Here is a 57,671-nt window from a genome sequence, read left to right as displayed (position 1 = left end):
TGGTCGGACCTGTCGAGATTTATCCGTCATGGCCCGGCGTGTCCGGGCCATCCGCGCTTCGTCCGCCGGCGCGAAGATGGCCGGGACACACCCGGCCATGACGGTGAGAGTGTGCCGGCCAGCCAAATCTTGCTTCCCCCGCCACTCTTTTCGCCAGCGAGCGTCCCCATTTCAGCGCGGGTGTTTCCCAATACGTGTGCAGGCCGGCGGCAGCGAGGATCGGCAGGCCGGTCGCCAGGGGAATCCATAGCAGCGTGAACAGCGTCCCGTTGCCGCCGGCCACACGGCTCAGCACCACGCCGGTCAGTTTGTGGATTGGCTCGTTGACCAGATACAGGCAGTACGAAATCGCTCCGAGGTACTGCGTGACCGCATGCCGCAGCCCACGGGCGACTATGGATGAGCCGGCCCGTCCGGGTGCCAACTGCACGCCCAGGCAGGCGGTCCAGACCAGCGGTGGCAGCATCTTGCCGATCGCCTGCTGGGTTGCGCAGATCATCAGGGTTGCGGCCAGGACCAGCCCGTAGCGCACCAGGGCGCCGCTCTCCTGGCGTACGACGGGTACGCTCGCGACGCCCAGCGCGAAGAACTGGGCCTTGTTCGGCAGGAAGGCGCGGCTGAACTGCCATGTTCCCGGCACGGACAGGCGCCACGCGACTCCGGCCACCGCCAGGGTCAGCAGCAGCCAGCACAGGTGGCGGTTTCCGCTGAAGGCCAGCAGCGCCAGGACGTAGAATTGCCATTCGGTGGACAGGCTCCAGGCGGAGCCCAGGTAGCTGACCCAGACGTCCTTCAGGATGCCGTTGGGAAACAGCCCATGGGTCATCGTCAGGTGCGCGACGATCTCGGCCACCCGTCCATGCGGGTCGGCCATCACGCAGATCGTCCGGGCGGCGTTGTCGGGACCGATCCAGGGCATGTCTTCGAAGCCGCAGGACCAGGGATGCACCACTGCGGCAAGGGCGAACACCAGCAGGAACACCGGGTAGATCCGGGCGATGCGATTGATCAGGAACGGCGCCGCCTGGCCGTTGGCGTGCAGCAGCGACTGGGTGATCACCAGCCCGCTGAGGATGAAAAACACGTCCACCGCCGCGCCGCCATGCGACAGGGCGGATTGCAGCCGGTTCGGCAGTACCGCGAAGGGCGCCATGTGGCCCAGCAGCACGTAGACCGCCAGAAGGCCGCGCAAGCCGTCCAGGCATTCCAGCCGGTGCATGCTCAACTGCTTCATGCGGGACAGGATGCGGGAAATAGGTTAACAAAGTACGAACCCTTGCAATCCCGCGGGTTGCGCGCTATTTCACCGTGAAATCATTCTCCGCTGTTACGGGGGGTGGCCTTCGCGGGCCGCCTCTTTTTGTTTTGGGGCCACTCGGTTTGGACGGAAACGAACCAACATCCGCGACTTCGGCCGACGCCGGTGGCGCGGCCACCAGCCTGGAAGCCAAGCTGGCCGCGATCATCGCGCCGCGGCTGGAACTGATGGGATTCGAGCTGGTGCGTGTCACCGTGCTGGGGCGTGAGCGACCGACGGTGCAGATCATGGCCGACCGGGCCGACGGCTCACAGATTTCGATCGAGGATTGTACGCAGATCAGCCACGACGTCAGCGCCGCCATCGACGTGGACGATCCGATTCCCGGTGCCTGGACGCTGGAGGTCAGTTCCGCCGGGATCGATCGCCCGTTGACCCGGGTGAAGGACTGGAACCGATTCGTCGGCCATCTCGCGCGGGTTGAAACCTTCTTTCCGCAGAACGGCCGCAAGCGCTTCGCCGGTGTCGTTCTGGGGGCCGACGAAACCGTTGCCCGCATCCGCCTGGACGGCGGTCTGGAAGTCGAGATCCGCCACCCCGACATTCGCCGAGCGAAACTTGTCTTGACTGATGCCTTGATCGAAGCCACGGCTTCACCGCCGCTCGCACACTAACGCACTCGTATAACCCGGACCCACTGACAGAGGTCGCCATGGACACCGCTATCGCCCGCCCCGAACTGCTGCTGGTCGCCGATGCCGTCGCGCGCGAAAAAAACATCGATCGCGAGGAAGTGCTGGAGGCGATGGAACAGGCCATCCAGAAGGCCGGCCGAGCCAAGTACGGGCATGAAAAGGACATTCGCGCCACGATCGATCGCAAAAGCGGCGATGTCCGGCTGTCGCGCTGGACCGAAATCGTGGAGACGGTGGAGAACGAGGAAACCCAGATGGGGAAGGCCGACGCGGCCAAGATCTTCCCTGACAAATCGGTGGGTGAATTCGTCGTCGATCCGCTGCCGCCGATCGATTTCGGCCGCATCGCCGCGCAGACCGCCAAGCAGGTGATCGTGCAGCGGGTGCGGGAATACGAACGCAAGAAGCAATACGACGAATTCAAGGACCGCGTCGGCGAGATCATCAACGGCGTGGTGAAGCGCACCGAGTACGGCAACCTGATGGTCGAACTCGGCCGGGCGGAGGCATTGCTGCGCCGCGACGAACTGATCGCCCGCGAATCCTTCCGCAACGGCGACCGCGTCCGCGCCTACATTTATGATGTGCGGGAGGAGCCGCGTGGGCCGCAGATCTTCCTGTCGCGCACCCATCCTGGCTTTCTGGCGAAGCTGTTCGCCCAGGAAGTGCCGGAAATCTATGACGGCATCATCGAGATCAAGGCGGTGTCGCGCGATCCGGGCAGCCGCGCGAAGATGGCGGTGATCAGCCGCGACTCCTCGATCGACCCGGTCGGCGCCTGCGTCGGTATGCGCGGCTCGCGCGTGCAGGCGGTGGTGCAGGAACTGCAGGGCGAGAAGATCGACATCATTCCGTGGAGCAGCCAGGCCGCGACCTTCGTGGTGAACGCGCTGGCACCGGCCGAGGTCACCAAGGTGGTGCTGGATGAGGACGCCGGCCGCGTGGAGGTCGTGGTGCCCGACGAACAGCTCAGCCTGGCCATCGGCCGCCGCGGGCAGAATGTGCGGCTGGCGTCGCAGCTCACGCGTTGGGACATCGACATCCTGACGGAAGCGGAAGAGTCAGAACGCCGCCAGGAAGAGTTCCGCCGTCGCTCCGGCTTGTTCGTCGAGGCGCTGGACGTTGATGACATGATCGCCGGATTGCTGGTCACCGAAGGCTTCACCACGGTCGAGGAACTGGCGTTCACCCCGATCGAGGAAGTCGCCGCCATCGAAGGCTTCGACGAAAGCGTCGCCGAGGAACTGGTGCGCCGCGCCGAAGGCTTCCTGACGCAGCGCGACAACGAACTGAACGACAAGCGCGTCGAACTGGGCGTTTCCGACGACATCGCCGCGCTGGAGATCCTGACCCCGCCGATGCTGGTGGCGCTGGGCGAGAAGGGCGTAAAGACGCTGGACGACCTGGGCGATCTTGCCTCCGACGAACTGATCGAGATCATCGGCGCGGACAAGATGGACGAGGCGACCGCCAATGAGGTGATCATGGCGGCTCGGGCGCACTGGTTCGATGACGAAGACCAGGGCGGGGACCAGCCGGAAGCGGTCGAGGAGGCTGGTCACGACTGAAACCGACCCGGCTGTTGGCGCGGAGACGGACGATGACGACGCAGCGGAACCGGAAACCGGGCCGCTGCGGCGTTGCATCATCACACGCGAAAGGTTGCCGAAGGAGCGGATGATCCGTTTCGTCGTGGGGCCGGATCGGCAAATCGTCCCCGACCTGGCCGCAAGGCTGCCCGGACGGGGAATATGGTTGAGCGCGTCCTTGGATGTGTTAGAGTCGTCCGACGCCCAAGGTGACGGGCGGCAAAAAGAAAAACCGGGCGACGGACGGTATCGTCACCTCGTTCGGGCATTTGCCAGGGCCGCGCGCGGCCCCGTATCGGTGCCATCTGATCTTTCTGTCCTGCTTCAGACGGCGTTGGTCCGGCGGATCGGTGATTGTCTCGGCCTTGCCCGACGCGCCGGGCAAGCGGTGGCGGGTTACGAAAAGGCGCGGGAGGCGCTAAGGACTGGCCGTTACCGGCTGGTCCTGCAGGCGTCGGACGGCAGTGAGGCGGAACGTTCGCGCTTCCTGTCCGGTTTCGGGCCGGACCTGACAATAATCGACCCGCTTCCGGGGGAGACCCTGGGACGCGTGTTCGGTCGGGACTATGTAGTGCACGTCGCGGTTGCGCCGGGCAAATTGGCGGAGTCGCTCGTCGTGGAGGCGGGCAGGCTGGCCGGATTGAAGAACGGGTCCGCAAGGGCCTTGGGGTCCGCAAGGGCCACGGGGCGGGAAACCGCCTCGGTGAACGATGGAACGGGTGCCAACGGATAAACATGAGCGAAAGCAACGATCAGGACGGCGGCAAGGGTCGGCTCTCTCTGCGTCCGGCAGGGCGTTTGGAACTAGGGCGGACTGAAGCCGCGGGCTCCGTCCGCCAGAGCTTCAGCCACGGCCGGTCAAAAGTCGTGCAGGTGGAAGTGCGCAAGACGCGTGCGCCCGTCGCACGCAATCCATCGGCTGCCGCGGGGGCACCGCCGCCGACGCCAGCCGGCATGGCGCCGCCGCCGCGCGCGCCAGCCCAGCCCGGCCGTCCGCCGGCCGGTGCTGGACGGGCACTGACCGCGACCGAACTGGCCGCCCGCCAGCGCGCGCTGGACGAGCAGAAGCGCGATTCCGCTCGGCGCGAAGCCGAACGGCGGGAGCAGGAGACGATTTCCATCCTCTCCGCCGCCGAGGAAGCGCGCCGGCGTGAGGCCGAGGCCAAGAAAGCGGCCGAAGAAGAGGCCCGCCGAGCCGAGGAACAGGCGGTCCGCGACAAGATCGAGGCCGAGGCCAAGCGCGCCGCCGAGGCAGCCGCCGCCGCGGCCGCTGCCGCGCGCGGACCCGACCACGAGGACGACACGGTCGAGGAAGCTGCGGCCCGGGCGGCAGCGCCACCGCCGCCCCCAACTCCGCCGCAACCCGCACAGCCGGTTGTTGCCAAGGCCCCTCCGGGCCGGCCGCAGCCAGCACAGCAGCCGACACCCTCCGCCACCGAGACCCTGCGGTTGCGCGCCGCTCGGCCGGAGGACGAAGACGACGGACGCCCGATTCGACGCACCGGTGCCGGGGGCGTTCCGGCCCGCAAGCCGCCGGTCGTGGCGCCCAATCGCGGCACCAACGACCGCCGCCGAGCCGGCCGCATCGACGTTCAGGCGGCGATCGAGGGCGAGGACGAAAAAGTCCGGTCGCTGGCCTCGGTTCGCCGTCAGCGCGAACGCGACCGCCGCCAGCAGGAACTGGACCGGCTGCGTTCCGACCAGGTGAAGGTCGTGCGCGACGTCATCCTGCCGGAAACCATCACCGTGCAGGAACTGGCCAACCGCATGGCCGCTCGCACCCAGGACGTCATCAAGTCACTGATGAAGATGGGCGTGATGGCGACACTGACGCAAAGCCTGGATGCCGATACCGCCGAACTGGTGGTGCAGGAATTCGGTCACCGGACGCGGCGGGTCTCTGAATCCGACGTGGAAATCGGCCTGGAAGGCATTGCCGACGACGACACCGACCTGTTCGCTCGTCCGCCGGTCGTGACAATCATGGGCCATGTCGATCACGGCAAGACGTCGCTGCTGGATGCCCTGCGCGCCACCGACGTGGTGTCGGGGGAAGCCGGCGGCATCACCCAGCATATCGGCGCCTATCAGGTGACGATGCATGGCGGCGAGAAGATCACCTTCATCGACACGCCGGGCCATGAAGCGTTCACCGCGATGCGGGCACGCGGCACCTCGGTCACCGATATCGTGATCCTGGTGGTGGCGGCCGATGACGGTGTCATGCCGCAGACCATCGAGGCGATCCGCCATGCCAAGGCGGCGAACGTGCCGATCATCGTCGCCATCAACAAGATGGACAAACCCGATTCCGATCCGAACCGGGTGCGCCAGGAACTGCTCAGCTACGAGATCGTGGTCGAGGAACTGGGCGGCGAAACCCAGGACGTCCCGGTTTCGGCGCTGAAGAAGACCGGCCTGGACAAGCTGGAGGAAGCGATCTTGCTGCAGGCCGAAATCCTCGACCTGAAGGCCAATCCGCATCGTTCGGCCGAGGGCACGGTCATCGAAAGCCGGCTCGATCGCGGTCGCGGCCCGGTCGGCACCGTGCTGGTGCAGCGCGGCCGGCTGGAACAGGGCGATATCGTCGTCGCCGGGTCCGAATGGGGCCGGGTGCGGGCGATGCTGGACGACAAGGGCAAGCCGATGGCGATCGCCGAACCGTCCACGCCGGTGGAGATCCTCGGCCTGAGCGGCGCGCCGGCAGCCGGCGAGCCGTTCGTGGTGGTCGAGAACGAAAGCCGAGCCAGGGAAATCACCGAGTTCCGCCAGCGCCGGATCCGCGATCAGGCGGCGGGTGCGCTCGTGGGTGCGCGTGGCACGCTGGACCAGATGTTGGCCCGTATCCAGGCTGGTGAGCAGAAGGAAGTGGCTCTTCTGGTCAAGGCCGATGTGCAGGGTAGCGCCGAAGCCATCCAGGTGGTGGTGACCAAGCTGGCGCATGAGGAAGTGAAGGTCCGCGTGCTGCTGTCCGGCGTGGGGCAGATCACCGAAAGCGACATCCAGCTTGCCAAGGCGTCCAACGCCGTGGTCATCGCGTTCAACGTGCGCGCGACGTCCCAGGCGCGGGAACTGGCACAGCGCGAAGGCGTCGATATCCGCTACTTCTCGATCATCTACGAAGTGGCCGACGACGTCGAAAAGCTGGTCAAGGGTAAGGTCGCGCCGAAGGCTCGCGAGAAGTTCCTGGGCTATGCCGAGGTCCGCAAGGTGTTCAACATCACCAAAACCGGCAAGGTCGCGGGTTGCATGATCACCGAGGGCCTGGTGAAGCGCGGGTCCGGCGTGCGGGTGCTGCGCGACGGCGTGGTGATCCACTCAGGCGAGCTGTCGCAGTTGAAGCGGTTCAAGGACGATGTGCGCGAAGTGGCGCGTGGCTACGAATGCGGCCTGTCGTTCGCCCACTTCGAGAACCTGCAAGAGGGCGACATCATCGAGTGCTTTGAAGTGGAGATGGTTCCGGGTTGAAGAAGCCCCCGAACGCTGGTCCATCCCAGCGGCAGTTGCGCGTGGCGGAGGAAATCCGCCACGTGCTGTCCGGGATTTTCGCCCGCGGTGAGTTCCGTGATCCCGATCTGGCGAGTGCCCAGATCACCGTCACTGAGGTGCGGATCGGCCCCGATCTGAAGCGGGCAACCGCGTTCTTTTCCCGGCTGGGGCGCTCCGACGCCGATGCGCTGGTGCCGGCGCTGGTGCGGGCGACGCCGTATCTGCGCGGCCAGGTGGCCAAGGCGGTCAAACTGCGGATCGCCCCGGACCTGACGTTCACGCCCGACCTGGCGCTGGATTACGCGATGAAGATCGACACGCTGATGCACCGGCCGGAAATCGCCCGCGACCTGCACAAGAACGAAAAAGATTGACGCAGTAGAACAGACAACCTAAATCTAGCCTGTCTGGCTAGATTAGGAGGCCGCCGTGCAGGATTGGCAGTTGCAGGATGCAAAGAACCGCTTCAGCGAAGTGGTGAAGCGTGCGCGTGATGAAGGCCCTCAGACCGTGACCGTGCATGGCCAACGTGCGGCGGTGGTGGTGTCCGCGCTGGAGTTCGATGCGTTGGTCAAGCCGCGGATGTCCTTCGTGGATTTCCTGCTGACCGAAACGCCTGGTCAGGACCCGTGGTCCGACGACGTGGTCGATGCGATCAACGATCGCAGCCCCGATACCGGCCGCGACATCGCGTTCTGATGTATCTGATCGACACCTGCGTGGTGTCCGAGGCTCGGCGGCGCACCCCCCAGGCGGTCGCCTGGTTGCGCGCCGCCCAGCCGGAAACACTGTTCCTGAGCGCTCTTACCATCGGCGAGATCGCCAAGGGCGTGATGATGAAGATGCGTACCGACCCCCCGGTGGCGGCGGGTCTGCTGCGTTGGCTGGACGAACTGCGCTTCGTCTATGCCGCCCGCATCCTGCCGATCGATGACGCCGTGGCGACCCGTTGGGGGCATTTGATGGCGCAGCGCAGCCGTCCGGTCGCGGATGCGCTGATCGCGGCGACGGCGCATGTAAACAACAAGATCATCGTGACCCGAAATGTCGCCGATTTCGACGATGTGGGCGTGCCGGTGATCGATCCGTGGGCGGTCATGCGTTGAATCAGGCGGCGATCCGGTTCCGTTGCATCCGTTCATGCCGAGCGAGGTTGAGAGCGTCACGTCGAGCCCAGAGAGACCGGTACCAGGCGATTCGAGGTGCGACCTGATAGGCCAGCATCCGATTGTCGATGACGTAGCGCCGGGCCGTGTCGGCCATTTCACGGGCCATTTCCGGCATCGCCAGAAGGCGCAGCAGCCCGGCCTGGAATTGCACCGGATCGCGGAACAACAGGCCGTTTCGGCCGTCCTCGACGGTGTTCGAATAGACGACGGTGCTCGCCAGCGTCGCTACGCGGCATGAGGCGGCCTCGATGAATTTGAGGTCGGATTTGGCTCGGTTGAACGGGGTGTCGGACAGCGGCATGAATGATATTTCCGATCTGCCGAGAATATCCAGATAGGTTTCGTAATCGCAGGTGGGCGTGAACGTCTTGTGTGGCGATTCCAGCGCATCGAAGAACGACTGGTCATGCACGACCTGAAACTTCAGGCGGTCCCCCGCCATTTGGGCGACAGCGTTGATCGCCGGCATGAAGGGCAGCCAATCATGCTCGCGGTTCAGTGCGCCGAAAAACAGTGTGATGGAACGCGGGTCGGCGAAGTTCCGGACCGCCGGCAGCGCTCCGACGGCGTTCGGGAACACGGCGATCTCGGGGTTGTACCTGCGTAGCGCCTCGGCCATCGCCAGCGTGCTCGTCTGGACCGCATGCACGCCGTAAAAGCCCAGGTCGCCGCCCATCCGCATCATCGCGAAACGCTCGGGAAGGTCGTCGAATTCGGTGACGACCAGGAATCCGGCCTGGGCCAGGCCTTGCAACAGCGTGTGGCCCTGCTCTCCGATCAAGCTCGGGCGATGCAGCACGAAAATGCGGGCGTTGCCGTCCCCTCCCTGACCGAATTCCACCCGCTCCACGACGCCGGCGGTCACCATCGGATCGGTTCCGATCGCCTCCATCGGGTAGACCACGCGCACATCGGAAACACCGCCAACGGGCGCCAGCATCGTCCCCGCCAGGATCATCCGCTGCCGCGGCTCCTTCCGGACGCGCCAGATCAGGTGGCTGGGCGCGGCGCGCCTGGCGTACTCCTGGGGATCGATGTCCATGGCTTCCAGCCCCGGGGCGAGCGACGCGGCGAACTGTGCCGCCTGATCGCCGTCAGGTTCCCGCGTGGTGACGTCGCAGAGCGTGAGGCCGGCGTGGATGAGGTTTTCCCGCATGGAATCGAGGTTGAACCAGCGGAGCTGCCGGTGGTGCGGATCCTGATCCTGACTGTCATGCCAGGTGCCGCGCAGCAGCCGTTCGGCGAGGCGCCAGTAATCGATATTGGGCACACAGATCAGCATGACGCCATCCGAACTGAGGGCCTCGGCGTGGCGATGGAGCATGGCCCAGGGATCGCGCAGATGCTCCAGGATGTCGTCGTAGATGATGCAGTCGATGCCGTCAGGCACGTCGAACGGCAGCGGATCGGTTTCCACGTCCATCGTGGCGACCTGGTGCAGATGCGGTGTCGCCAGGGCGGTCTGGACCGGATCGATATCGATGCCCAGCAGCCGGGCTCTCGGGTTCAGCGGCCGGTAGGCGGCGACAAGCGCCCCGCTGCCACAGCCTACGTCCAGGATGGTGCGTGCCGACAGGGGAATACGCGACAGCAGGTCGGAAGCATCGGAAGGAAACAGCATCGGCGGATCTGGAATCCCGCGTGGGAAAGTGGCGCAGCCCGATCACGCTCAGACGATCGGCGTAAGCTGGTAGGCGGAATCACCGTCCGCTTGCAAGTGTGATCGCGTCTGCGAAATGGGTGCGGCACCGGACGCTCCGCGCATTGGGTGCAGGCGCAATGCGTGAACCGCGTCCAGCATGCGGGACTGGCATCGATCCAGGGTGGCATCGGCCGATTGCTGCGGCGCGGCGTTCACGGCCCGCCGCAACGCCTGGCCCGCCCGGACGACGAGCCGTTCCGGTGTCGCTTTTGCCAGCAGTAGTTCCCGCCGGCTCAGCCAGGTCCGTGTCGGGTGGAAGGTCCCAAGCGCGCTTGCGCCGGCCCATTCGGACAGGGTCGAGGCCGGCAGACGGCCGAATCGCGGGCGCAGGTCCATGGTGTCCGCCCAGTCCAGCCATTTCGCCCGGTGAACGCGGGCCAGCGGCCGTATGGCGATCCACGGCACGCGCAGGGCATCGGCCACGATCACGCCGTGCAGCGCCTCGCTCAGCAGCAGCTTGCAGCGGCCGATCGCCCTCAGGATCGTCAGCGGCGGGTCGCGGGGATCGATCAGCCGCACCCCGGCCTGCTCTGCCGCCTGTCGCCAGGCGCCGCGGGCAGCGCTCTCGAAATGCGGCATGAATCCGATGTCGGGGCCGCCCGCCGGAGGAAGCCCAAGCGCCTTGGGTACCAGGACGGCGGGATCGCCCAGGGCCAGGGCTTGTGGAAGATCCAGCATGGCGGCGGTCCGGGGACCCCGGATCCAGTGGATGATCCAGTTTTCGTCGAGGGTGGGTTTGCCCTCATAGCCGCCGTAGCCGGACCCGGCGACGAGCTTGACCGCCTGTGAGGAATGCCGCTGGTCCAGTACCGATCCGATACCCAGGAACCGGAAAGCGGGATTGTCGTCGAAAAAGCCGGGCAGCAGACGCGGCCAGAGGACTGTGTTCAGCTCATCACCGAAGTTGGTGGATACGCCCCGCCATCGATACAGGATCACGCCACCACCGCCACCGAGGCCTGCTGGATCGCGGCCCCGGTGGCGTGCCAGCCCAGTGCGGCCCGGATGAAGCCGGTGGCATAGGCGACCCGCCAGCGGGCGGAGAGCAGGGCGGTGGAATGACGGGGGACCAGCCAGGCCGGACCCAGCAGGCAGGCGACCAGCAGCCGGCGCGGCAGTTCGCGCCACACACGCTGCGGCTGGTGCAGCAGGCGGCGGGTCAGGACGGTGGAGGCGCCCTGCCAGTACAGGCGGGACAGCAGCCATTCAGGTTCCAGCCGCCGGGACTGGATCTGATGGAAGACCGTGATACGTGAATCGTATCGCACCGAGTGGCCGGCATCCTGCAGCATCCAGGCAAGTTGGACTTCCTCATCCGACAGCAACGACTGGCCATAGCGGCCAATGGCGCCCCCGAAGCCGCCGGCGGCAATCAGCGACAGCACGTGAACCACGATGTTGGCAGCGTAGGGTTCCAGGTCCTTGGGGACCGCGTCGGTGCGGTATTCGCCGCTGCCTTCATGCTCGATGATCGACAGCACGCCGCGCAGGGAACCGGGCCACCAGGCGGGCAGGGGGGTTTCCCATTTCGGCAGGATGCGGCCGCCGATCAGGGCGGGCGGGCGTCCGGGCCGGGTGATGGCGGCCAGGATGGCCTCAACCCAGTCGTTGGCGGGGATGGCGTCGTCGTCGACGTAGGCGATGAATGGCGAGCGGGCGGCCCAGGCGCCGGCGTTGCGCGCCAGGCTGACGCCCGGGTGGTCGAGCCGGATCAGCCTGGCGTCGTGGGCGGCCGCGAGGCTGTCCAGCTCCACGGCGGCGGCGTGGGAGGAGGCGCTGTCCACCAACAGGATGCCGAAACGATCGCGTGGGGCGGTCTGGCGGCGGAGACCGGCCAGACAGTCCCGGACGTAGCGCGGACGGTCATGGGTGCAGATGCAGACTGTGAGGTCCATGCCGGGGACGCTAGGGGGGAAACGTTGACGAATCGTTAACGAGGGATGGGAATCGAAGGTCCCCTGCGGCCCGCCTGCCTGATTTCCCGCCGGCGTGAACTGCTTTAACCTCTGCCTGAACCAGCGGAGGCACCCCATGAAAGTCGGCCTGTTCGTCAACACCCAGTTCCCCCAGGGCAACACCGTCACCGAACGCATCCCCGAAATCGTCGAGCAGGTCCGCGCCGCTCGCGATGCGGGTTTCAGTTCGCTGTGGCTGCCGCATCACTGGCTGACCCATCCGATGCAGATGCTGCAGATCACGCCGGTCATGGGCTACCTCGCGGCCCACGCCCAAGGCATGACCATCGGTCCCAACATCCTGATACTGCCGCCGCAGAATCCCATGCACGTCGCCGAGGAATCCGCCACATTGGATATCCTGACGGGCGGCAACTACATCCTTGGCATCGGCCAGGGCTACCGCCAGCCGGAATTCGACGCCTTCGGCATCCCGCTTTCCGAACGCATGCCGCGCTTCAACGAAAGCATCGGCCTGATCAAGCGCCTGTGGACCGAGGACCGCGTCACCCACAAAGGCCGTTTCTACACTGTAAACGATGCCGGCATCGGTGTGAAACCGGTCCAGCAGGGCGGCCCGCCGATCTACATCGCCGCCCAGGCCGACGCGTCAGTGAAACGAGCCGCCCGCATCGGCGACGCCTGGCTGATCGTCAACAGCAGCGGCCTCGGTACCATCGCCCCGCTGATGAAAACCTACAGGGCAGCACTGGCTGAATACGGCCGCACCGCCAAGGAGTTTCCCATCACCGTGGAGTGTTACGTCGGCGCCAACCACGCCACCGCGCATGAGGAATGCCGCGGCCCCCTGGAATACAAATACAACGCCTACGCGTCCTGGGGCCTGCAAGGCCGTAAGACCGAAACGACATTCGAGGACTTCGCGCGCGACAAATTCATCATCGGCGACAAAGTATCGGTGAAAGAGGAAATCGCCCGCTACCGCGAGATCCTCGGCGTCGACCACTTCATCATGCGCTGCAACTGGCCCGGCCTGCCGCAGGAACAGACCCTGGCCACGATCAAGCGCCTGGGGGAGATTTTTGCGTCATAAGCGACCTAGGAAAACGCCACGACAGCGTCGGACGATGGGAGGAGATGCGCAGCACAGGCACGTAGGCCTGCATTGTGTCCCATCGATCGGCGTTGGCGCCCGCGATCATCTGCCCTTGGGGATCGGCACCGGCGATATCTGGAAAGGAAAGCAAGCGCTAACACAGATTAAGCGGATTAAGCGCACAGATTACACGAATCTTGGCGGCATCACCGAACATTCCCCACCGGAACCCGCCGCACACTCATCCTGGGCATCGCCCTCAAACCTTCTTTTCCCGTAATCTGTGCGCTTAATCCGCAAAATCTGTGTTAACGCTTCCCTTCTCTTCAACACCGACCGCATGTCGCCGGCCCGCTGCGCCTTCGCGCAGGTATCGCCGAACCGAACCGGCTACAGCACGCGGCGGCGGATGCCGTCGGTCAGCGATACGGTGTTGAAATTGATCAACAGTCCAACCCGGCATGAACTGAGGCGCATATATGTCAATAACTGGGCTTCGTGCAGCGGGCTGACAAGTTCCACGGCCTTGAGTTCCAGGATAACCTCGCCACGCACGACGATGTCCGCTCGGTATCCGGATTCGATCTCGATATTGTCGTAATGAATTGGCAGGCGGACCTGCTGGTTGAAAGGGATGTCTGCTCGGGACAGCTCATGACACAGACAATGGTGATAAACTGACTCGAGCAGTCCGGGACCAAGGCGGCTGTGAACCCGCATTGCAAGGCCAATGATCCGGTAAGTGAGGTCTCCGTTGGGGGGTAACTCATGGGGCATGCGGACGATCCTGCCTGTGTGTGGGAAGGATCGCGGAGAGTGATTTAGAAACGGTTAATGGGTGTTGGGCGAAATCAAGAATCTAACACAGATTTAGCGGATTAAGGGCACAGATTGCACCGAGCATAAATAGTGTGGCTGTTGCCCTGTAATTTTCACCGTTACAATATATCAACGTGAATTGGGCGCTTCGCACGGTTGTTGCGGCGTTATTTTTGATATGCACTTGATCCGCCGCGAGGAACCGCGGATGGCTGGCGACGCCGGGAGGTTGGAGGCCTACTCAATATCCTCCAGACTGAACTGTTCCGCTTCCTCATCGTAGCTGAACAGCTCCGCGTATCGCCCCCAGGCGATCACCGTCCGCAGCGTGTCCTCGGCATAATCCGGGGACATGTGGTCCTCCAACTCGTCGCGGAACCGTACCGCCGATGCGCGGTGGTTCCACCGTTCGTCCAGCACGCCGCGGATCATATTGACCAGCGGCACGTGCTGGCGCAGAGCCTCGGCGAACAGCGCCTTGCGCTCATCCGTGTCGCCCTCGACATAACGCTTTCCCAATTCGGTCAACTGGATGTCGCCTTCCTCCAGCACAGCAAAGCGCAGCAATTGCAGCGTCTCGCCCAGCGGCAGCAGGTCGTCGACCTCGTATTGTAGCGACGCGGCCAACGCCGGCAAGTCCGCCCGTCCGTCGTACGGTTCCGTCGCCAGCGTCTCCATCAGGCCGGACATGATGTTGGTTCCGACCCGCGGCAGCGGCGTCGCCAGCGGCGAGACCGGCACCGCGGTCGCTGCCTTCGGCCCAGCCGGCGCCCGGCGAGTCATGATGCCGTAAATATCGTCCACCATCTGCCGGAACTCCGGGTCCAGCCGGTTCCGGGGGTGTGGAAACGGCACCTTCAACTCGTTGGCCACGCGGCCGGGGTTGGAGGAGAACACCAGGATGCGGTCGCACATCAGCACCGCTTCCTCGATGTTGTGGGTCACCATCAGCACCGACTTCACCGGCAGCTTGCCCTCCATCCACAGGTCGATCAGGTCGGTGCGCAGCGTCTCGGCGGTCAGCACATCCAGCGCGCTGAACGGCTCATCCATCAGCAGCAGGTCGGGATGCACCACCAAGGCCCGAGCCAACCCGACACGCTGCCGCATGCCGCCGGAGAGTTCCTTGGGATAGGCATTCTCGAACCCGCCCAGCCCGATCATGTCGATCGCGGCCTCGGACAGGTCTTCCCGCTTCGCGCGGGGCACGCCGCGGGCTTCCAGGCCGATCTCGACGTTTTCCTGCACCGTCAGCCAGGGAAACAGCGCGAAACTCTGAAACACCATAGCCACGCCGTCGGTCGGGCCGTCGATTTCCACCCCGCGCCAGGTCACGCTGCCAGCGGTCGGCTTCAACAGCCCCGACACGATGCGCAGCAGCGTCGACTTCCCGGACCCCGAACGGCCGAGCAGCGCGACGATCTCGCCTTCACGCAACGTCAGGTTGACGTCGTCCAGCACCACGAGGTCGGCGTTGGCATCCTTGTGGTAGGCTTGCCGGCAGCCTGTCACGTTGATCAGGCAGGGGCGAACATCGACCGTTGTGTCCATGACGGTATTCCTCAGCCCAGGGTTAGACGCCGTTGCGCGAAGGCATACATGGGGCGCCACAGCAAGCGGTTGAACAGAACGACGAAGGCGGACATCACCACCACGCCCAGCACGACTCGGGCCATGTCGCCCTTATCGGTGGCGTCGGCGATATAGGCGCCCAGGCCATGCGCCTGCAATTTGGTATCGCCCCATGATGCCACCTCGGAGACGATCGCGGCGTTCCACGATCCGCCCGACGCGGTGATGGCGCCGGTGACGTAATACGGGAAGATCCCCGGAATGATGACCTTGCGCCACCACAGCCAACCGCCGATGCGGAAGTTGCTGGCGACTTCCTTCAGGTCCCCCGGGAACGCCGCCGCGCCGGCCACGACGTTGAACAGTATATACCATTGTGTGCCGAGTACCATCAGCGGCGTCAGCCAGATGTCCGGGCTGAGATGGAAATAGACAATGAACACCACGAACGGCGGAAACAGCAGGTTGGCCGGGAACGCCGCCAGGAACTGCGCGATCGGTTGTGCCCGTCGCGCCCAGACCGGACGCAGGCCCAGCCAGACGCCGATTGGCACCCAGATCAGGCTGGCGACGATCATCAGCACGACCACCCGCACCAAGGTGATCAGGCCGAGTCCGACGGCGACGCCGACGTCGTGCCAACTGATGGCCTGGGACGCGAACACCACCACCCGCCACATCGCCAGCGCCACCAGCACCAACAGCAGTGCGATCCACGCGATATCGATCGCCCGCGACGGTTCCCGCGACATCAATGTGCGCGGGCGAAACCCGAACGACAGCCGCATGCCGCCGATGAACGCCGCCGCATCGCCGACCAGCTCGCCCACGAACTTCAGCAGCCGGGTCCGCCGCATCAGCCGCAGCATCCAGGGGTCGGACGCGGTGGCGCCGGCCGTCGTCTCGAAGCGGAACTTCGCCGACCACGCCACCAGCGGGCGGAACAGCAACTGATCGTACAGCAGGATCACCACCAGCATCGCCAGGATTGCCCAGAACACCGCTACGATGTCCTGCTTCTCCAGTGCCAGCGCGACGTAGGACCCGATGCCGGGCAGTTTCCAGGTGTTGTCGCCGACCGAGACAGCCTCCGATGCCACCACGAAGAACCAGCCGCCGGACATCGACATCATGGTGTTCCAGACCAGGCCCGGCGTGGCGAACGGGACCTCCAGCTTCCAGAACCGCTGCCAGGCGGTCAGATGGAAGCTGACCGACGCTTCCGCCAGGTCGCTCGGTACCGTTTTCAGCGACTGGTACAGGCTGAACGCCATGTTCCAGGCCTGGCTGGTGAAAATCGCGAAGATCGCCGCCAGTTCCAGCCCCAGCACCTGGCCGGGGAACAGGTTCATGAAGAAGACGACGGTGAAGGTCAGGAAGCCCAGGATCGGCACCGATTGCAACACGTCCAGCACCGGCACCAGCACCAGCGCCGCCCGCCGGCTCTTGGCGGCGGCGGTGCCGTAGGTGAAGGTGAACAGCAGCGACGCCGCCAGGGCCGCGAACATCCGCAGCGTGGTGCGGACGGCGTAGGCCGGCAGATTCCACGGATCGAGCGTGATCTGGGTCGCACCTGGCGCGTCGATGCGGGTCAGCGTGCCGGCGGCGACATGGCCGACTCCGGCCAAGACGCCGATGACGCACACGAAGGCTGCCGCATCCCATATGTTGGGCAGGCGCCAGCCGGCGGCCATCGAGGGGTATCGCGTGGCGGTCATATCGGTGAACCGTGTTTTCCGGCTTGGGAGTTGCGTCGCGCCGCCCTGTTAGCGTGCGCATCCCGGCCTGTCACGCGGGAAAGGCGTTGCAGTTCCATGACATCAGCCGTGTTGGGACCGGCCGGCAGCGGACCGCGACCCGGTTAGGCTACCGGCCGTCGCCGAGGCGGGTCATGATCTCGTAGGCCGCGGTCACGCGCGCGTCGATCGGGTAGTTCCTGTTCGCCAGCAGCACGATGCCCAGCTGTTCCTTGGGCACGAACGCCACGTAAGCGGCGAACCCGTTGGTCGACCCGGTTTTGTTGATCCACACCGCCTCGGCCGGCGGCCGTGCAGGCCGCAGTGCGGTGACCGGCGTGGCCTCCGAGGCGATCCTGCCGGCATTCCCCTCCAGCAGATCCTTCAACGCGACCGGATAGTCATACTGCTCCCAGATCAGATCCTGGGTCATCGGACCGGCCTGATAATACCCGGTATGGGTGTCGGTGATCGCCCGCCGCACGGCCGGGTCAAGATCGAGCATACCCATATTGGCCGCAACGAAACGCAGAATGTCTCCGGCGGTCGCTCTGATGCCGTAGGTTTCCGCCGCGAGTGCCCCGGGCGCCATCCGGATCGGCGCCCCAGCCTTCGTGTAGCCTTGCGCATAGTTCCTCATCGCTGCTTCAGGAATCTGCAGATAGGTGTGCTTCAGGCCCAGGCCGGGAAGCAGCATCCCTTCCATCAGCGTTACGAAATCCTTGCCCAGGCTTCGCGCGGCGACCACGCCCAGCAGCCCGACGCTGGGGTTGGCGTAAGTGCGATACGTTCCGGGCGCGTAAGTTGGCTTCCAACCCTGGAAATATGCCGTCGCTTGCGCGTCGTCGGTGATCTCGTCCGGAAATTGCAACGGAAAGCCGCCCGGCGTGTGCGTGCCCAGATTCAGCAACGTCACCTTGTCGATCCCGCTGTCGCGCAGCGACGGAAGATACCGCCCCGGCGTATCCGACAGCGCCAGCTTCCCGGTAACTTGAGCATAGGCAGTCAGCGTCGCGGTAAACGTTTTGCTAACCGAACCGATTTCGAACAGCGTATCGGCGGTGACCGGTCGTCCCGTCGCCTTCGACGCCACGCCGTAGTCGTAAACGTGGCTTTGTCCCTTCACGATGACCCCCACCGCCATCCCAGGAATGCCGTACCGGTCCACCACCGGCCGGATCGCCTGCGTGACGATCGTCGCGATATCAGGGTCAGCGATCGCGTGGGCGCGGACAGGCGTTGCGATCGCGCTGGCCAGCACCGCTCGCCGCGTCAACCGCACCTGGGTCAACCCTGGTTACGCGTCACCAGCCGCCCCGCCCGAGCTTCGGTCGCACCCTCACCGAACACATAGGCGGATTGGCCATTGACCCAGGTCTCCACGATCCCCTCGGCCACCTTGGTCGGCGCGTCGTAGGTCGAGGCATCGCGCACCGTGTCGGGGTTGAACAGCACCAAGTCGGCATAGGCGCCCTCGCGGATCACCCCACGATCGACCATGCCGAACACCGAAGCCGTGTGGCCAGTCATTTTCCGGACCGCTTCCTCCAGGCTGAACAGCTTCAGGTCGCGGGCGTAATGGCCGAGCACGCGCGGGAACGTCCCCCACAGGCGAGGATGCGGATACGAATCGTGCGGCAACCCGTCGCTGCCGATCATCGCCAACCGGTGCGCCATGATCCGCTGCACGTCGGGTTCGTCCATCTGGAAGTAGATCGCACCCGCCGGCACCAGCCGTTCGGCAGCTTCTTTCGGGTCGATCTGCCATTCCATCGCGATATCCGCCAGCATCCGCCCGGCGTATTCGGGATGCGGCACGGACCACGTGATCTGCACCGCCACGTCCTTGCGCAACCGGTGCGGCATCAGCACGGTCGATCCAGCGGCATAGGGATAGATGTCGAAATCCACCTTCTGTCCGGCCGCGCCCCGGTCGATTAGCGGCAGGGTCTCCACGCTGCGGCCGAAATTCTCCGGCATCGCGCATTTGTGGTGGCTGATGACCACCGGCACGTCGACGGATTTGCCGATCTTCAGGGCTTCCTCGATCGACAGCAGCACGTCGTTCGCCTCGTCGCGCATGTGCGTGACGTACAACCCGCCGGTGGCACGCAGAGCCTCGGCGACGGCGATCACCTCGTCCGTGGGGGCCATCATGTTGGGCGGGTAATAGAGGCCGGTGGAGAAGCCCGACGCCCCCTCGGCCAGCGCCTGGCGCAGGCGGGCCTGCATATGAGCGGCTTCCTTGTCGGAGGCAGCGCGCTGGGTATCGCCGTTCATCGCCTCGACACGCAACGACATATGGCCGATCAGCGCATAGGTGTTGACGGGCGAGGGATCGCGTTTCAGCCGGTCGGCATACTCGCCGAAACTGTCGTAAGCGAACCAGCTTTCGTCGCCCAGCAGATCCAGCGGCGGCACCGGCCGGGACTTCATCCGCACCGGCGACAGCGAGATGCCGCAGTTGCCGACGACGACGGTGGTGACGCCCTGCGACATCTTGCACAGCATGCATTCCGGCCCGCACAGCACTGCTCGGTCGTCGTGCGTGTGGGCGTCGATGAAGCCGGGGGCCAGCGCCAGCCCATCGGCATCGACGTCCCGGTCGGCCTCATGGCTGCCCAGGTCGCCCACCGCCACGATCCGGTCGCCGGTGACGCCGACATCGGCGGTGACGCGCGGGTTGCCCAGCCCGTCGAACACGGTGGCGTTTCGGATGATCAGGTCGCAGCGCAGGGCCATAAGCTTGTTCCGTCCGTCTCGTTCGTGGAATAGAGGCACAAGTTTACCCGGAGCCTGACGTCATGACCATCGCCGAACTGTGCCTCCTCGGGGCCGTCGTCCTGACGATCCTGTCGATCATGCCGGCCAAGCTGAGTGGCCGGCGGGAGTATGACAACGGCAACCCGCGTGACCCGAACTACTTCACACCGGGCCTGCGGACCCGGTCGCTGGGCGCGCACCAGAACGGGTTCGAGGCATTCCCGTTCTTCGCCGCCGCGGTGATCCTGGCGGAGATGCGGGCGGTCCCGCAGGGCAGGGTGGACGCGCTGGCGATCGCCTTCCTGGTCGCCAGGGTCGTGTATGTGCTGCTGTACCTGGGCGATCGCCCAAGCCTGCGGTCGATGGTCTGGTCGGTCGGGTTCGCGTGCAACCTGGCGATCTTCTTTTCGCCGATGTGGGCGGGGCGCTAGGGCCGTGGTTCAGGAGATCGGCGTGCCAGCAGCAGAAGCGTTGCTATGTGTGGGGCGTGGCGGATTTTCTGGGCGGATGCATTGGGGTGGGTTGCTTCCGTAAGGCATATATTGCGTAACCTTACCAAATGAACGGCACCAGGCGATACACCACCTTGTTCTGGTACTCCGTATAGCCGGGTAGATTAATCGCGAGGAATTTTTCCTCGTCGAAGAGCCGCCATATCAGTGCGGGCATCATGAAGACGACCGCGACCAGCCCCCATAACGAGCCAAGTGAGAGCGGTATGCCGATCAGATAGAAAACGGCGCCCATGTACATCGGGTGGCGCACCAGGGCATAGAGTCCGGTCGTTACGACTTCCTGTCCGGGCACGCGTTCGATGGTTGAGGATGCAAAGCTGTTTTGCTTGAACACAAAAAATATAGTGAGCATACCGAAAAGAATGAGACCGTCACCGACGGGCGGAACATATGGCCGCGCCGGCGACCAGGCAAAGCGATGGTCGAGAGCGGAGACAATCAGTATGGCGACAAACCCGATGGACGTAATGGTTTGGATGATTTTCTGATTTGTTTGTTTCTCCGAGGTTGGACCGGCTTGTGTCCGGCGGCGCAGGAGTTCGGGATCATGTTTCATCAGGTATAGGGTGGTTGCCAACGCCGATCCGCCGAACACGGCCAGGAACACCCATGCCTGCCAGTAGTCGAGTGTCCAGGCGGGCAGGAAGAGCAGCGCTGCCATGGCGAGAAGCACGAAAACAAGGCCGCTGAACGCTTTCCTGGTCGTGTTTTTCATCTCACGATGGCGGCGCTGCGGTCAACCGCACCGTTTCCAGTGTGTTCGCATTCTAACCGGCTCGGGGCAGGGTTCGGGATGTCGAGGAACAATACGGTGATCTTTGCCGCGACGAAGCCGAACTGGGCCAGCCCGCACAGCCCGCCGCTGTAGCTGCCGGTCGCGTCCTTCATGACGCCGACATACCAGGGGCCGAAATGGCGTGCAACCTGGCGATTTTCGTCTCGCCAGTTTGGGCGAGACATTGATGACGGTTCGTCAAAATTGTGCGTGCAGTCGCAAACCGAAGACCGAGACGGGGCCTCGCTGGCGGTTGTAGGCCGGATCGTTGATGAACTGATAATCGGCGGTGGCGTGGGCGAAGCCGAACAAGGCGAGGCTGTAATATGCTTCGACGATCTGTTCGGGACCGGCTTGCGGCAACTGGCCGTCGCCGATAATGCCGCCCAGTCCGCCGGCCGCGAGATATTGCTTGCCCTGGTGCGAGATCAGGTTGATCGCGCCCGCCAGGCCAACCGTGTCGTCCGGGCGGCCCCAACTGGACCCGGCCAACGACAGTCCGGCCGATACCGACTCGTTGATGTCGGTGAAGTCGACTTCCTCCACGCTTCCCTGTGTCCAGCCGGCGCGCGCGAAAACGCCAAGGTCGGGGGTGATCTGCTGCTCCAGGTTCAGTCCGATGCCGGCTTTGCTGCGATAGTTGCGTACCGCGGCGGTCGAGGGCGGTTGGCCGTTCGCCGCGGCCAGCGCGAGCGCGTCGTCATAGGATCCCAAATCGCCGCGAATGAGCCAGTACAGCACCTTCAGCTTGCCGGGCTGGTTCCACAGCGTGTGCCGCTCCTCCAACTCGGCGACGAACTGCGCTTGTGAAATGAAACGATTGTTCAGATACTGGCTGTTCGGAACGACAGACAGGTCGAACAGACCGACCCTGGCGGTCCACCAGTCCTGATACCACTCGGCCGCGGCGCCATAGGTATAGCCCCATGAATTGGCGGCGTAGTCGAAGGTCCCCAGGTCGATGATCGACCAGTTGAGAAAGTCGTTGCGGGGATCGTGGGCGTATTTGTTGGTATCGAATATATCGACGACCGAGAATTTTCCGACCGTGAACACCAGCCGGTTGGCGGTCTGGCTGCCGCCCAATTGGTTCAGATCGGGATCGACCTTCTGGGTCGCACCGCCGAGATCGATCGTCTGGCGGAAGAATGCCCGTGGCATCTGATAATAGGGCGACGCCTGGCCGAGTTTATAGGCCTCGCCGCTGACATAGCCCGCCACGCCGAACGTCTGGCTGAGGCCGAAGCCCTGGTCGATCTCGGGGTTGATCCAAATCTCGGCGCCGTGCCAGGGCCGCAGCCCGAAATAGAGCGTTGCGTCGACCGTTTCCCGGCCGTTGGCGGCAGAGCTGAGGCTTTGCGGCCCTTGGTACGGGGAACGAAATGCCGGCTGGAGCAGCCATGTCGTCGTGGTCTGGCCATGAACGGCCCAACTCTCCTCCAGCGGCATCGGGTCGCTCGGGGCCGGCGATGGCTGGCTGTCGGACTGCGCCCGGGCGTGCGTTGGCACGGTTAAGACAACAGCGGCGATCAGCAGGAAGGCAAACGTTGCCCGGTGGGCTGTCTGCATTGAAACCAGGCTACGTACAGGCACCGAAATGCTACCCCGAGGCGATCACTGGTATGTCTTATGACGCCGTGATCAATACTCGGCAACATTTCTATTCCGGAGAATAATATCGGTATCTGGCAATATATATATAAGAAATACTATTTGCCGCGACGATCACTTGGGGTTAGGTTGTGCGCGCATTTTAAGATTCGGTGAAGGAATGGCTTTGGTTCGCCGTGCACTATTATGTTGCCTGGTGTTTGTCGTGTCCTGTTCCAGGACGGGTATTTCAGGTGGTTCGGAGGATTGGTCCGGAATTGGAACGCCGGACGGAGCGATGGTCCTGGTGGTCCAGGGCATGGCGAAAGGTTACACGAATACCGAGCTGACGCGGCTTATCAGGGCGGGGGTGGCGGAATCGTATCCGACCCGATGCGATGTCTCCCCAACGTTTGCCGTATCCGCGCCGCAAATGATCTGGCGTGTCGTCAATGACGGCAGAAAGCCGACCGCGATCGTCAGCGTTCGCGTGGTTCACAACGGAAACCTTGTTCGTTCTGCGTTTGCGAATGCCCCCGCGCCGGACGCGTTTCCGGACGCGGTGTTCAGATTCCAGGTGGCAAATCTCGCTCGACGCGTCTTAAAGCCGCCAACATCCGGGACGGCGCTCCACTGCTAGGCGACTGGCCGCCTGGATATCCGGCTATTCGGCCACCTGGGTCCGTACCGGGGCAGGGTTCGGGATATCCAGGAACAGCACGGTAATCACCGCCGCGGCGAAGCCGAATAGCGCCAGGCCATACAGCCCGCCGCTGTAGCTGCCGGTCGCATCCTTCATGAAGCCGACATACCACGGGCCGAAGAACCCACCGAGGTTGCCGATGGAGTTGATCCAGGCAATCCCCGCCGCGGCCGCCGGGCCGGTCAGGAACATGCCGGGCATCGCCCAGAACGGGCCTTTCGAGCCGTAGAAGCCGCAGGCCGCGATCGTCATCCCGAACAGCGCCCACCACGTTCCCATGGTCAGGCCGGCGATCACCAGGCCGATGGCGGACAGCATGCAGCCGGTGAACAGGTTCCACCGCCGTTCGTTCATCCGGTCGGAGACCTGGCCCCAGATCAGCTCCACGATGCCGGCGGCGATGTAGGGGATCATGGTCAGCCATCCCACGGTCATGTTGCTGGTGACGCCCAGCGACTTGATGATCTGCGGAATGAAAATCAGCATGCCGAGGCTGGCGGTGACGATGCCGAGATAATTCAGCGCCAGCATCAGGACTTTGAAGTCGACCAGCGCCTGCCACAGGCTCATGCGGCCTTTGGCCTCCTTGGTGCGCTTTTCGGCCTCCAACGTGCGGGACAGCCAATCCTTTTCCGGCTGCGTCAGGAATTTCGCCTGGGCGGGCCGATCGGTCAGGATAAACAGCACGGCGAAACCGATCAGCACCGTGGGCAGGCCCTCGAACAGATACATATGCTGCCAGCCATGCAGGCCCAACCAGCCGTCCAGCGACAGTAGGGCGGTGGACACCGGCGAACCCAGCGCGACGGCGATCGGCAGGCCGACCAGGAAGCCGGACACGACCCGGGCGTGGTGGTAACCGGGCAGCCAATAGGTGAAATACAGGATCAGGCCGGGCAGGAATCCCGCCTCGGCGACACCGAGGAGGAAGCGCAGCACGGCAAAGCTGTTGGTGCCGGTGACGAAGGCGGTGGCGGCGGCCAGCACGCCCCAGGAAATCATGATGCGGGCGATCCAAATCCGAGCGCCGACTTTCTCCATGATGACGTTGCTGGGGACCTCGAAGATGAAGTAGCCCCAGAAGAAGATACCGGACGCGAAACCGAACTGCGTGGCGGACATGTGCAGGTCGCCGCGCATGGTCAGGGCGGCGAAACCGACATTGATGCGGTCGATATAGGCGAGCAGGTAGGTGAAGATCGCGATCGGCAGCAGGCGCCAATAGATTTTCCGGATAGCCGATCGTTCAACCGCATCATCCACCACATTTCTCCCTTTTATCAAAACCCCCGCTCGGTTTTGTTGCGAAAACCGAGCGGGGGGATTGCGTTGTACGGGGATGGTTACGTGTGGATGGACAGTTGTAAAGATCAGTCGGCGCCGGCGGGTTCGGGGACGGCTTTGGCCGCGTCCCGGACGTTCAGGAAAAATGCGCAAACCAGTGCGGAAATCACGCACAGCAGCGCCAGGCCGTACAATCCGCCAGCGTAACTGCCGGTCATGTCCTTCATGACCCCGACATACCAGGGACCGAAGAACCCGCCCAGGTTGCCGATCGAATTGATCCAGGCGATCGTGGCCGCCGCCGCCGTGCCGGTCAGGAACATCGGCGGCATTGCCCAGAACGGCCCTTTGCTGCCGTAGAAGCCCATCGTCGCGAGCGACAGGCCCACCATCGACCACCACGTTCCCAGCATATAGCCGGCGATGAACAGGCCCACGGCGGCCAGCACACAGGCGCCCAGCAGGTTATAGCGCCGTTCGCGCATGCGGTCGGAGATGCGGCCCCAGACAACCAGCGAGATGCCGCCACAGATATACGGGATCATGGTCAGCCAGCCGACCGTCATGTTGCCGCTGTCGCCGATCGATTTGATGATCTGCGGAACGAAGATCAGCACGCCCAGGCTGGCGACGACGATGCCGAAATAGTTCAACGAAAGGAGTAGCACTTTCGGGTCGAACATCGCCTGTATAGTGCTGAAGGTCTTGACCGCTTCCTTGGCCTTGCGTTCGGACGCAAGCTTGGCGGTCAGCCAGTTCTTTTCGGCGTCGGTCAGGAATTTCGCCTGCTCCGGCCGGTCCGTCATCACGAACAATGTCACGACACCGATCAGGACGGTGGGTATCGCCTCGGCGATATACATGATCCGCCAGCCGCTGAGGCCGAACAGCCCGTCGAGACCCAGGATCGCGGTGGAAATCGGCGCACCGCCGGCGACTGCGATGGGCAGGCCGATCAGGAACGCCGAGACGATGCGTGCATGGTGGTAGCTGGGGAACCAGTAGGTGAAATACAGGACGATACCGGGGAAGAACCCGGCCTCGGACGCGCCCAGGAAGAAGCGCACAACGGCGAAACTGCTTGATCCCGTCACCATCGCGGTGATTCCGGCGAAAATGCCCCAGGTGATCATGATGCGGGCGATCCAGATCCTGGCGCCGATTTTCTCAAGGGCGATGTTGCTGGGAACCTCGAAGATGAAATAGCCCCAGTAGAACGTGCCGGCGGCGAAACCGAATGCCGTGGCCGACATGCCCAGATCGCCGCGCATCGTCAGCCCGGCGAAGCTGACATTGATGCGGTCAATATAGGCGAGGAAGTAGGTCAGGATCGCGAACGGCAGCAGGCGGATGTAGATTTTCCGCATCGCCGATTTTTCGAGGGCGTCGTCCATGGAAATCTCCCCGTTTGGCCCATGGGCGGCTTGATTGCCGACGTGTTCGGGCTCTTCTTAAATTTTTAGTAATCCTTTCTACGATACGGGGAAGGGCGCGAGCAACCATTTCGATTGCTCGCGTCGTCGTTTGATATTTGGTTGGTGTTTAGGCCCGCAATGCCTGCGTGGCGGCCTCATCCAGCGTGCCGGACGCGGTGACGGCGACGCGATAGTGCGCCTGGGCATTGGCGGCGGATACCAACCCGTCGCGGACGTCGCGGGCGACCAGGGCGGGATCGCGAGCGGTGGGATCGCCCATGCCGGCGCCGCCGGGCAGTTCCAGGATCAGGCGGTCGCCGTCGGGGATGACCTGCAGACCCTTGGTGCGCAGTTGCTTGCCGGATTTCTGCGTGACGCGGCCGGCGGCGCCGTTCAGGCCGCCCTCACGCCCGCGGGGCGCGTTGGCGACACGGTCGAAGCTGGCGTTGACGGCGAATTCCAGGTCACCCTTGGTGGCGATCTCCATGATCTGGCCGACACCGCCGCGCGTGCGCCCCGCACCGCCGGAATCGGGCTTCAGCTCCTTGCGCCAGATGACGACGGGGGCGACGTTCTCGGTCGCCTCCACCGGCATGGTGCGGACACCGGACGGGAAGGCGGTGGCGTTCAGCCCGTCCCGGGTCGGACGAGCACCGGTGCCGCCGGAATTGAAAGTGATGATCTCGAAATCGGCGACCACAGGCTTGTTGTGACGCGCCTGGCCGGAGATGGCGCCGCCGCCGCGCATCGGCGGGTTCCACAGGGCTGACGCACCCTCGGCGGTGACCCGCTCCGGAACCGCCTGGTGCAGGCAACCCATCATCAGGTCAGGCAGCAGATGGCCGATGACGTGGCGAACCGACACGGGGTAGGGGTGCGGGGCGTTGAGGATACAGCCGTCGGGTATTTTCATCCGAAACGGTGCCAGCGAGGCCCAGTTGTTGGGGATTTCCGGCGCCACCACGCATTTGATCCCGAAACAGGAATACGCTCTGCAATACGCCGGCGGAACGTTAATACCGCGTGACGACAGCCCGGAGGTGCCGGTGAAATCGACCTCGATCCCGTCGTCGAGAATGTCCATGGACGCGGCGAGGCGGACCGGTTCCTCGTAACCGTCAGAGTAAATTTCGTTCTGGTAGGTGCCGCGCGGAATCTTGGCGATTTCCGCCAGCGTGGCGCGATGGGAACTTTCGAAGATGAAGCCGGCCAGTGACTCGAGCCCGGTCATTTCGAATTCGTCCATCATCTCGATCAGCCGCTTGGCGCCGGCATCGTTACAGGCACACAGCGAATAGATGTCGCCCTCCAGCTCCACCGGCAGGCGCGACCCGGCTCGGATGAAGTCGAAAAACGTTTCGTTGGGTTGTCCTTCGGCGAAGCATTTGACGATGGGGATATACATGCCTTCTTCGAAGACCGACCGTCCCTCCGGTCCCATGCCGAGGCCGCCGATGTCGATGACATGCGCGGTGTTGGCGAACAGGCCGACGATCTTGCCGTTGTGGAAGGCGGGGGTGACGACGGTCAGGTCGTGGAGGTGGCCGGTACCGAGCCAGGGGTCGTTGGTGATGTAGTGGTCGCCTGGGCGCATGGAGGCTGTGGGGAATTTCTTCAGGAAATGACCCACGGATTCGGCCATGGAGTTGACGTGCCCGGGGGTGCCGGTAACGGCCTGCGCCATCATGTGCCCGTGTAGGTCGAAGATGCCGGCGGACAGGTCCCCGGCTTCGCGGACGGTGGTGGAAAAGGCGGTGCGGATCATGATCTGCGCCTGTTCTTCCACGACCGCGATCAGGCGGTTCCACATGATCTGGCGGTGGATTTGGGCGAGGGCGTTGGTTTCGTGGGACATGTTCTTAAACCCTCGTCATCTCGATATACCCCAGCCCATTGACCACCGCCGTCCAGCCGGGGCCGATCAGGGTGGACGTTTCGTCTTCCGTGACGATCGCCGGACCGGCGATGCTGGCCCACGGCACCAGGCCGGTTCGGTCGTAGATCGCCCAATCGGAGACTTCGCCGGTGGTGGTGTCCCGAACCGGCTGGGTCCGGACCGGTGCGGCCTCGGTCGTGAACAGATCGCCGGATCGTGGGGGAGGGGTCACGTCGTCCGTTACGGTGGTGACCACAACGGCGTAGCTCATGATTTCGACATCCGATCCGGGGACGGGGCGGTCGAAGAAACGGGCGTATTCGGTGTCGTAACGATCGCGGATCAGGGCGATGTCGTCCGGACCCAGCCTGGTGTTCGGCAGCGGAACAGGGATTTCGTGGCCTTGCCCGACATAGCGCATATACGCGGTGCGGGTTTCCACCGTGGGGGCGCCGAAGCTGCCCTTGGCGACGGCGGTTTCGGCCTCGACACGCATATCGGCCAGAAGGTCGTTCACCGCGGCGACGTCGAACGTCGAAAACCGCTGGTACAGGCTGCGGACGACCTCATACCCGACCGGCGCGCGCAGGAAGCCGATGGCGCTGCCGACGCCGGCGCCGGACGGCACCAGTACACGGTTGATGCCGACTTTCTCGGCGACGCGACAGGCGTGGACCGGGCCGCCGCCGCCGAAGGCGATCAGGGTGCGGCCTTCGTAGGTTTTGCCGGACTCGATGGCGTGGACCCGGGCGGCGTTGGCCATGTTCTCATCGACCATTTCCACCACGCCCAGCGCCGCCAGTTCCGCGGTCAGCGATAGTTTCGCACCGACATCGGCCAGCAGCGCGTCGTGCGCGGCGCCGACATCCAGCTTCATCGACCCGCCGGCGAAACGGGCAGGATCGTAACGGCCCAGCGACAAATTGGCGTCCGTCACCGCCGGATGGGTGCCACCACGGCCGTAGCACGCGGGGCCGGGATCGGCGCCGGCGCTCTCTGGGCCGACACCGATGCGGCCCATGGAATCGACATGCGCGATCGATCCGCCGCCGGCGCCGATTTCCACCATCTCGATCACCGGAATGCGCAGCGGCAGGCCTGATCCCTTGCGGAAGCGGCCGACACGCGCGACTTCGAACGTGCGGGCGGTTTGCGGCTTGAAGCCGTCGATCAGGCAGATTTTTGCTGTGGTGCCGCCCATGTCGAAGGACAGCACATTGTCCAGGCCGCATTCGCGCGCGATGTGGGCCGAGAAAATGGCGCCGCCGGCCGGGCCGGATTCAACCAGGCGGATCGGAAAGCGGCAGGCGGTCTCGATCGTGGTCAGCCCGCCGCCGGACATCATCAGGAACAGCGGCGCTGGGGCGCCGGCATCGTGCAACTCGGTTTCCAGGCGGCGCAGGTAGCTGGCCATCATCGGCTGCACGTAGGCGTTGGCGACGGTGGTGGAGAACCGTTCCCACTCGCGCATTTCCGGCGAGACTTCGCACGATAGCGACACCGGAATGCCCGGCAGGGCGTCGTGCAGGATGGCCTGGATGCGGCGCTCGTGAACCGGATTGACGAAGGCGTGCAGCAGGCCAACAGCGATGCTTTCCACCTTCTCGCGCTTCAACACGTCAACCAACGCGTGCACCGCCGCTTCGTCCAACGGGCGCAGGACCTTGCCGGTGTTGTCCAGCCGTTCGGGCACGGGCAGGCGCAGGTGGCGGGGGACCAGCGGCTCCGGCAGGACGATGTTCAGGTCGTACTGATCGTAACGGCTTTCGTTGCCCATGGCGATGACATCTCGAAAACCCTCGGTGGTGATCAGGGCGGTGCGGGCGCCCTTGCGCTCGATCACCGCGTTGGTTGCCAGGGTGGTGCCGTGGATGATCAGCTCGATGTCGGCCGGGGCGACGCTGGCGGCCTGGATGATGGTGCGGAAACCGTCCATGACGCCGCGTTCGGGGGCGGACTGAGTGGTCAGCACCTTGGCGGTGGTGCGTTTGCCGTCCTGCTCCAGCGCAAGATCGGTGAACGTGCCGCCGATATCGACAGCAAGACGGGCAGACTTCATCCGGAGTCCTTAGGGTGTGGTTGATGCGTCCCGGTTGGGTAGGACGCGGTTGGCCGGAGATTGCCGCGTCGCCGCGCTCCTCGCAATGACGGGCTTAACCCCCGAACTGGAACACGCTCGACGGCTCATCGGTGAAGTCCCATGACCGGCCGAGGTGGCCGACCATCTCCTCAATATAGGGCACTGTCGCGCAGAGCTGCTCGAAGTGGTTTTCGGGCACGGTCAGGCCGCGGCGCTTGCACATCACGGCGATCTCGTCGCGCCGCATGCGGCTGATCTCGGCTTTCGCTGGTTCGGGGACCGGCGGAGCGGGCAACAACGCAGCGTTCGGGTTCAGCACCGGGCGCCGCTGCCGCCAGGGGGTGGCGTCCTCATACGCCTTCGCCACCCGCAGCACCGTCGCGTCGGCGAACGGCCGGCCGACCACCTGCATCGACAGCGGCAGTCCGTCATCGGTGAAGCCGATGCACTGCACCAGCGCCGGGCTGCCGGTCACGTTGAACGGCGCGGTGATGTTGTTGTTGCGCCAGAAACTCAGCGTCCGCCACGCATCCAGCCGCGACGCTGGACCCGGCCCGGCGGTGACCAGCACGTCGTATTTCGCATACAGCGGCGCCATTTCGTCGATCATCACCCGGCGCTGGCGCGACGCCTGCATGTAGTCCGGCCCGCTGATCAGCAGAGCACCCAACGCTCGTCCCAGGAAATCGGCACCGAAATCGTTCAGGCGAGTCCGCAGGACGGGTTCGTGGACGGCGAACAACTCGGTCTCCGCGCCGGTGATCTTCACCGCGTGGTAGTCGGAGGCGGGACGAATACGAGCATCCTCGACGGTGGCGCCCAGGCCGCGCAGCACGTCGTAGGCCTGGTCCAAAGCGGCTTTCAGCGATGCGGGGACGGGGATGTCGTCCTCGTACAAATGCCGCAGCACGCCGATGCGCAGCCCCTTCACCCCGGCGGACAATTCCGCTCTGTAATCCGGCACCGGATGGCGGGCGCTGGCAGGGTCCTTCGCGTCATGCCCGGCGATCGCCTGCAGCATGATCGCGCAGTCCTCCACCGTCCAAGCCATCGGGCCGGCATGGTCGTAGCTGAAGCTATTGGTGAACACGCCCGACCGGCTGACCAGCCCATAGGTCGGCTTCAGCCCCACCAGCCCGCACAGCCCGGCCGGATTGCGGATCGACCCGCCGGTGTCCGACCCCAGCGCACCCGGCGCCAAACCCGCGGCGACGGCGGCGCCGGACCCGCTTGACGAGCCTCCCGTGGCGTATTCGCGGTTCCATGGGTTGCGAGCCGCCGGCCAGGGCAGATCGAAAGACGGCCCGCCATGGGCGAATTCATGGGTGGACAGCTTGCCCAGCAGCACCGCGCCCGCCTGGTGCAGCTTGGCCACCGTGGTAGCGTCGAACCCGGGCACATAGGTCTCGCGGGTGCGGGAATGGCACGTCGTGCGGATCCCGTTGGTGCAGTAGATGTCCTTCAACGCGAACGGAATGCCGTGCATCGGGCCGCGATACCGGCCGGCGGCGATCTCGGTCTCGGCATCCCGAGCCGCGTCCAGCGCCCGATCGGCCGTCACCAGCAGATAGGCGTTCAACTGCGGGTCATAGGCCGCGATCCGATCCAGGTAGGCCTGGGTCAGGTCCACCGGCGACAGGCGCCGCTGCTCGATCAAACGAGCGGCATCGGTGATGGAGAGGTGGTGCAGGTCGTCGGGCATGGCAGGTATCTCCGCACAGGAAACGAGCACTGCGCTTCCTCCCTCGCGGTCACCGCCGCGTTACCATGGCAGTTTCACCCATCCCGCCGCGTGCGCAAGGGCTAAATCACGATCGTGTCGCCTGACGTGCGGGATCGGCGGGAATCGCGTAGAACCATTATTCCAATCTGCAACCAAGGCGGTGTCGTGCGGCGAGGCAGTCTTCTGATGATCTGGGCCGGTGGCCTGGTGTTGGCGGTGGCGTTGTATGTGATCGGTCCCGATCGGTTCCTCGACGCCTGCTGGAACCTGATCGACGGGATCGACGCGGCGTTCCGCTCGCTGGTCGCGGCGCTGGGGGCGCAAACCTATGGCGTGATACGGGCGCTGGCGATCGCGCTGTACGTGGTGTTCGCGGTGCTGGCGTTCATGGCGTCGCAGCGTGGACACCGCGGTATCGGCGCGCTGGTGGTGGTCTCGCTGGTGTTCCTGGTCCTGGTCTGGCGGCCCTACGATTTCGCGCCTGCCCCGATCAGCCGCTGGCTGGCGGCGCTGATCCTGGTGGCGACCGGCGCTGCGGTGATGACCCAGCGCCTGAGCGCCGCGCCGTCCCGCCGTGACCAACCGCCGCCGCCCTATCCGCCGGGCAGGCGCGCACCGTGACTGAGGCCCCCGACGGTGCATCCCGCCCGCAGCAGGCGGCGAAGCTGGTCCTGTCGCTGCTGCTGACGGCGCTGGGGCTGTGGACGCTGCACCGGTATCTGCCGGCGCTGATCTGGGCCGCCATCCTGGCGATCGCCGTCTGGCCGCTGTACCAGCGCGCGGTGCGCCGCTGGCCGCCGGGCAAGCACAACATCCTGCTGCCGTCGGTGTTCACCCTGGGCCTGGCACTGGTGTTCATCATCCCGCTGATCCTGGTCGCCGTGCAGGCGGGGCGGGAGGTGCATGGCGTCTACGACAGCCTCGCCAAGGCCCGCACCGAGGGCATGCCGCCGCCCGCCTGGCTGAGCCACCTGCCGATCGGCAGCCAGCAGGCCACGACGTGGTGGGACGAAAACCTGACCAACCCCGAATCCGCGAAGGCGCTGCTGCAACGCGCTCGGGAGTCGTCGTTCGTGTCGAGCAGCGGCGAACTGGGCGCCAATATCGCCCACCGCATCGTGCTGTTCGGCTTCACGCTGCTGACTCTGTTCTTCCTGTTCAAGGACGGCGACCGCCTGGGCGACCAGATGCTGCGGGCCAGCGCGCGTGCGTTCGGACCCGCGGGGGAACGGATCGGCCGGCAGATTATCGCGTCGGTGCATGGGACGGTGGACGGGCTGGTGCTGGTCGGGCTGGGGGAGGGGTTCATCCTGGGCATCGGCTATCTGGTCGCCGGGGTGCCGCATCCCACTCTGTTCGGGCTGTTCACCGCGATCGCGGCGATGGTGCCGTTCGGCGCGCCGCTGGTGTTCGGCATTGCCGCGCTGATCCTGCTGGCGCAGGAAATGGTGGCGTGGACGATCGCCATCCTGGTGCTGGGGTTCGTGGTGACGTTCGTCGCCGACCATTTCGTCCGCCCGGTGCTGATCGGCGGCGCGACGCGGCTGCCGTTCCTGTGGGTGCTGCTGGGGATTTTGGGCGGGGTGGAGACGTGGGGGCTGCTGGGCCTGTTCCTGGGGCCGGCGATCATGGCGGCGCTGATGCTGCTGTGGCGGGAGTGGACGGGGCGGTAGGGGTTAGGCGGTGGGGCGCAACAGGGAGATGCTGGCGCGGCGGCCAGTGTTCGGCGGGCAGGCGTCGCCTCGATCATCCGGTCGGGTCCGGTGGAGACTATCAGCAATCGTCGTTCTGATATTGGGCGTCGTCGTTGCCGGCGGTCGTTCCAGGGCACAGGACCTTCATCCTGCAAATAGCTTCCGCGATTGTTCTGACTGCCCGGAAATGGTCGTCATCCCGGCCGGACATTTCCTCATGGGATCATCCGACGCAGCCACGAAGCGAGACCTGGCGATTGTCCCGCCTGATAACCCTGGCCTTTTGACCTGGCTGGGGCTCGATACGCGCTCAAGAGCGAGCAAGCTGTTCTCCTACGAGCATCCCCAGCATCCGGTTACGATTGCCAGGGATTTCGCGCTGGGAAAAGATCTCGTTACCAAAAGTGAATATTCTGTTTTTGTGAGAGAGACCGGATATTGGACGGAACCGTGCTGGAACGAGAACCGCCGCGGGCGTTCTGCCGGCCCATCGAACAGATGGTCGGACCCATGGTTCGACCAGACAGATCGTGATCCCGTCGTCTGCATAAGCTGGAGCGATGCGAAGGCTTATATTCTCTGGCTCAATGGGAAGATCAACGGCGCGGGGCCGAGGCCCAAGGATGGCCCATACCGTTTACCGACCGAAGCCGAACTGGAGTACGCGATCCGAGCGGGAACCCAGACCGCGCGATGGTGGGGGGATGGGATCGGCGGCAATCACGCGAAGTGCATGGACTGCGATGCCGCCACGAACCGGCTGGTGCCAGCGATTAGCGATGGCCGGATCGTCATGATTTATCCACGCTGTTGCGGTTCGTCTTACGAGAAGAAAACCGTCCCGGTCGATCGTTTCCCGCCCAACCCGTTCGGCCTGTACGATGCGCTGGGGAATGCGGAGCAATGGGCAGAGGATTGCTGGATGGATAGCTACCTGAACGCGCCCTCGGACGGCAGCCCTCACGAAAAGGAAGGCTGTACCACGAGGGTTGTGCGCGGTGCCTCCTGGCTGTCCGTTTCGTGGCATTCGCGCTCAGCGGTAAGATTGTGGCACGATTCTTATTCCGGTTCCAACAGTATTGGGTTCCGCGTAGCGAAGACGCTTCAGTGATTTGAACGTGGGATCGCCAGCCATTGGGTTTTGCTCTGGTGGCATTGGTACAGTGCTGTTTCACATCTGCGATCCGTCGGTGCTGTTGGCAGCCAAGCAATCAAGAATGACGCGGAGTTGCGCTGAGTTCACGCGGTGTTTCGCGGAGAAGAAATTTTTCGTCGGTCGCTCGTACGTCTGAATCGCGGAATATCCGCTACTGGCATCGAACCCGAAGGAGGGCTGGACACTACTTCGCGAAACTCCGCGCAAACACCGCCAACTCCGCGTCATTCTTGCTTGCTTTCCGATCTACCGGGATGATGCAGGGTTCACGGCCGCCAAGCGGTGGGTCGCGACGAGTATTTAACGGCATTGCACCAGGAGGACGACAATGACCGGCATGTACCCATTCGCAATGTTGCGCGCCCGTATGACGCCGGAAGCCCGATCCGAAGCCGTTTGTCTGCGGGAACAGATAGACCTTGATGAAGCGCGGCGCGACCAGAAGCTATCCCAGGCCGCCGCGTCGCATCACGAACCCTCCAGGATATCCGACAACGCCGACATCAGCCGGTCGATCTGTGCCTCGCTGCCCACGGTGATCCGCAGATAGTCCGAAATCCGGGGCGCGGTGAAATGCCGGACGATCACCGCGCGTTCACGTAATGCGGCTGCCAGCGCGGCGCCCTCATACCCCGGGTGACGCGCGAAGACGAAGTTGGCTGCGGACGGAAGAACCCTAAAGCCGCGTTGCGCCAGGCCCTCATTCAGCCGCCGGCGGCCGGCGATCACCTGCGTCCGGCTGTCCTGGAAATACGCCTCGTCCTCGATCGAGGCGATGGCGCCCGCCTGGGCCACGCGACCGAGCGGATAGGAGTTGAAGCTGTCTTTGACGCGGGTCAACGCCTCGATCAGACCGGCGTCGCCGATTGCATAACCGACGCGCAGCCCGGCCAGCGCACGCGACTTGGACATGGTCTGCACCACCAGCAGGTTCGGGTGGTCGGCGACGAGCGGAATGGCGGTCTCGGCGCCGAAATCGACATAGGCTTCGTCGATCACCACCGGGATGTCGGGATGGTCCGTCAGCAGCGTTTCGATCTGCGCCCGTGACAGCGCGATCCCCGTGGGCGCGTTGGGATTGGGCACGATGATCGCACCGGCCGGCCGACAATAGTCGGCGACACGCACACCCATCGCGTCGTCCAGCGGCACCGTTTCGTGCGCGATATCGAACAGCCGGCAATAGACCGGATAGAAACTGTAGGTGATGTCAGGGAAAAGCAACGGCGCATCGTGCTTCAGCAGAGCAACGAATGCGTGCGCCAGCACCTCATCCGACCCGTTGCCGACGAACACCTGCTTGGCATCCACCCGATGGTAAGCGGCCAACGCTGTTCGCAGCGCGACAGCCTCCGGATCGGGATACAGGCGCAGCGTGTCGGCCGCCTCGGTCCGGATCGCCTCCAGCACGCGTGGCGAAGGGCCGATCGGACTTTCGTTGGTGTTGAGCTTGACCAGGTCCGCCATGCGAGGCTGCTCGCCCGGCACATAGGGTTTCAGGGTGTGGGTCAGGCTGCTCCAGAACCGGCTCATCGATCGTGTCCATCAGGATGTGGTGACAGGTTCCGCCCCTTCAGGCGTCGGCAAGCATTTTTTAAGGCGGATTAGCGGGATGAAGGGGGGATGAAGGGGATTTGTGGTTGTGGACGGCGGACCCCAAAGTCGAGATCCGCCGCATTCCCACCCAAGCCTGATCGCAAAACAATCCCCTTCATCCCCCCTTCATCCCGCTAATCCGCCTTAAAAAAAGAAAGCCATCGCCACAGGTTGGGCTGCCGATGGAAACTAATACCCCAGCGCATGCGGCAGCCACAGCGTAATCCCCGGCACGAACGCGATCACCAGCAGGCACGCCAGCAGCAGCCCCAGATACCCCAGCATCGGCTTGACGGTAACCTCGATTGGCACACCGCCGATCAGGCAGGCGCCGTACAGCCCCAACCCCAACGGCGGGGCAAACAACCCGATCCCCATGGCGATGACCAGGACGACCCCGTAGTGCAACGACCCGATACCAAGCTGCACCGCGACCGGCACCAGCAGCGGGCCGAAGATGATCAGCGCGGCCGCGCCCTCCAGCACCGACCCCATCACGATCAGGATGGCGATCGACAGCAGCATGAACACCCAGGCGCCGCTGGTGGCGGACAGCGCGATCATCGCCTCGGCCAGCATATGCGGCACCTGCTGCAACGTCAGCATGAACGCCAACGACTGAGCGGCCGCGACGATGAACAGCACCAGGCCGGACCGGGTCGCCGCATTGACGAAGCTGTGCAGCGCCGCGCGCGGCCCCAGTTCGCGGAACACCACACCCCCGACGATCAACGCATACAGCGCGGCAAAAGCAGAAATCTCGGTGGCCGTCGCGAACCCGGTGCGGAAACCGCCGAAGATGATGACGATCAGCCCCAGCGTGACCGCCGCGCCGCCCCACAATTTGCCCAGCGGCGTGCGCGGGCCGTCATCCTCGGGCACCAGCGCCGTCTTGGCGCCGAAAATCACCGCTGACGCAATCAGCGCCAGCGCCATCAGCCCGGCTGGCAGCAGCCCGGCCATGAACAGCCCGCCGATCGAAAGGTTGGCAACGAAACCGAGGATGATCAGGTTGATGCAGGGCGGAATCGTCTCCGCCATCACCGCCGATCCGGCCAGCAGCGCCACCGCCGCACCCGGATTCTGCTTCGACTTACGAGCGGCCGGGATCAGCACCGACCCGACTGCGGCGACGTCGGCCATCTTCGACCCGGAAATGCCGGAGAAGATCACCATCGCCAGCACCATCACCACGTTCAGCCCGCCGCGCATCCGGCCGACGAGGCGTTCCAGCAGTTCGATCAGGCGGACGGACATGCCGTTCGCCTCCATCAGGTAGCCGACGAGGATGAAGAACGGGATGGCCAGCAGCACGAAATTGTCGATGCCGCGCGCCATCTGCTGGGCGAAGATCACGCCGGGCAGGGTGCCCGACACCCACAGATAGATCAGCGCCGACAGCGCGAGGGCGAAGCCGATCGGCACCCCGCCGACCAGGCAGACGACGAAGCCAGCCAGCATCAGCGGGCCGGGGCTGGGCAGGCTGTCGGGGGCGAAACTGGTCCAGACGAACCAGGCCGCCGTCACCACCGCGACCGCGACGACGGACAAAGCAAGGTCCTTCGCCGCGTGGCGTCCGGCCTGGAACAACGCGAACAGCGCCATGAAGACCGCGCCGACGCCCATCGGGTAGAAGGTCAGCTCCAGCGGCAGGCCCGATCCGGTGGTCTGGCCGGTGGTGAACTGCCCGAGTTGCAGTGCGTAGAACGCGATGTTGCCGGTGATCACCACCACCAGCACCGCGTTCAGCGCATCGGTCAGCCGGCGGGCGCGCGGCGGGAATTTCTCCACGAAGAACGCCACGCCGACATTGTCGCCGCGGGCCAGCGCGCCGGCGGCGCCGAAGAAGCTCAGCGCCACCATCAGGCCGCGCGCCACGTCGTCCGCCCACTCCCACGGCGCGTCCAGCATGGTGCGGGACAGCACCGAACCAGCGACCACCAGCAGGTCGGCCGCCAGCAGCAGCGCGGCGATCGCGTCGGTCAGCCGCAGCAGCGGCGTGGCGACATACCGGTTGAACCCGGACATATCAGGCGGACGCGGCCCGCACGGCATCGACGATCGCCTTGGCGTCGGGATGCGCTTTCACGAACGCATCGGTCTGCGGCAGCACTCGCTTGCGGAACGCCTCCTTGTCGCAGTCCAGCACGGTGACGCCCTTGCCCTTCAGGAAAACCAGCGCCTCCTGCTCCACCGCCAGCCCATGCACGCGGGTATCGAGCGCCGCTTTGTGCGCGGCGTCGAGGAACCCGTCGCGCAGCTTCGGATCCATCCGGCGATACGTCGCGTCGCTGAAATACGTCACCAGCGGCGAGTAGATATGTTCGGTCAACGAGTAGAACTTGGTCGTCTCATAGAACTTGCTGGCGACGATGGTGGGCGGATCGTGCTCCAGCCCGTCCAGCACGCCGGCCTGCAGCGCGGTGTAGATTTCGCCGAATGCCAACGGCGTCGCGGCGGCGCCCATCAGGCGCAGGCACTCGGTGATGATCGGATTGGGCAGCGTGCGGATTTTCAGCCCGGACAGGTCGGCCGGCTCATGCACCGGTTTGCGCGCCAGCACGCTGCGGGCGCCGAAGTTGTACGCCCAGCCAATCAGGCGGATATTGGCACTTTTCAACAATGCGTCCTCGACCGGCTTGGCGGCGCCGGCATCCAGCGCCTTGGTCTGCTGCGGATAGCTCTGGAACAGGTAGCCCAGGTCATACACACCCACCAGCGGCACCAGGTTGGCCGAGATCGATGTGCCGGACACCATCATGTCGATGACGCCCAGCTTGACCGAGTTGATGACGTCGATTTCCTGCCCCAATTGGTTGTCAGGAAAGAATTGCACGGTGATCTGGCCGTCGAGTCCGTTGGCCTTCAGCGCTTTCAGCAGGTAATCGTAATAAACTCGGCCGTTCGCGAATTTCGGGTCGTTCGCCTGCGACGACGACAGCTTCATCGTCATGCCGGCGGCATGGGCTCGCCCGATGATGGCGGGTGCCAGGGCGGCACCAACCGGCAAAGCGGCGGCATGGCGCAGGACTGCGCGGCGGGTAATCGGCACGTTGAGTCTCCTTCCCGGGATCGGCGGCCCTGGTGGGGCTCGGATCGTTTGTTCGGGCCGGACACTAAGGCCGATGTGCGCGCTACCACAAGGCGGTCGTGACGGAGCAGCACATTTCCGCTAAGGCTCCACCAGCCGATAAAAACCGGAGGCACGGGGTGGGGAATTTGAACAGGCGGGCGCTGTTGGCGGCGCCGCTGGCGCTGACGGCGACGCGCGGCCGGGCACAGGCGGCGCCCGTGCGGGTGGGTGTGCTGACGGATATGACGGGGCTTTACGCCGATGCGATCGGTCCCGGATCGTTCCTCGCCGCGCAAATGGCGGCCGAGGACGCCGGCAGCAGCGTGATCGGCCGGCCGATCGAAATCCTGTCCGCCGACAACCAGAACAAAGCCGATATCGGGTCCGCCATCGCCCGCCAGTGGTATGATCGCGACCACGTCGGCTTGGTTGTAGGGCTGGACAATTCGTCCGTCGCGCTGGCGGTCGAGCAGGTGGCGCGCGAGCGGAACGGCATCACCGTCGCCATCGCCGTCGGCACCAATGATTTCACCGGTAAGTTCTGCACGCCGAACGCGATGTCGTGGAACTACGACAGCTACGCGCTGACCCACGGTGTCGCCGGGGCACTGGTGGCGCGCGGACTGGACACCTGGTTCTTCCTGACGGTGGATTATGCGTTCGGCGCGGCGCTGGAGAGTGATGCCTCCGATGCGGTGCGCGCGGCCGGCGGCAAGGTGCTGGGGTCGGTGCGGCATCCGCTGGGGACCGGCGATTTCAGTTCCTTTCTGATTGCGGCGAAGGCGTCGGGGGCGAAGGCGATCGCGTTGGCCAACGGCGGCAACGACATGACGGGGGCGGTGAAGCAGGCGGCGGAATTCGGTTTGCAGCAGGGCGGCCAGACACTCGTCCCGATGCTGTGTACCAACGCCGATATCCACAGTTTGGGACTGCCGGTGGCGTGGGGGATCACGCTGATGACGTCGTTCACCTGGAACCGCACCGACCAGACTCGCGCCTGGTCGCAACGGTTTTTCATGCGGCATCATACGATGCCCTCGATGGACCACGCGGCGACGTATTCTGCGGTGCGGCACTACATTCGCGCCGTGGCCGCGGCCGGGACGACCGACACCGCCGCGGTGGTGGCGAAGATGCGTTCGTTGCCGGTGCACGACTTCTACGCCGACGGTGCGATGGTCCGAGCGGACGGCAGGCTGGTGCACGACATGTATCTGGTGAAGGTGAAAAGCCCGGCGGAATCGCATTCGCCGTGGGATTATGAGGACATCCTGCAGACCGTCCCCGGCAACAAGGCGTTCCGCCCGACGGAAGAAGCCGGCTGCCCGACGGCGAAAACGTGAGCCCAAATCGCGGATCGAGGGCCATGGCCGCCGCCTGGCTGTGTTTCCTGACCATCCTGCTGGACGGCTACGACACCGCGGTGATCTCCTTCGCCGCGCCCAGCCTGGCGCATGACTGGTCGCTGCCGGCTGCGGCGTTCACCCCGGCCTTCGTGGCGACCAGCCTGGGCGCGGTCATCGGCTACGTGTCCTGCGGCCACCTGGCCGCCAGGTTCGGTCATCGCCGGCTGGTGATTGCCAGCGTCAGCTTCTTCGGGCTGATGTCGCTGGCAACCGTGCTGGCGACCGACATCACTGAACTGACGGTGTTCCGTTTCGTGACTGCGCTGGGTCTGGGCGGTGCGATACCGACAGCGATCGCCCTTGCGTCCGGCCACGCTGACGCAAGCCGGCGAGAAGTAACAGCGTCCATCGTGACCGTGGCGATCGTGATCGGCGGCACGCTGGGCGGGCTGGTCGCGGTGCCGCTTCTGCGCCGCTGGGGCTGGCAAGGCCCGTTCGTGCTGGGTGCGATCCTGCCGTTCATTTCTCTGCCGGCGTTGATCGCCTGGTTGCCTGACGGCGCCAGCCAGGGCGGCCGAGGCTCGCCGAAAGCCCTGTTCGCCGCCGGTTTCGCCCTGCCCACGATACTGCTGTGGGCCATGGCATTCCTGTCGTTCATGCAGAGTTACTCGTTCACCTATTGGCTGCCTCTGCTGCTGACCAGTTTCGGCTTCGACAGAGCGAGCGCGGCACTGGGAAACACGTATATCGGCGCGGGCGGGATTGCCGGCGTGCTCCTGATGGCGTGCTTCGTGCAGCGCGTCGGCTGCGCCCGCTATCTGGCCGCGGCCTTCACGGTGGGCGCGGGGTTCGTGCTGCTGATCGCATTCGGCGGGCTCCCCAACGGCACATTGCCCGCGCTTCTGGTCCTGACCGGCGCGGGGTTGGGGATCGGCGGCGTCGGCCAGGCGGCGATCGCCGCGATGCTGTATCCGGCCGGCCTGCGGACCACCGGAGTCGGCTGGTCGTCGGCCATGGGACGCGCCGGCTCCATCCTGGGGCCGGGCATCGCCGGCGCATTCCTGCATCTGCAATGGCCGGCACGCAGCATCGTCGCACTCGCCGCGGTGCCGGCGATCGCCGCCGCTGCCTCCGCTTTGGCGATTTTCGTGCTGACACCCCGCGAAGGAGAACCATCGTGACCGACATAGCCCACACCGCGATCGGCGACCTGCTGGGGCTTCGGCAGGACGGGGTCCTGCGTTTCCGCGCGGTGCCGTACGCCGCGCCGCCCGTCGGTGCCCTGCGCTTCGCCGCACCACAGCCACCCGACCCGTGGACCGGCGTGCGCGATGCCCGCCACCACGGCCCGATCGCGCCCCAACCGCCGTCCCGCCTTCGCCTGGCGATGGGAGAATTCGATCGCACCCAGGACGAGGATTGCCTGACGCTGTCGATCGCCACCCCGGCTGCGGACGGCAAGCGGCGGCCGGTGCTGGTGTGGCTGCACGGCGGCGCGTGGCTCAGCGGCGGCGGCTCGTTGGACTGGTACGATGGCGGGGCACTGGCACAATCCGGCGACGTCGTGGTCGTCGGCGTCAACTACCGGCTCGGCCCCCTCGGGTTCCTGCATTATCCTGGCCTCGCCGACGGGATGATGGGTCTGCACGACATGGTCGCCGCCCTGCGCTTCGTGCAGGCGCATATCGCATCGTTTGGCGGCGATCCCGATTGTGTCACGCTGATGGGCCAGTCCGCCGGCGGCGGCGCCGTGCTGCGGCTGATCACCTGGCAGGAAACGCGCGATCTGTTCCACCGAGCGATCGTTCAGAGCGGTTCGGTGCGCCGAGGCGTGTCCTCCGCCGAGGCGACGGCGCGCGCGCGGCGGATGATGCAACTGCTGGAGATCGATCCGGATGATGGGGATGCCGCTGAGAGGCTGCGGTCGGCACCGGCGGAGCGTATGATTGCCCTGCAAATGCAGATCGCTCGGGAAAACGCCCGGTTCGCCGAACCGGATCCGGCGTTCCCACCGGTGTTCGACGATTTCGACAGCGCCGAGGCGTTCTCCGACCGCGTCGCCGCTGCGGCGGCCGAACGCGGCATCGATGTCGTTCTGGGGACGACGCGGGAGGAGATGCACGCCTTCCTGGTCGCCGACCCGTCCATGACGAGGCCCGATGAAGTCGCGGTCGCGGAACGATTTACCACGCTGGCCGGCAGCGCCGACACAATCCAGGCCTACCGCCGGCGCCGCCCCGGCGGCGATACCCGCGATCTGCTCGCTGATCTCGTAACCGACCACCGGTTCCTGTTTCCCGCCCTGGATGTCGCCGAACGGATCGAGCGGGCAGGGCGGAAAGTGTTCGTGTACCAGTTCGATTGGTCGCCCGCCGGTTCGCCGTGGCAAGCATGTCACTGTATCGAGCTGCCATTTGTGTTCGGCACCCGAACGGCCTGGGATGCCCCAATGCTGGCCGGAACGAACGACGCCGAATACGCGGGCATTTCGGACAGCATGATGGCGGCCTGGAACACCTTCGCCCGCACCGGCGCGCCAGCGATACCGGACCTGCCGTGGCCGCCCTATGAAGCGGGGCAGCGGCAAACGATGCGGTTCGGACGGATCAGCGGCGTGGTCGGTGACCTCGCATCGGTGTCCCGACGACTGTAATGACGCGACATCTGCGCGCAGCCGCCTGAGACTGATATCGGCGACTGTACTCCGTAGGTCTCCCACGATGATGCCATGGAACTGATCGTTGCTTAACGGCTTGGTGTCCGGCCGTTCGTCTCCTGAGAGGGTGTCAGGCCAGGGATTCTTCAACACGGAGGAAGCCGGAGGGCCACAAAGGGCCACGAAGAAGAAAGCGGTGATATTCGACGAAGCCTCCAGCACTGTCCTTATGGGCAAACACAAAGCAACGGCCTGTTCAAAGGCCACTCCCACGCCGATTTGTCCGAAATGGTGTGTCGTGTGCCGGCAGTGGCACGGCAACGCTCAGTGGCCCTCAGTGGCCCTCGTTCTTCCTCCGTGTTAAAAAAGATGAAAGGGCGAACGACCGCGCGCCATACACGCGGCCCGCACCCGAGCAACCACGCGTGCCCACAACGGCCCCTCGCCATCGATAAAAACCGGTTCACACTCACTCCCCGTCTCAATCCCAGGCTTGAATGACCTCCACCATCGTCACGATCTCCGACCGGCCCGACCTGGCGCCTCTCGTCGCAAGATGGCGGGTGGAAGCCTTCTTCAACCACCCCGGCGGCTACACGGTCGAAGAAATGACCGCGCTGATCCTTGAACCGCCACGCGGACCCAAAGAGACATTCGTCCTGTTCGACCACGGCCGCCCGGCCGGGACTGCCGCCCTAATCCGGTCCGACCTGGACTCGCGCCCCGACCTCACCCCCTGGCTCGCCGGTCTTTTCGTCGAGCCCGCGTTCCGCCGGCGCGGCCACGCGACCCAACTGATCCGCAAAGTCGAGGCATTCGCTCGGGCGTCCGCCGTTCCAGTCCTATGGCTCTACACCTCGACGGCCGAAACGCTCTACGCACGCCTCGGCTGGCAACGCGTGGGGACAGAGGACGAAAGAGGCGAACAAGTCGTGCTGATGAGGCGCACTCTATCAGCTCATCATTGATCGGATGGCACGACGATCGCCACGCGGCGATTCTCCGATTGACCCGCCGGCGTATTGTTGTCCGCCACCGGGTCCTGTTTCCCAAGGCCGCGCACCCGGATATTGCCGGCCTGCATGCCGGCGCTTTCCAATACGACGGCAACCGCCTGGGCGCGCCGCAACGACAGATCGTTGTTGTAGGCATCGGTGCCATAACTGTCGGTGTGCCCCTCGACCCCAAGATGGCCGATCTGCACCGACAGCAGCTCGTGCCCGAGCTTGCCCATGGAGGTCTCCGTCACCGGGTTCAGCTTGTCCGAATTGGATGCGAACAGAATCTTGTCGGACAGCCCGAGTTCCCATCCATCGTCAATCTGGTGAAATCCGTTCTGCCGCAGCACGGCGATCTGCGCCGCGGTCAGGCCGGTGTGGCCCGCACACGCCGCGAGGCCGAACACCGCCAGCAAGCCAATGCCGGCCAGTCGCTCAGGAAATCGCCGCAACACAGGATGTCTCCATAACGTCATGATCCACCGACTTCGGCCGCCACGCCCCGGCTGCCTCTCTGGGTGGATTTGGCGCGATACATAGCCTGGTCGGCTTTGTGAAGCAGGGTATCGGCATCCAGCGCATGGTCCGGATATATCGCAACCCCAATGCTCAGGGACGTTACGATACTTTCACCAGACGGCAATGAAATGGGCACCCGCATGCGCGCCAGCAGGACGTCGGCGATCGAAACGGCATCGGCGGCGTCACCGACGGGCGCGATCAGCAGGGCGAACTCATCGCCGCCAAGACGCACGGCCAGGTCGGTTTCACGCACCAGGGCTTTGATCCGGGTGGCGACGTTGATCAGGACGGCGTCGCCCGCTGCGTGGCCGAATCCATCGTTGATCGTCTTGAAGCGGTCGCAATCCAGGAACAGCACCGCCGCCCGCATGCCGCGCCGTTCGGCATCGGCGATCGCCAGCACCAGTTGCGTCTCGAAGAACGCCCGGTTCGGCAGGCGGGTCAGGCTGTCATGGCTCGCTTTATGCACAAGCGAAGCGTTCTCGATTTTCAGGTGAGCCTGCCATCTGTCGAGTTCGTCAAGCAACGCGTTGAAATTCTCACCCAGGTCGTTCAGTTCGGTGATTTCGGTCGCCGGCACCCGCTGCTCGAAATCGCGTTGCCGCCGCACCGCATGCGCAACGGCGGCGAGCGTCTGCAACGGCTTGACGATACTGGTCATCATGCGCCGTGACAGATACATGGCGCTGGCGACGATCAGCACCTGGCAGATGACGACACCCAGCAGGCCGCTCAGCACGAAACGCAGCACATTCTGTCCGCTGCCGCTCACGTCAACGTTGCCGATCAAGGCTCCATCATGGGTGATCGGCATCATCACCGGGCGGACACCCAGCAGCATCATGCTCATCCGGCTCAGCATGGCGAACGTGCCCTGTGACGGCGTTTCCCAGTGGGCGATCATCCGGCCCCCGGGGCCGGTCACCGACGCTTCCGCCACGTCTTCCGTCGCGGCGATCGAGGCCAGGGCATCATGCGCGGCGGCACGATCGCCAAACACGACCGCGGCTTCCACGTTGTAGCTGATCGCCCGGGCCACCAGGTTCAGGCTGTCGTTGGCATAGGCCAGCAGGGTGACGGCGCCGGTCAGGGTCAGGGACAATCCGACGATCGTCACGGCGACAATGGCGATATTGAGATGGGCGCGGCGCAGGACGCTCAGCAATGTCGGCTGTGGCCGCCGGCGCCCCGCGGTCATGGCGTGGGCCTCGGCTGACGCCCCAGCAGCAGGACATGCGGGTCCACCCGAACCCCGCTGCGGGCGATGGAGTCGAGATTGACAGAAAACGAAACGGTCGTACCGTGGACAGCAAGGCAGAAGGCATTGCTGTCTGAGCAGGATGGATCATGCTCACTGATCGTCAGCACAGGATGCCCGGTGAGATCGGTACGTAAAATGGTGCGCTCGGATTCTGTGAGGGCGCCGGAATAAACCACATCGCATTCAGCGCCTAGCCGATTGTCATCGATCGCCATACGTTGCGCGCGAAGTTGTACTTCGTCGATCTGTAGTCCGCTTTGCAACAGGCCGTCCGCGTAGTCGGTCTGGCCTACAACGCACAGGCGAAACGGTGCCGGCGGCGTCGGCCAGCGCGTGTAGCTGACGATGCCCTGCACCACCCGGCTGACCGCGGCGGCTGCGTCGGCAACCGGTGCGGCATGTGCCCCGGTAACGCCACAGCCCATCGCAAGCATGACGACGATCGCGATCCGGCGCCTGTCCAGGACCAGTGCGACGCGTGCGGGTCGGATCAACGTTCGGTCAGCAGGCCGAAGGCCACGCCCGGGGTTGCCGCCTTGACCAGCCTGGCGGCCAGGTCCGGGTCGCGGAATCGCCGGGAGATGGCGGCCAGCGCCGCCACATGCGATGTGGTCTCCGACGGGATCAGCAGCACGAACACCAGCCGCACCGGCTTGCCGTCGATCGCCTCAAAATCGAGCGGTTTCGCCAGCCGTACAAACAGGCCCAGATAGCCGTCCAGCCCCTCGATCCGAGCATGCGGCAGGGCGAATCCGGCACCCAGGCCAGTTGAGCCGAGCTGTTCCCGAGCCAGCAAGGCAGTCTCCACGGCTTTCGGCTGCAAAGCCGGCAGCAGGCGGGCGAAGGCGCGGGCGACCTCCCCGATTAAGGCCGCTTTGTCGCGCGGCCGCACATCCAGGACAATCCGGTCGGCAGTTAGAAAGTCGGTGATTTCCATCTACGGAAAAAATCCTAGTCGTTGATTCGCAGCCGGTAACCTACCCCGGTTTCGGTCAGGATGTGGACTGGCCGCTCCGGATCAGCTTCGATTTTCTGCCGCACCGCGCGTACATAGATCCGCAGGTATTGCACGTCGGTATCCGAACCCCACACCTCCCGCAGGATCATCTTGTGCGTCAGCACCTTGCCGGCGTGCTGCACCAGCAGCCGCAGCACGGCATATTCGCGCGGCGAAAACTTCACTTCCTCGCCGCGCACCGTCACGATCCGGCGCACCAGGTCGACGGTCAGGTCGCCGCTGCGGAAGATCGGGATTTCCCCCTCCTGCTGCAGCCGATGCCGCTGCGCCGCCCGGATTCGCGCCAGCAGCTCATCGATGCCGAACGGCTTGGTCACGAAATCGTCAGCACCCAGATCCAGTGCGTCGACCTTCGCCGCTTCATCGCTGCGGCTGGACAGCACGATGATCGGCACCGAGGAACCGCCGCTGCGGATTCGGTTGATCACCTCCGTGCCATCGATGTCGGGCAGGCCGAGGTCCAGCACGATCAGGTCGGTACCCTTGCGGCGGGCGATATCGATCGCCGGCAGGCCCTCTTCCAACTCGCTCACGATATAACCCTGGCTGGACAGCCCGGCGCGCAGGAACCGCCGTATCGCCGGTTCGTCGTCGACCACCAGAACCCGCAGCGGGCCGGCACTCATGGGGTGGTTTCCTCTTCGGGAAGCAGCGCGTTGATGGGAACCGGCAGGGTGATGACGAACATGGCACCCTGGCGGTCGGGGCGATTGGCGGCGACGATGGTGCCGCCCATGGCTTCCACGAAGCCGCGGCAGATCGCAAGCCCCAATCCGGTGCCGGCGCGCCGCCGGTCCGGACCGCCCGCGCGATAGAATTTCTCGAAGATGCGTTCGGCGTCGCCGGCGGGGATGCCTTCGCCCTCATCCATGATCCGCAGCGTGACGGTGTCGCCGTCCTGGCTGGCCTGGATGGTGATCAGGCTGCCGGCCGGCGCGTGCTTGGCGGCGTTGTCCAGCAGGTTGAACAGCACCTGCTCGAACAGCACCATGTCCAACGCCAGCATCGGCAGGCCGGCCGGCAGATCGACGGCGACCCGGTGCGCCGCCAGGATCTTCGCCGCCCGCTGCAGCGCCGCGCCGATGACATCCGACAGCTCATTCAGCCCGGTCCGTGGTTTCAGGGCGCCGGATTCCAGCCGCGTCATGTCCAGCAGGTTGCCGATGAAGCGATTGAGCCGGTCGGACTCCTCGATGATCGTCCCCAGCAGGGAGTCCTTGGTCGCGGTGTCGAGGATCGCGTCCTGGGACCGCAAACTGGTGGCCGATCCCAGGATCGACGCCAGCGGCGTGCGCAAATCGTGCGAGATGGACGTCAGCAGCGCGGCGCGCAGGCGGTCCGTCTCCACCTCCAAACGCGCCAGGTGCAGGTCGCGGGCGAGGTTGACCCGCTCGATCGCCAGGGCGGCCTGGTCGGCGAGGGCATCCAGCAGGCGTTGCTGGTCGGGGGTCAGCAGCGGGCCGGGTTCGTCGCGGATGATGCCGACCACGCCCAGCGGCCCGCGCCCGGTACGCAGCGGCTGGAACAGCCATTTGCCGCCGGGCAGCGTGTCCGATCCGCGGCCGGCGATATGGTTCTTCTCCCACGACCATTTCGCGGCGGCGAGGTCGGCATCGTCCAGCACATCCTCCGGCGGGAACCCGGCTCTGACCGCGATACTGCCGTGACTATTGTCCCCTGGGGGCAACAGCAGCACAACGCGCACCTTCAGCATCAGCGCGATCTGGTGGACGGTCGCCCACAGCAGGTCGTCCAGCGCGACCGCCACCGACAGCTTGCGGCTGAACTGATACAGGTCGTTGGTCTGGCGCGCGCGCAGCCGAGCGGACAGCGCCTGGCCGCGGACCCTGGCGGCGAGGTTGGACGCGATGACGGCGACGACCAGGAAGAAGAATAGCGCGACGACGTTTTCCGGGTCGGAGATGGTGAAGGTGTAAAGCGGCGGCAGGAAGAAGAAATTATACGCCATCACCGCGACGAAGCAGGCGAACAGCGACGGTCCCAGGCCCTGCAGCACGGCGCCGATCAGGATCGCCGTCAGGAACACCAGCGCCACGTTGGTGACGTCCAGCAATTCGTGCAGCGCCAGGCCGCAGGGGATCGCCACCAGGACCGGTAGCGTGGCGATCAAATACGGCCGTGGATCGAATGCCGGTCTCGGCGTGGCAACCGGCGGTGGCGGGGTGCCTTCGGCGGGGGCCTCGATCACATGGATGTTGATCCCGCCCGCTCGGTTGATCAGGCGCTGTGTGATGGAACCCAGCAGATACTGGCGCCAGTACGGGCGGTCGGATTTGCCGACGATCAGGTGGGTGACGTTGTTGGCGCGGGCGTAATCGATGACGGTATCGGCGACGTCCTGGCCGGGGATCAGCACCGGTTCCGCCCCCAGCCGTTCGGCGAGCCGCAGTGCCGCCACCACGCTGTCATGTTCCGAGACGGTTGCGCGGGCGGAGCGTGTCGTCTCGACGTTGATCGCGGTCCAGGGCGCGCGAAGCTGGTCGGCGAGGCGCTTGGCGTGGCGCACCGTGGCGGTGGCCTTGGGTCCGCCCTGGACGCAGACCAGGACGCGTTCGCCGGCTGGCCAGGGACCTTCGATGGCATGGGTGCGCATGTAGTCGACCATCTGGTTGTCCACACGCTGCGCGGTGCGCCGCAGGGCCAGTTCCCGCAGCGCCGTCAGGTTGCCGGGGGCGAAATAATGCCGCACGGCGCGTTCGGCCTGGGCGGGCACGTAGACCTTGCCGTCCTTCAGGCGCTGGATCAGGTCATCCGGAGTCAGGTCGATCAGTTCGATGTCGTCGGCGCGTTCGATCACCGAATCCGGCACGGTTTCCCGCACCCGGATGCGGGTGATGCGAGCGACGACGTCGTTCAGGCTTTCCACATGCTGGATGTTCAGCGTGGTGTAGACGTCGATGCCGGCGGCCAGCAGTTCCTCGACATCCAGGTAGCGCTTGGGATGACGGCTGCCGGGGGCGTTGGTGTGAGCCAGCTCATCCACCAGCACCAGGCGCGGATTGCGCACCAGGATGGCGTCGAGGTCCATCTCCGTCAGGGTGCGTTCGCGATAGGCGATCTCGCGGCGGGGGATGGTTTCCAGGCCCACCGTCAGCGCCTCGGTTTCCGCCCGTTTATGGGTTTCGACGACGCCGATGACCACATCGACGTTCTCCCGCCGCCTGGTCTGGGCGGCGGAGAGCATCTCGTATGTCTTGCCGACGCCCGGCGCGGCGCCGAGGAAGATCTTCAGCCGACCTCGGTGGGACTTCTCTGCCTCCCGCAGCAGAGCGTCGGGCGAGGGTCTTCGGTCGGTATTCGCGCTCTCGCCCATTCGGAGTCCGTTCAGCTACGGCCCAATGCGTCCAGTGCCAGGTTCAACTCTAGCACATTCACATGCGGCTCGCCGATCAGTCCGGCAAGGCGGGAGACGGTGTGGGCCTGCACCAGTTGACGAACCTGGGCTTCGGTCAGGTTGCGGGCCTTGGCGACGCGGGGCACCTGGAACAGCGCGGCGTCGGGGGACAGATCGGGGTCCAGCCCGCTGCCCGACATCGTCACCAGGTCCATGGGAACCGTCGTGCCGGGGTTTTCGGCCGCCAGCGTCTTGGTGTCGGCGGTCACCCGGTCCAGCAGCGCCTTCGAGGTCGGGCCCAGGTTGGCGCCGCCCGAGTTATCCGCATTGTACGGCGCCGCGATGGTCTTGGTGGGGTCTTTGGGGTCGGTATCCGTGGTGGCGGACGGGCGGCCATGGAAGTACTTGGCGGCGGTAAAATTCTGCCCGATCAGGGCGGAGCCGATGACCTTGCCATTCTGCTCGATCAGGCTGCCGTTGGCCTGATGCGGGAAGATGGCCTGGGCAATACCGGTCATCGCCAGCGGGTAGGCAAGGCCGGTCAGGATGGTCATGCAGACGATCATCATGACGGCGGGGCGTATCTGGTTAAGCATTTGTGTGTGTGTCCTTAGTTTTCGATCGTCACGGCTGGGCGCGGCCTGTCCGGCTGCGCCCCATCCGCCATGGTCGGGTCAGGTTATTCATCGCGGCCGCGCGCGGTGTATCCGTCATGGCCGGGCGCGTCCCGGCCATCCGCGCTTCGTCCGACGGTGCGACGATGGCCGGGACACGCCCGGCCATGACGGGGTGGATGGAGGTCTGCACGGTCACGCCAAGCCCAGCGCATTGACCGCGAGGTCGATCAGCTTGATCCCCACGAACGGAGCGACGATGCCGCCCAGGCCGTAGATCAGCAGGTTGCGGCGCAGCAGCGCGGCGGCACCGATCGGGCGATAGGCGATGCCTTTCAGCGCCAGCGGGATCAGCGCCACGATGATCAGCGCGTTGAAGATGATCGCCGACAGGATGGCGCTCTGGGGCGTGCCCAGGTGCATGATGTTCAGCGCCTGAAGCTGCGGATAGAACGCGATGAACATCGCTGGGATCATGGCGAAGTACTTCGCCACGTCGTTGGCGATGGAGAACGTCGTCAGCGCGCCGCGGGTCATCAGCAGTTGTTTGCCGATCTCGACGATCTCGATCAGCTTGGTGGGGTCGCTGTCGAGGTCGACCATGTTGCCGGCCTCACGCGCCGCCATGGTGCCGGTGTTCATCGCCACGCCGACATCGGCCTGTGCCAGGGCAGGAGCGTCGTTGGTGCCGTCGCCGCACATGGCGACCAGTTTGCCCTGGGCCTGCTCGTCGCGGATCAGCTTCAGTTTCGCTTCCGGCGTAGCCTGGGCGAGGAAGTCGTCGACCCCGGCCTCGGCCGCGATGGCGGCGGCGGTCAACGGATTGTCGCCGGTGATCATTACCGTGCGGATGCCCATGCGCCGCAGTTCGGAGAAGCGTTCCCGAATCCCGCCTTTGACGATGTCCTTCAGGTAGATCACGCCCAGCAGCTTGCCGTCCCTGGCGACCGCCAGCGGTGTGCCGCCGGCCTTGGCGATTTCCTCCGCCTTGGCCGTCAGTTCCTTCACCGCCGCATCGTTGCGCACCGCCGTGGCGACACCGCCGCCCTTGCCGCCGGCCGGCGCGGCGACCCAGTTCAGCACCGCATCCACCGCGCCCTTGCGGATGGACGAGTTGTCGAAGTCGATGCCCGACAGCCGTGTCTGCGCCGAGAACGGCACGAAACGCGCCCCCAGCGGCGCCATGTCGCGGCCGCGGATATCGTATTTCTCCTTCGCCAGCACGACGATGGAGCGGCCTTCCGGGGTCTCATCCGGCAGCGACGACAGTTGCGCGGCATCGGCCAGCTCGCGGGCGGTGACGCCGGTGAGCGGGAAGAACTCGGTGGCCTGGCGGTTGCCCAGGGTGATGGTCCCGGTCTTGTCCAACAGCAACGTATCTACGTCCCCCGCTGCCTCCACCGCTCGGCCTGACATCGCCAGCACGTTGAAGCGCACCAGCCGGTCCATGCCGGCGATGCCGATGGCCGACAGCAGCGCACCGATGGTGGTGGGGATCAGGGCGACGAACAGCGCCACCAGGATCACCACCGACATCGCCCCGCCGGCATAGGTGGCGAAGCTGGGAATGGTGGCGACGGCGAACACGAAGATGATGGTCAGACCCGCTAGCAGGATGTTCAGCGCGATCTCGTTCGGGGTTTTCTGCCGTTCGGCGCCCTCCACCAGCGCGATCATCCGGTCGAGGAACGTCGATCCCTGCGCGGCGGTAATCCGCACCTTGATCCAGTCCGACAGCACACGCGTGCCGCCGGTCACCGCCGACCGGTCCCCGCCGCTTTCGCGGATCACCGGCGCGGATTCCCCTGTAATCGCCGATTCGTCGATCGAGGCGATGCCCTCGATGACCTCACCGTCGCTGGGGATCAGGTCCCCGGCGTTGACCAGAACGATGTCGTTCTGGCGCAACTCCGGGGCGGCGACGGTTTCGGTGCCCGTAGGGGTGATGCGGTTGGCCATGGTGTCGGTGCGCGCTCGCCGCAGGGACGCGGCCTGGGCCTTGCCGCGGCCCTCCGCCACTGCCTCGGCGAAATTTGCGAACACCACGGTGACCCACAGCCAGGCGATGATCTGGAAGGTAAATCCGAGATGGGCGCCATGGGTCAGCAGGTCCCGGGCGAAGATGATGGTGGTGAGGGCAGCGACAACCTCCACCACGAACATCACCGGGTTGCGGATCATCAGCCGTGGGTCAAGCTTGGCGAAGGCCTGGCCGATCGCGGGCAGCAGGATGGCCGGGTCCAGCAAGCTGGATTTGGCGTCGCGGGAACGGGTTTCCATTGGGAAATGCCTTAGTAAGTGGTGCCGGACAGCATCGAGAGGTGCTCGACGATCGGTCCGAGGGCGAGGGAAGGCAGGAAGGTCAGGCCGCCGGTGATCAGGATCACGCCGACCACCAGGCCGACGAACAGCCCGCCATCAGTGGGGAACGTGCCAGCCGAGGTCGGCACGATCTTCTTCGCGGCCAACGATCCGGCGATGGCGAGCATCGGCACGATCACCAGGAAGCGGCCAATGAACATCGCCAGCCCCAGTGTGCTGTTCCAGAACGGCACGTTGGCGGACAGGCCGGCGAAGGCGCTGCCGTTGTTGGCGGTGGCCGAAACGTAGGCATACAGCGCCTCGGTGAAGCCGTGCGGTCCGGCATTGGCCAGCGCGCTGGTGCCGGGGTTGATCACCACCGCCAGCGCGGTGAACCCAAGCATGCACATCGGCATGACCAGGATGGCGAGCATGGCCATCTTGACCTCTTTCGCCTCCAGCTTCTTGCCGAGGTATTCCGGCGTGCGGCCGACCATCAGCCCGGCGACGAACATCGCCACGACGACGAACAGCAGCATCCCGTAGAGGCCGGACCCGACGCCGCCGAAGATGATTTCGCCCAGCATCATGTTGACCAGCGGGACCATGCCGCCCAGCGGGGTCAGGCTGTCATGCGTGTTGTTGATCGCGCCGCACGACGCGTCGGTGGTGATGGTGGTGAACAGCGACGAATTGGCGATACCGAAACGAACCTCCTTGCCTTCCATGTTGCCGGCGAGGTGGTTGAGCGGCAGATGCGCGAACAGCGGGTTGCCGGCGGCTTCGGCCCAATAGACGGTCGTGGTGCCGGCGAGGAACAGCAGGCCCATGACGGCGAAAATCGCCCAGCCCTGGCGCTGGTCGCCGACCATGCGGCCGAACACGTTGGTCAATGCCGCGCCAATCGAGAAGATCAGCAGCATCTCGATCAGGTCGGTCAGCGCCGTCGGGTTCTCGAACGGATGCGACGAGTTGGCATTGAAGAAGCCACCGCCGTTGGTGCCCAGCATCTTGATCACCTCCTGCGAGGCGACGGGCCCCTGGGCGATCAGTTGCTTGGCACCTTCCAGTGTGGTGACCTGCGTATAGTCGCCGAGGTTCTGCGGCACGCCCTGCCAGACCAGGACCAGGCCGACGACGATGCAGATCGGCAGCAGCACGTACAGGGTGGTGCGGGTCATATCGACCCAGAAATTGCCGACGCTTTTCGCCGAACGGCGGCTGAAGCCGCGGATCAGCGCGATCGCCAGCGCGATGCCGGTGGCAGCGCTGACGAAGTTGTGCACCGTGAGGCCGGCCATCTCCACCAGGTAGCTCATGGTGGTTTCCGGCGTGTAGGACTGCCAGTTCGTGTTCGTTACGAAGCTGACGGACGTGTTGAACGCCAGGTCGGGCGACACCGCATCCAGATGCTGCGGATTGAACGGCAGCACCGCTTGCAGCCGTTGCAGCGCGTACAGCACGACGAAGCCGGCGAAGCTGAACGCCAGCATGGCGATCGCGTAGGTGACCCAATGCTGTTCTTCGTTTTCTTTGACACCGGAAACGCCGTAGAGGCCGCGTTCCAGTGGACGAAGGATTGGGGACAGAAAAGTGCGCTCACCCGCGAAGACGCGGGTCATGTAACCGCCCAGCGGTTTGGTGAGAAGTATGAGCAGGACGCAATATAGCGCGATCTGCAGCCAGCCGTTGACTGTCATGTGTGTCGCTTTCCGAGCATAGAGGGATGGCCTAGAAGCGTTCGGGCTTGATCAGCGCGACGATGAGGTAGGCCAGGAGAAAAGCGGTCACGAGGCCGCCCAGGATATAGTCCAGCGTCATTGGCGTGGTCCTACAGACGATCGCAGGCGTAAGTGTACAGGACGCAGGCGAACAGAAACGCCGCGCCGGTCGCGAGATAAATTACATCAAGCATGGTCAAGGCTCCCTTTGCCCACTGCTCGGGCGGCAGGCGGAACGGTTGTTGAGCGTGCCCGAAAGTAAGTTTGCGCGACTATAGAAGCCATGTGGTTTGCATGGCGTTCCCATAGTATTTCCATATAAATGGCGGGCGGATTGAGCGTATGTATCGCCGTATGGCGAAAATGCTTACGCCATTACGGGCGAGCGTGATCGGCGTCGCGCGATCCGATAAGAAGCCAGAGCTGAGCGGCCTTCCGGCCAGCCCCGTGATCGCGTGCTGCGATAAATGGTCCGGGTGCCTCCCCGATCAAGCGGGGGAGGTCCGTAACTGGTTTAGCCGATGATGGTCGATCTCGACGCGGGCGGTGTCAGAAATGGATCGCCCGCTTATAGGCGTCCAGCACCGCCTCATGCATGGTTTCGCTGACCGTCGGGTGCGGGAACACCGTGTGCATCAGTTCAGTTTCCGTCGTCTCCAGCGTGCGGGCGATGGTGTAGCCCTGGATCATCTCCGTCACCTCGGCGCCGATCATATGGGCACCCAGCAACTCCCCCGTCTTCGCATCGAATACGGTTTTGACCATGCCGTCGGGCTCACCCATGGCGATCGCCTTGCCGTTGCCGATAAACGGGAAGTGGCCGACCTTGACCTCGTGACCAAGTTCCTTGGCCCGCGCCTCGGTCAGCCCCACCGAGGCGACCTGCGGCCGGCAATACGTGCAACCTGGAATGTTACGAACGTCCATCGGATGCACGTCCTTGAGGCCGGCGATTTTCTCGACGCAGATGACGCCTTCATGGCTGGCCTTGTGCGCGAGCCACGGCGGGCCGGCCAGATCACCAATGGCATAGATCCCAGGCTCGCCGGTGCGGCCGTATTCGTCGATCACGACATGGGTGCGGTCGACTTTCACCGCGGTGCCTTCCAAGCCGATGTTCTCGGTGTTGCCGACGATGCCGACGGCGGAGATGACACGATCGACGGTAATATCCTGGGATTTGCCGCCGGTTTCAACCGTAACCGTGACGTTGTCGCCACCTTTCTTGACGCCCTTGACGGCGGCATTGACCAGGATCTTCATCCCCTGCTTCTCGAACGCCTTGTGCGCGAACGCGGAGATTTCCTCGTCCTCCACAGGCAGAACGCGAGGCAGCACTTCCACGACCGTTACTTGTGCGCCCATGTTGAGGTAGAAGCTGGCGAACTCGATGCCGATGGCGCCGGAGCCAATGACCAGCAGCGACTTCGGAAACATCGGTGGCACCATCGCCTCGCGATACGACCAGATCAGTTTCCCATCCGCCTCGATCCCCGGCAACTGCCGCGCTCGGGCGCCCGTCGCGAGGATGATGTGCGGCGCCTTCAGGGTCGCAACGTCCTTGCCGTCTTTCGTTACGTATACAGTCTGATTGCCGTTCAGCTTTCCGTCGCCGTCGAACACAGTCACCTTGTTCTTCTTCAGCAGGAAAGCGACGCCGCTGGACAGTTGCTTGGCAATGGCCCGCGAGCGCTTCACCACCTTGCCGATGTCGAACACCGGCTTGACCGCCTCAAATCCGAAATCCGGCAGATGGTGCAGCAGGTGGTTGATCTCACTGGTGCGCAGCAGTGCCTTGGTGGGAATGCACCCCCAGTTGAGGCAGATGCCGCCAAGATTTTCCCGCTCCACAACTGCGGTTTTCATCCCGAGCTGGGCGGCGCGAATGGCGGCGACGTAGCCGCCGGGGCCGGTGCCCAGGACGATCAGGTCGAATGCTTGGTCAGCCATGGGGATTTCCTTCCGCCAGGGCGGCGAGCGCCTCGCCACCCAGTTGCAGTGTATGCCAGTGCTCGATCGGTTGGGAGCCGATCCGATGATAGAAGTCGATGGACGGCTGGTTCCAGTTCAGCACCCGCCACTCGATACGGGCGCAACCTTCGGCCACGGCGCGCTGCGCGAGGTGGCGCATCAGGGCGTAGCCGGCACCGGTGCCGCGGTGGGCGGGATCGACGAACAGGTCTTCGAGGAAGATGTTCGGACGCAGCTTAAAGGTGCTGAGCGTGTAGTAGAACAGCGCCAGCCCGATCGGGGTGCTGTCGATTTCAGCGATGAGGGCGTGGGCACGCGGGTTCGGGGCGAAGAGAGCGTCGTGGATCTGCGCCTCGGTGGCAGTAACCTCAGCCAGCAGCCGTTCATACTCGGCCAGGCCGCGGATCAGCCGCAGGATGGCGGCCACGTCGGTGGGCCGAACGGGGCGGATGGTGGGGGTCATTGGTGAGGCCGCCATGCCCTGGTCGCCATAGCCAAGCGCCCTTTGATCGTCATGGCCGGGCGTGTCCCACGGCTGTCTGGCACGATTTTTGAGTCCTGAACGCACTATTTCGCTGTACAAGCCGCACGGTATTGATTCTACTCAGCTTCCGACGTTTGGCG

Annotated in this window: 49 protein-coding genes; 17 read left to right on the top strand and 32 right to left on the bottom strand. The window is 64.8% G+C overall.

Features of this window, described 5'->3' with window-relative positions; genetic code table 11:
* Nucleotides 1-19 precede the first annotated feature (19 nt).
* The gene (locus GSQ89_RS04170; protein WP_158922337.1) at nucleotides 20-1,234 is read right to left on the bottom strand and encodes an acyltransferase; all 1,215 of its coding nucleotides are present in this window, start codon (nucleotides 1,232-1,234) and stop codon (nucleotides 20-22) included.
* 146 nt (nucleotides 1,235-1,380) lie between these two features.
* Here GSQ89_RS04170 and rimP point away from each other — a divergent pair, with 146 nt between their 5' ends.
* Genes rimP through GSQ89_RS04135 form a run of 7 tightly spaced genes read left to right on the top strand, consistent with a single transcriptional unit; the run spans nucleotide 1,381 to nucleotide 8,137 of the window.
* Complete coding sequence (gene rimP, locus GSQ89_RS04165; RefSeq protein WP_158922335.1) at nucleotides 1,381-1,932, top strand: ribosome maturation factor RimP; 552 nt, start codon at nucleotides 1,381-1,383, stop codon at nucleotides 1,930-1,932.
* Nucleotides 1,933-1,970: 38 nt separating this feature from the next.
* Nucleotides 1,971-3,521: a transcription termination factor NusA gene (nusA, locus tag GSQ89_RS04160; RefSeq protein ID WP_158922333.1), complete on the top strand. Its 1,551-nt coding sequence runs from the start codon at nucleotides 1,971-1,973 to the stop codon at nucleotides 3,519-3,521.
* The gene (locus GSQ89_RS04155) at nucleotides 3,508-4,275 is read left to right on the top strand and encodes a DUF448 domain-containing protein (RefSeq protein WP_256367297.1); all 768 of its coding nucleotides are present in this window, start codon (nucleotides 3,508-3,510) and stop codon (nucleotides 4,273-4,275) included. Before nusA ends, GSQ89_RS04155 begins: the two co-directional genes overlap by 14 nt.
* Before the next feature lie 2 nt (nucleotides 4,276-4,277).
* Nucleotides 4,278-7,010, top strand: coding sequence for a translation initiation factor IF-2 (infB, locus tag GSQ89_RS04150; RefSeq protein ID WP_158922330.1), 2,733 nt, complete (start codon nucleotides 4,278-4,280; stop codon nucleotides 7,008-7,010).
* A complete protein-coding gene (gene rbfA, locus GSQ89_RS04145) occupies nucleotides 7,007-7,405 on the top strand; it encodes a 30S ribosome-binding factor RbfA (RefSeq protein ID WP_158922327.1) in 399 nt (132 codons plus the stop codon). The genes infB and rbfA overlap by 4 nt, the downstream gene beginning before the upstream one ends.
* Before the next feature lie 55 nt (nucleotides 7,406-7,460).
* Entirely contained in the window at nucleotides 7,461-7,730 is a 270-nt protein-coding gene (locus GSQ89_RS04140; protein WP_158922325.1) for a type II toxin-antitoxin system Phd/YefM family antitoxin, read from the top strand.
* Entirely contained in the window at nucleotides 7,730-8,137 is a 408-nt protein-coding gene (locus tag GSQ89_RS04135; protein ID WP_158922323.1) for a type II toxin-antitoxin system VapC family toxin, read from the top strand. Before GSQ89_RS04140 ends, GSQ89_RS04135 begins: the two co-directional genes overlap by 1 nt.
* Before the next feature lies 1 nt (nucleotide 8,138).
* Here the strand turns inward: GSQ89_RS04135 and GSQ89_RS04130 are convergent, their stop codons facing one another.
* The 3 genes from GSQ89_RS04130 to GSQ89_RS04120 are packed head-to-tail and all read right to left on the bottom strand — an operon-like array spanning nucleotide 8,139 to nucleotide 11,797.
* Complete coding sequence (locus GSQ89_RS04130) at nucleotides 8,139-9,821, bottom strand: methyltransferase domain-containing protein (RefSeq protein ID WP_158922321.1); 1,683 nt, start codon at nucleotides 9,819-9,821, stop codon at nucleotides 8,139-8,141.
* Between the two features lie 48 nt (nucleotides 9,822-9,869).
* Nucleotides 9,870-10,841: a polysaccharide pyruvyl transferase family protein gene (locus GSQ89_RS04125; RefSeq protein WP_158922319.1), complete on the bottom strand. Its 972-nt coding sequence runs from the start codon at nucleotides 10,839-10,841 to the stop codon at nucleotides 9,870-9,872.
* Complete coding sequence (locus tag GSQ89_RS04120) at nucleotides 10,838-11,797, bottom strand: glycosyltransferase (RefSeq protein ID WP_158922318.1); 960 nt, start codon at nucleotides 11,795-11,797, stop codon at nucleotides 10,838-10,840. Before GSQ89_RS04120 ends, GSQ89_RS04125 begins: the two co-directional genes overlap by 4 nt.
* Before the next feature lie 136 nt (nucleotides 11,798-11,933).
* On the opposite strand from GSQ89_RS04120, the gene GSQ89_RS04115 reads away from it, so the two are divergent.
* Nucleotides 11,934-12,911: an LLM class flavin-dependent oxidoreductase gene (locus GSQ89_RS04115; protein ID WP_158922316.1), complete on the top strand. Its 978-nt coding sequence runs from the start codon at nucleotides 11,934-11,936 to the stop codon at nucleotides 12,909-12,911.
* 393 nt (nucleotides 12,912-13,304) lie between these two features.
* Here GSQ89_RS04115 and GSQ89_RS04110 read toward each other — a convergent pair whose 3' ends face one another.
* From GSQ89_RS04110 to GSQ89_RS04090, 5 genes are all read right to left on the bottom strand, one after another.
* Entirely contained in the window at nucleotides 13,305-13,691 is a 387-nt protein-coding gene (locus GSQ89_RS04110) for a GxxExxY protein (RefSeq protein WP_158922314.1), read from the bottom strand.
* 279 nt (nucleotides 13,692-13,970) lie between these two features.
* On the bottom strand, nucleotides 13,971-15,284 hold the full coding sequence (locus GSQ89_RS04105) for an AAA-associated domain-containing protein (RefSeq protein ID WP_158922312.1): 1,314 nt from the start codon (nucleotides 15,282-15,284) through the stop codon (nucleotides 13,971-13,973).
* 11 nt (nucleotides 15,285-15,295) lie between these two features.
* Nucleotides 15,296-17,023 (bottom strand): ABC transporter permease subunit, encoded by a 1,728-nt coding sequence (locus GSQ89_RS04100; protein WP_158922310.1) that lies wholly within the window; start codon nucleotides 17,021-17,023, stop codon nucleotides 15,296-15,298.
* Between the two features lie 148 nt (nucleotides 17,024-17,171).
* Nucleotides 17,172-18,323, bottom strand: a complete 1,152-nt coding sequence (gene ampC, locus GSQ89_RS04095; protein WP_216856005.1) for a class C beta-lactamase — start codon at nucleotides 18,321-18,323, stop codon at nucleotides 17,172-17,174.
* A 5-nt stretch (nucleotides 18,324-18,328) separates the two neighbouring features.
* Nucleotides 18,329-19,783 carry an amidohydrolase family protein gene (locus tag GSQ89_RS04090; protein WP_158922306.1) on the bottom strand — a complete coding sequence of 485 codons (1,455 nt, stop codon included), beginning with the start codon at nucleotides 19,781-19,783 and terminating at the stop codon, nucleotides 18,329-18,331.
* A gap of 62 nt (nucleotides 19,784-19,845) precedes the next feature.
* Here GSQ89_RS04090 and GSQ89_RS04085 point away from each other — a divergent pair, with 62 nt between their 5' ends.
* Nucleotides 19,846-20,235, top strand: coding sequence for an MAPEG family protein (locus GSQ89_RS04085; protein WP_158922304.1), 390 nt, complete (start codon nucleotides 19,846-19,848; stop codon nucleotides 20,233-20,235).
* A gap of 121 nt (nucleotides 20,236-20,356) precedes the next feature.
* Here the strand turns inward: GSQ89_RS04085 and GSQ89_RS04080 are convergent, their stop codons facing one another.
* From GSQ89_RS04080 to GSQ89_RS04070, 3 genes are read right to left on the bottom strand one after another with little or no spacing between them, the layout of a single operon-like run.
* Nucleotides 20,357-21,034: an isoprenylcysteine carboxylmethyltransferase family protein gene (locus GSQ89_RS04080; RefSeq protein WP_158922303.1), complete on the bottom strand. Its 678-nt coding sequence runs from the start codon at nucleotides 21,032-21,034 to the stop codon at nucleotides 20,357-20,359.
* Entirely contained in the window at nucleotides 21,031-21,279 is a 249-nt protein-coding gene (locus GSQ89_RS04075) for a hypothetical protein (RefSeq protein ID WP_216856004.1), read from the bottom strand. Before GSQ89_RS04075 ends, GSQ89_RS04080 begins: the two co-directional genes overlap by 4 nt.
* A gap of 13 nt (nucleotides 21,280-21,292) precedes the next feature.
* Complete coding sequence (locus GSQ89_RS04070; RefSeq protein WP_158922299.1) at nucleotides 21,293-22,663, bottom strand: carbohydrate porin; 1,371 nt, start codon at nucleotides 22,661-22,663, stop codon at nucleotides 21,293-21,295.
* A gap of 319 nt (nucleotides 22,664-22,982) precedes the next feature.
* Between GSQ89_RS04070 and GSQ89_RS04065 the strand changes: the two genes are divergently transcribed.
* Nucleotides 22,983-23,324, top strand: coding sequence for a hypothetical protein (locus GSQ89_RS04065; protein WP_158922297.1), 342 nt, complete (start codon nucleotides 22,983-22,985; stop codon nucleotides 23,322-23,324).
* 24 nt (nucleotides 23,325-23,348) lie between these two features.
* On the opposite strand, the gene GSQ89_RS04060 is transcribed toward GSQ89_RS04065, so the two are convergent.
* The 5 genes from GSQ89_RS04060 to GSQ89_RS04040 all read right to left on the bottom strand — a co-directional run bounded on the left by GSQ89_RS04060 (nucleotide 23,349) and on the right by GSQ89_RS04040 (nucleotide 31,744).
* Nucleotides 23,349-24,650: an MFS transporter gene (locus GSQ89_RS04060; RefSeq protein WP_158922295.1), complete on the bottom strand. Its 1,302-nt coding sequence runs from the start codon at nucleotides 24,648-24,650 to the stop codon at nucleotides 23,349-23,351.
* Nucleotides 24,651-24,757: 107 nt separating this feature from the next.
* The gene (locus GSQ89_RS04055; RefSeq protein WP_158922293.1) at nucleotides 24,758-26,065 is read right to left on the bottom strand and encodes an MFS transporter; all 1,308 of its coding nucleotides are present in this window, start codon (nucleotides 26,063-26,065) and stop codon (nucleotides 24,758-24,760) included.
* Between the two features lie 148 nt (nucleotides 26,066-26,213).
* A complete protein-coding gene (locus GSQ89_RS04050) occupies nucleotides 26,214-27,941 on the bottom strand; it encodes a hydantoinase B/oxoprolinase family protein (RefSeq protein ID WP_158922291.1) in 1,728 nt (575 codons plus the stop codon).
* Nucleotides 27,942-27,945: 4 nt separating this feature from the next.
* Entirely contained in the window at nucleotides 27,946-30,021 is a 2,076-nt protein-coding gene (locus tag GSQ89_RS04045; protein ID WP_158922289.1) for a hydantoinase/oxoprolinase family protein, read from the bottom strand.
* A 94-nt stretch (nucleotides 30,022-30,115) separates the two neighbouring features.
* On the bottom strand, nucleotides 30,116-31,744 hold the full coding sequence (locus GSQ89_RS04040) for an amidase (protein WP_158922287.1): 1,629 nt from the start codon (nucleotides 31,742-31,744) through the stop codon (nucleotides 30,116-30,118).
* Between the two features lie 207 nt (nucleotides 31,745-31,951).
* Here GSQ89_RS04040 and GSQ89_RS39015 point away from each other — a divergent pair, with 207 nt between their 5' ends.
* From GSQ89_RS39015 to GSQ89_RS04025, 3 genes are all read left to right on the top strand, one after another.
* A complete protein-coding gene (locus tag GSQ89_RS39015) occupies nucleotides 31,952-32,386 on the top strand; it encodes a hypothetical protein (RefSeq protein ID WP_158922285.1) in 435 nt (144 codons plus the stop codon).
* Nucleotides 32,383-33,438, top strand: a complete 1,056-nt coding sequence (locus GSQ89_RS04030; RefSeq protein ID WP_158922283.1) for an AI-2E family transporter — start codon at nucleotides 32,383-32,385, stop codon at nucleotides 33,436-33,438. Before GSQ89_RS39015 ends, GSQ89_RS04030 begins: the two co-directional genes overlap by 4 nt.
* A gap of 208 nt (nucleotides 33,439-33,646) precedes the next feature.
* On the top strand, nucleotides 33,647-34,570 hold the full coding sequence (locus GSQ89_RS04025) for a formylglycine-generating enzyme family protein (protein ID WP_158922281.1): 924 nt from the start codon (nucleotides 33,647-33,649) through the stop codon (nucleotides 34,568-34,570).
* Nucleotides 34,571-35,083: 513 nt separating this feature from the next.
* On the opposite strand, the gene hisC is transcribed toward GSQ89_RS04025, so the two are convergent.
* The 3 genes from hisC to GSQ89_RS04010 all read right to left on the bottom strand — a co-directional run bounded on the left by hisC (nucleotide 35,084) and on the right by GSQ89_RS04010 (nucleotide 39,263).
* Entirely contained in the window at nucleotides 35,084-36,148 is a 1,065-nt protein-coding gene (gene hisC / locus GSQ89_RS04020; protein ID WP_158922279.1) for a histidinol-phosphate transaminase, read from the bottom strand.
* Between the two features lie 252 nt (nucleotides 36,149-36,400).
* The gene (locus GSQ89_RS04015; RefSeq protein WP_158922277.1) at nucleotides 36,401-38,239 is read right to left on the bottom strand and encodes a TRAP transporter large permease subunit; all 1,839 of its coding nucleotides are present in this window, start codon (nucleotides 38,237-38,239) and stop codon (nucleotides 36,401-36,403) included.
* 1 nt (nucleotide 38,240) lies between these two features.
* On the bottom strand, nucleotides 38,241-39,263 hold the full coding sequence (locus GSQ89_RS04010) for a TRAP transporter substrate-binding protein (RefSeq protein ID WP_158922275.1): 1,023 nt from the start codon (nucleotides 39,261-39,263) through the stop codon (nucleotides 38,241-38,243).
* A gap of 158 nt (nucleotides 39,264-39,421) precedes the next feature.
* Between GSQ89_RS04010 and GSQ89_RS04005 the strand changes: the two genes are divergently transcribed.
* From GSQ89_RS04005 to GSQ89_RS03990, 4 genes are all read left to right on the top strand, one after another.
* Nucleotides 39,422-40,627: an ABC transporter substrate-binding protein gene (locus GSQ89_RS04005; protein WP_254073069.1), complete on the top strand. Its 1,206-nt coding sequence runs from the start codon at nucleotides 39,422-39,424 to the stop codon at nucleotides 40,625-40,627.
* Nucleotides 40,628-40,650: 23 nt separating this feature from the next.
* Complete coding sequence (locus GSQ89_RS04000; RefSeq protein WP_158922273.1) at nucleotides 40,651-41,811, top strand: MFS transporter; 1,161 nt, start codon at nucleotides 40,651-40,653, stop codon at nucleotides 41,809-41,811.
* The gene (locus GSQ89_RS03995; protein WP_158922271.1) at nucleotides 41,808-43,283 is read left to right on the top strand and encodes a carboxylesterase/lipase family protein; all 1,476 of its coding nucleotides are present in this window, start codon (nucleotides 41,808-41,810) and stop codon (nucleotides 43,281-43,283) included. The genes GSQ89_RS04000 and GSQ89_RS03995 overlap by 4 nt, the downstream gene beginning before the upstream one ends.
* 500 nt (nucleotides 43,284-43,783) lie before the next feature.
* Complete coding sequence (locus GSQ89_RS03990) at nucleotides 43,784-44,254, top strand: GNAT family N-acetyltransferase (RefSeq protein ID WP_158922270.1); 471 nt, start codon at nucleotides 43,784-43,786, stop codon at nucleotides 44,252-44,254.
* On the opposite strand, the gene GSQ89_RS03985 is transcribed toward GSQ89_RS03990, so the two are convergent.
* The 12 genes from GSQ89_RS03985 to GSQ89_RS03930 all read right to left on the bottom strand — a co-directional run bounded on the left by GSQ89_RS03985 (nucleotide 44,248) and on the right by GSQ89_RS03930 (nucleotide 57,525).
* Nucleotides 44,248-44,736, bottom strand: a complete 489-nt coding sequence (locus GSQ89_RS03985; RefSeq protein ID WP_216856003.1) for an OmpA family protein — start codon at nucleotides 44,734-44,736, stop codon at nucleotides 44,248-44,250. The two genes, GSQ89_RS03990 and GSQ89_RS03985, sit on opposite strands and share 7 nt — an antisense overlap.
* A 20-nt stretch (nucleotides 44,737-44,756) precedes the next feature.
* Complete coding sequence (locus GSQ89_RS03980) at nucleotides 44,757-46,004, bottom strand: diguanylate cyclase domain-containing protein (RefSeq protein ID WP_158922266.1); 1,248 nt, start codon at nucleotides 46,002-46,004, stop codon at nucleotides 44,757-44,759.
* A complete protein-coding gene (locus GSQ89_RS03975; RefSeq protein WP_216856002.1) occupies nucleotides 46,001-46,501 on the bottom strand; it encodes a YfiR family protein in 501 nt (166 codons plus the stop codon). The genes GSQ89_RS03980 and GSQ89_RS03975 overlap by 4 nt, the downstream gene beginning before the upstream one ends.
* A 56-nt stretch (nucleotides 46,502-46,557) precedes the next feature.
* Entirely contained in the window at nucleotides 46,558-47,004 is a 447-nt protein-coding gene (locus tag GSQ89_RS03970) for a PTS sugar transporter subunit IIA (RefSeq protein WP_158922263.1), read from the bottom strand.
* Nucleotides 47,005-47,018: 14 nt separating this feature from the next.
* On the bottom strand, nucleotides 47,019-47,711 hold the full coding sequence (locus GSQ89_RS03965; protein WP_158922261.1) for a response regulator: 693 nt from the start codon (nucleotides 47,709-47,711) through the stop codon (nucleotides 47,019-47,021).
* Nucleotides 47,708-50,419, bottom strand: coding sequence for a sensor histidine kinase KdpD (locus tag GSQ89_RS03960; RefSeq protein ID WP_158922259.1), 2,712 nt, complete (start codon nucleotides 50,417-50,419; stop codon nucleotides 47,708-47,710). The genes GSQ89_RS03965 and GSQ89_RS03960 overlap by 4 nt, the downstream gene beginning before the upstream one ends.
* An 11-nt stretch (nucleotides 50,420-50,430) precedes the next feature.
* Nucleotides 50,431-51,036 carry a K(+)-transporting ATPase subunit C gene (locus GSQ89_RS03955; RefSeq protein WP_158922257.1) on the bottom strand — a complete coding sequence of 202 codons (606 nt, stop codon included), beginning with the start codon at nucleotides 51,034-51,036 and terminating at the stop codon, nucleotides 50,431-50,433.
* Nucleotides 51,037-51,249: 213 nt separating this feature from the next.
* Nucleotides 51,250-53,334, bottom strand: coding sequence for a potassium-transporting ATPase subunit KdpB (gene kdpB, locus GSQ89_RS03950; RefSeq protein ID WP_158922255.1), 2,085 nt, complete (start codon nucleotides 53,332-53,334; stop codon nucleotides 51,250-51,252).
* 11 nt (nucleotides 53,335-53,345) lie between these two features.
* A complete protein-coding gene (gene kdpA, locus GSQ89_RS03945) occupies nucleotides 53,346-55,055 on the bottom strand; it encodes a potassium-transporting ATPase subunit KdpA (protein ID WP_158922253.1) in 1,710 nt (569 codons plus the stop codon).
* Nucleotides 55,056-55,086: 31 nt separating this feature from the next.
* The gene (gene kdpF / locus GSQ89_RS03940) at nucleotides 55,087-55,176 is read right to left on the bottom strand and encodes a K(+)-transporting ATPase subunit F (RefSeq protein WP_158922251.1); all 90 of its coding nucleotides are present in this window, start codon (nucleotides 55,174-55,176) and stop codon (nucleotides 55,087-55,089) included.
* 449 nt (nucleotides 55,177-55,625) lie between these two features.
* A complete protein-coding gene (gene lpdA / locus GSQ89_RS03935; protein WP_158922249.1) occupies nucleotides 55,626-57,026 on the bottom strand; it encodes a dihydrolipoyl dehydrogenase in 1,401 nt (466 codons plus the stop codon).
* Nucleotides 57,019-57,525: a GNAT family N-acetyltransferase gene (locus GSQ89_RS03930; RefSeq protein WP_216856001.1), complete on the bottom strand. Its 507-nt coding sequence runs from the start codon at nucleotides 57,523-57,525 to the stop codon at nucleotides 57,019-57,021. Before GSQ89_RS03930 ends, lpdA begins: the two co-directional genes overlap by 8 nt.
* Nucleotides 57,526-57,671: the final 146 nt, after the last annotated feature.

Origin of the sequence: Acidisphaera sp. S103, from assembly GCF_009765975.1 — a bacterium.
Taxonomy (GTDB): Bacteria; Pseudomonadota; Alphaproteobacteria; order Acetobacterales; family Acetobacteraceae; genus Rhodopila.
This window is presented reverse-complemented; position numbering and strand designations above follow the sequence as displayed.

What these genes read in the sequence shown, in the direction of transcription:
- GSQ89_RS04170 (WP_158922337.1), bottom strand. Translation starts at nt 1,234, where the DNA reads ATGAAGCAGTTGAGCATGCACCGGCTGGAATGCCTGGACGGCTTGCGC.
- nusA (WP_158922333.1), top strand. Translation starts at nt 1,971, where the DNA reads ATGGACACCGCTATCGCCCGCCCCGAACTGCTGCTGGTCGCCGATGCC.
- infB (WP_158922330.1), top strand. Translation starts at nt 4,278, where the DNA reads ATGAGCGAAAGCAACGATCAGGACGGCGGCAAGGGTCGGCTCTCTCTG.
- GSQ89_RS04135 (WP_158922323.1), top strand. Translation starts at nt 7,730, where the DNA reads ATGTATCTGATCGACACCTGCGTGGTGTCCGAGGCTCGGCGGCGCACC.
- GSQ89_RS04130 (WP_158922321.1), bottom strand. Translation starts at nt 9,821, where the DNA reads ATGCTGTTTCCTTCCGATGCTTCCGACCTGCTGTCGCGTATTCCCCTG.
- GSQ89_RS04120 (WP_158922318.1), bottom strand. Translation starts at nt 11,797, where the DNA reads ATGGACCTCACAGTCTGCATCTGCACCCATGACCGTCCGCGCTACGTC.
- GSQ89_RS04115 (WP_158922316.1), top strand. Translation starts at nt 11,934, where the DNA reads ATGAAAGTCGGCCTGTTCGTCAACACCCAGTTCCCCCAGGGCAACACC.
- GSQ89_RS04110 (WP_158922314.1), bottom strand. Translation starts at nt 13,691, where the DNA reads ATGCCCCATGAGTTACCCCCCAACGGAGACCTCACTTACCGGATCATT.
- GSQ89_RS04105 (WP_158922312.1), bottom strand. Translation starts at nt 15,284, where the DNA reads ATGGACACAACGGTCGATGTTCGCCCCTGCCTGATCAACGTGACAGGC.
- GSQ89_RS04100 (WP_158922310.1), bottom strand. Translation starts at nt 17,023, where the DNA reads ATGACCGCCACGCGATACCCCTCGATGGCCGCCGGCTGGCGCCTGCCC.
- GSQ89_RS04090 (WP_158922306.1), bottom strand. Translation starts at nt 19,783, where the DNA reads ATGGCCCTGCGCTGCGACCTGATCATCCGAAACGCCACCGTGTTCGAC.
- GSQ89_RS04085 (WP_158922304.1), top strand. Translation starts at nt 19,846, where the DNA reads ATGACCATCGCCGAACTGTGCCTCCTCGGGGCCGTCGTCCTGACGATC.
- GSQ89_RS04080 (WP_158922303.1), bottom strand. Translation starts at nt 21,034, where the DNA reads ATGAAAAACACGACCAGGAAAGCGTTCAGCGGCCTTGTTTTCGTGCTT.
- GSQ89_RS04075 (WP_216856004.1), bottom strand. Translation starts at nt 21,279, where the DNA reads ATGTCTCGCCCAAACTGGCGAGACGAAAATCGCCAGGTTGCACGCCAT.
- GSQ89_RS04070 (WP_158922299.1), bottom strand. Translation starts at nt 22,663, where the DNA reads ATGCAGACAGCCCACCGGGCAACGTTTGCCTTCCTGCTGATCGCCGCT.
- GSQ89_RS04065 (WP_158922297.1), top strand. Translation starts at nt 22,983, where the DNA reads ATGGTCCTGGTGGTCCAGGGCATGGCGAAAGGTTACACGAATACCGAG.
- GSQ89_RS04055 (WP_158922293.1), bottom strand. Translation starts at nt 26,065, where the DNA reads ATGGACGACGCCCTCGAAAAATCGGCGATGCGGAAAATCTACATCCGC.
- GSQ89_RS04050 (WP_158922291.1), bottom strand. Translation starts at nt 27,941, where the DNA reads ATGTCCCACGAAACCAACGCCCTCGCCCAAATCCACCGCCAGATCATG.
- GSQ89_RS04045 (WP_158922289.1), bottom strand. Translation starts at nt 30,021, where the DNA reads ATGAAGTCTGCCCGTCTTGCTGTCGATATCGGCGGCACGTTCACCGAT.
- GSQ89_RS04040 (WP_158922287.1), bottom strand. Translation starts at nt 31,744, where the DNA reads ATGCCCGACGACCTGCACCACCTCTCCATCACCGATGCCGCTCGTTTG.
- GSQ89_RS39015 (WP_158922285.1), top strand. Translation starts at nt 31,952, where the DNA reads ATGATCTGGGCCGGTGGCCTGGTGTTGGCGGTGGCGTTGTATGTGATC.
- GSQ89_RS04025 (WP_158922281.1), top strand. Translation starts at nt 33,647, where the DNA reads ATGGTCGTCATCCCGGCCGGACATTTCCTCATGGGATCATCCGACGCA.
- hisC (WP_158922279.1), bottom strand. Translation starts at nt 36,148, where the DNA reads ATGAGCCGGTTCTGGAGCAGCCTGACCCACACCCTGAAACCCTATGTG.
- GSQ89_RS04015 (WP_158922277.1), bottom strand. Translation starts at nt 38,239, where the DNA reads ATGTCCGGGTTCAACCGGTATGTCGCCACGCCGCTGCTGCGGCTGACC.
- GSQ89_RS04000 (WP_158922273.1), top strand. Translation starts at nt 40,651, where the DNA reads ATGGCCGCCGCCTGGCTGTGTTTCCTGACCATCCTGCTGGACGGCTAC.
- GSQ89_RS03990 (WP_158922270.1), top strand. Translation starts at nt 43,784, where the DNA reads ATGACCTCCACCATCGTCACGATCTCCGACCGGCCCGACCTGGCGCCT.
- GSQ89_RS03980 (WP_158922266.1), bottom strand. Translation starts at nt 46,004, where the DNA reads ATGACCGCGGGGCGCCGGCGGCCACAGCCGACATTGCTGAGCGTCCTG.
- GSQ89_RS03975 (WP_216856002.1), bottom strand. Translation starts at nt 46,501, where the DNA reads ATGCTTGCGATGGGCTGTGGCGTTACCGGGGCACATGCCGCACCGGTT.
- GSQ89_RS03970 (WP_158922263.1), bottom strand. Translation starts at nt 47,004, where the DNA reads ATGGAAATCACCGACTTTCTAACTGCCGACCGGATTGTCCTGGATGTG.
- GSQ89_RS03965 (WP_158922261.1), bottom strand. Translation starts at nt 47,711, where the DNA reads ATGAGTGCCGGCCCGCTGCGGGTTCTGGTGGTCGACGACGAACCGGCG.
- GSQ89_RS03960 (WP_158922259.1), bottom strand. Translation starts at nt 50,419, where the DNA reads ATGGGCGAGAGCGCGAATACCGACCGAAGACCCTCGCCCGACGCTCTG.
- GSQ89_RS03955 (WP_158922257.1), bottom strand. Translation starts at nt 51,036, where the DNA reads ATGCTTAACCAGATACGCCCCGCCGTCATGATGATCGTCTGCATGACC.
- kdpB (WP_158922255.1), bottom strand. Translation starts at nt 53,334, where the DNA reads ATGGAAACCCGTTCCCGCGACGCCAAATCCAGCTTGCTGGACCCGGCC.
- kdpA (WP_158922253.1), bottom strand. Translation starts at nt 55,055, where the DNA reads ATGACAGTCAACGGCTGGCTGCAGATCGCGCTATATTGCGTCCTGCTC.
- kdpF (WP_158922251.1), bottom strand. Translation starts at nt 55,176, where the DNA reads ATGACGCTGGACTATATCCTGGGCGGCCTCGTGACCGCTTTTCTCCTG.
- lpdA (WP_158922249.1), bottom strand. Translation starts at nt 57,026, where the DNA reads ATGGCTGACCAAGCATTCGACCTGATCGTCCTGGGCACCGGCCCCGGC.
- GSQ89_RS03930 (WP_216856001.1), bottom strand. Translation starts at nt 57,525, where the DNA reads ATGGCGGCCTCACCAATGACCCCCACCATCCGCCCCGTTCGGCCCACC.